This window comes from Paenibacillus sp. EB106-04-04-XG159 (assembly GCF_058791835.1).
This window is the reverse complement of sequence record NZ_JBYTDY010000017.1, coordinates 1-57671: the sequence shown is the minus strand read 5'-3', so window position 1 is coordinate 57671 and position 57671 is coordinate 1. Positions and strand designations below refer to the sequence as shown.

Below are 57671 nucleotides of genomic sequence, written 5' to 3'. Positions count from 1 at the left end.
AACCGGACCAACTCTTCAATCAGCTCATCCCGCTCTTTCTTACGCACAAGACTTCGAGCGTTGTTATGACGCGGAATATAAGCAGGATCTCCCGAGAGGAGGTAGCCGACGATTTGATTAATAGGATTGTACTCCTTCTCTACAAGCGCATCATAGACAGATAACAGTATATCTTGACTTGACGCTGCTTGCTCATCGGGCTGAACGCTAAACTTCATCGTTTTATCCATGGAACTCATCGTCGTCACCTCGCTTTACTCTTATCATAACACATACCCTGTCAAACTAAAAAATATTCCTCGGATTGTCACAATTATCCAATCGATTGTTCACTGACCAGCTTCTCGACGAGCGCGAGCGCCTCATTCAGCTTATCCGCATTTTTACCGCCAGCTTGAGCCATATCTGGACGGCCGCCTCCGCCGCCGCCGGCAACAGATGCGATTTCTTTAATCATTTTTCCCGCATGGTAGCCTTGTTTAACCAATTCTGCTGGAACGGATACAACAAAGTTTACTTTGCCCTCATGAGCTGCTCCCAACACGATGATCGCAGCAGGCAGCTTCGACTTCAGCTCATCCGCTGTCGTACGGAGCGCATCCATACCGCTTGCGTTCACTGCTGCCGCAAGCACTTGTACACCCGCAACGGTACGAACTTGATCCGTCAAGCTTCCCGCTTCGATGCTGGACAGCTTCGTTTTCAAAGATTCGTTCTCGCGTGCAAGCTCTTTCTCACGCGCAAACATCGCCTCAACGCGTTTCGGCACATCATTCACGTTGGATTTAAGCAAAGTTGCGGCATGCTTAAGCAGTTCCAATTGGCTCTCCATATATTGATACGCATGACGACCCGTTACGGCTTCAATTCTTCGTACACCAGATCCGATCCCGCTCTCGCTGACAATCTTGAACAGCCCGATCTCGGATGTATTGCTGACGTGACAGCCGCCGCACAGCTCGATGCTGTACGATCCGACTTGAACGACGCGCACTACATCGCCGTACTTCTCGCCAAACAACGCCATAGCGCCCATTGCCTTAGCTTCATCAACATTTTTCTGCTCAATGTTAACCCGTGTTCCCTTCCAGATCTGCTCGTTGACACGACGCTCGATGTCTTGAAGCTCTTCAGGCTGAATGCTTCCCAGCTGGGTGAAGTCAAAGCGCAAGCGATCAGGCTCGACGAGAGATCCCGCTTGATTGACATGCTCACCAAGCACATCCTTCAACGCGCGGTGCATCAGATGTGTCGCTGTATGGTTCTTCACAAGATCCTCACGCTCTGCGCGGTTAACAGCAGCTTGCAGCGTCATTCCAACAGAGATTACACCAGATTCAACTTGTACGACATGCACATGCTGACCATGCGGCGCTTTCTTGACATCCGTCACTTCAGCCTTCATATCTGCGGAATGCAAGGATCCATTGTCGCTTACTTGACCGCCGCTCTCGGCATAGAACGGAGTACGGTCGAGTATGATCTGAGCCGTGCGTCCGGGTTCAACGGATTCAACAAGCGCATCGTCAACGATAATCGCAATGACCTTAGCATTGACAACATTCAATTCATCGTATCCGACGAACTCGCTCTTATCTGTCAATTCCGCAAGCGGACCGCCTTGAACCTTCATGCTCTCCGATTCCTGACGTGCGGAGCGAGCGCGTTCACGCTGCTCTTCCATCGCGCGATCGAAGCCTTCGCGATCGACAGTCAAGCCATGCTCAGCCGCATATTCTTCTGTCAGATCGAACGGGAAGCCGTAGGTATCGTACAGCTTGAATGCCTCAGCACCATTAATTTGCGTGCGGCCTTCTTGCTTCGCGGACTCTGCCATCTGCGACAGAATAGCCAATCCGTCTGTCAGCGTTTCATGGAAACGCTCCTCTTCGTTCTTCACGACCTTCTCGATGAATTCGCGCTTCTCTACAACTTCTGGATAGTACGAGCCCATCACATCGCCCACAGTCTTCACGAGCTCCACCATAAATGGACGCTCGATGCCTAGCATCTTGCCGTAACGCACCGCGCGGCGCAACAAACGGCGAATGACGTAGCCGCGGCCTTCATTGGATGGCAGAACCCCGTCGCCCGCTGCAAACACAACGGTGCGGATGTGGTCAGCGATAACCTTGAACGCGACGTCCCACTCTTCCTTCTCTTTGTATTTCACACCAGCGATGCGGCTCGTAGCTTCAATAATCGGCATGAAAATGTCCGTATCGAAGTTCGAATCCACATCCTGCAGGATGGAAGCGAAGCGCTCAAGACCAGCGCCTGTATCGATATTCTTATTCGGAAGCGGCGTGTAGCTGCCGTCCTTATTGTGATTGAACTGTGAAAATACTAAGTTCCATACTTCCAGGTAGCGCTCATTCTCGCCGCTTGGATAGTTCTCTGGATCGTCAGGATCACCGTAGGACTCGCCGCGATCGTAGAAGATCTCCGTACAAGGACCGCAAGGACCCTCGCCGATATCCCAGAAATTATCCTCTGTCTTAATAATGCGTTCAGCAGGAATACCGATCTTCTCATTCCAGTAGCGATATGCTTCCTCATCTTCAGGGAATACCGTCACATACAAGCGGTTCGGATCAAAGCCGATCCATTCCTTGCTAGTGAGAAACTCCCAAGCCCATGTAATAACTTCTTCCTTAAAGTAGTCTCCGATCGAGAAATTCCCGAGCATCTCGAAGAACGTATGGTGGCGGCGTGTCTTGCCGACATTCTCAATGTCGTTCGTACGGATACACTTCTGTGAGTTGGCGATACGCGGATTGTCCGGCTTCACGCGTCCGTCAAAATACGGCTTCAACGGTGCCATACCCGCATTGATCCAGAGCAAGGAAGGATCGTTATGCGGAACAAGAGATGCGCTCGGCTCCAGATGATGAGCCTTGCTTTCGAAAAATGCTAACCACTTTGCGCGAATATCACTAGCTTTCATGTATTAAGAGCCTCCTGAATGTAGAATAATTACGAGATCTCCCCGTAATACCCCTATATAAAAATAAATCGCCCCTGTATATACAGGGACGATTATAATCGCGGTACCACCCTAGTTATCGCCTCATCAGATACGGACCAGCAATAATCATGAGCTGTGCAGCATCCAGGCGATCGCCTCAGCGTTGATAACGGGTACGACCCGGTGAAGTACATTCACACTCTGAAACTAGCCTTCGGCAGTTCTTCAAGGGGATGATTCTCTCAGCCTAGCAGCATCTGTATCCCATCCCTTAAAAGGAATGATCAACAGGGTAACCGCACGGAATCGTCTCTCTGGCCCTAGGGCTTCAGCCTACTCGGTTTCTTCATCGATTTGAAGAGTGATCAGTTATAGGTTTACCAATAATATCATTCGATTAAGACCTTGTCAAATATTCAACATGCTCCAGCAATCGCTTCAGCATAACGACCGCTTGGGCGCGTGTTGCTTCACCTTTCGGATCGAACGTATTCGCGTTTACACCGGTGATGAACTCAGCAGATACAGCTTGAATGACTGCTTCGCGTGCGTAGCTGCTGATGCTGCCGCGGTCCTTGAACTTCGACAATGCCGTGCTGTCGTAAGGCGACTTCTGGCCGGCTGCTTCCACAGCGCGGACCAGCATCACGGCCATCTGCTCACGAGTGATATTATCGTTCGGTCGGAACGTTCCGTCTTCATAGCCGCTGATAATGCCTGCTCGTGAAGCTGCGCCGATGCTCGCCGCCATCGGATGCCAGGAGCCGATGTCACGGTAGCGGTCCGCAGCGTCAGTATCTCCCGGAAGACCGAACGAACGCGCAAGCAAGGTAGCGAACTGGCCGCGAGTCAGCTTATCATTCGGCGCGAAGCGATCGCTCGATACGCCCTCGATGATATACTTCGAGGCAAGCTCTTCGATCGCCGCGCGCGCCCAATGCGAGCTCGTATCCGAGAAGCTGCGCTTGCGCTCCGCGGCTGCGTAGATATCATTGCCGCTGCCGATCAAGCGGAATACGGATGTGCTGCCGCTCTGCTTCAATGTGTTCGGCACATATTGAATGCGGTCGGACGCTTCATCGTAACGGACGACGGTTGACCGATCATCTGTGAGGCTGCTCGTGGTGCGTAAGCGCGCTTCATAGCTAGCAGTGACCGACTTCGTATTAGTCGCGCTAGTATACGCCGACAAGTAGAAGTCAACTGGCGCTGCCTTCATCTGACCTCCTGTCGACCGCACTTCTCTTACAAGCTCAGAACCTTTCGACACAGAGCCCGCGGATTCCAGCTGGATAAGCAGATACACCGTCGAGTTGGAGCTGAAATCTCTCTTGATCTCGCGAATATCTAGGGAATCAAGCGGCAGTGTGTACAGGATATCGCCATAGCGTACCGAGAAACGAGCATTGCTGGATTCTTGACGAATATCGTCCAGCACATTGACCGGTACAGCTACCATCGCTGCCTTCTCAGAGGTTGGAACATTAAACATCAGATGCTTGCTGCCGCCATAGCGCACAGCGTAGCGCAGCGCTTCCTTCAGCTTCGATTCCTGGAGCGTATATTTCTTGATCGATTCTTCAAAGCGAGAGCGTTCGCTGCTTGTATTGGCAGCTGATGTCTCCAGGTAGTACATGCCGTTTTCCAAGAACCAATCATACGGCACTTGCTTAACATCCGCTGGAAGCCCAACGGAGCCGTCTGTCTGATTCGATAAGCCGTAGTCCGCAAAAGTCAGTACCTTGTTCCCGCTCTCATCCTGCAGCGGATTGTTGCCAGGCGCATACGTTAATCTAACGGTTGCGACAGAGCTTACTGCGGACTCAAGGACCAGTGTTACCGTGTCACCGTTTAAAGAGGTCGAGACGATCGATCGGTTCGTGCCATCAACAAACACATAGAAGTTGCCGAGCGGACTCGTGTTGTTAGCCAGCTTCAGCTTCTCCGAGAACTGGAGCGTAATGACCGCATTCTTCACGCTGCCCTGCTTCAGAACAGGAACCGTGCTGTCTGAATTGTTTGCGACAGCTGCAAAGGAGAATGCTGCCGCTCCATTACCGGACAAGTCGGTAAGCCGCGGCTCGCCAGGAACATAGGAGAGCAGCACATTGTCAGAGCTGTTTACCGCGGAATTCAGCGTCAGCACGACCGAATCGTTTATGATCTCCACTTTATCCACGTAGCGGGCAGCATTATTGACGAGCACCGAATAATGGCTGCGCAGCGGAATGCTGTCCGGCTTCAGCGCCTCATTATATTGAATCGTCAATTTATTGCCGCTGACTGTTGATTTCTGATACACGGGCGCTGTTGAATCGTTGCTGCCGCGCGCATAACGATCGCGAAATGCCTGAAGCGGATTGCCTGCTTCATCTTGAAGCGGATATTTGCCTGGTGTATAGTCAACCTTCACCGTCTTATTGGAGGAGATCGACTCGCTCATGACAAACGTTACCTGCGAGCCGCTGTGCTCGATGCGGCGAATGCTCTTCTCCTTGCCGTCTACCCACACCGTAAACTGCTCATCAGCGGATGAGGATACGCTCGCCAGCCGCTCATTGAACTGCAGATAAACACGCGAACTCGAAAACGTCGCATCAATCACCTTCGGAGCGGAAACCTCCATATCATTTTTCACCTGAATACCGGAGATAGCCGCTGCGGCATTGCGATCATTATCCTCAATCACGCGTGTATTCGGCTGAGGTGAATAAATTAACAATACTATCTGGCCTGCAGAAATACCGCTCGTCAGCTCGATATCCACTACATTTCCCGTAACTGCGGTACTCTTCAATGCACGTGCCTCGCCGTTAACGTATACAAGGAAGTTGGTTATTGGCGGTACAGAGCCTTCTCTCAAATTCTCGTTGTATTCAAGTCTAATCTTCTTCGAGGTTTCCATGCGAGCCTGCTGCAGAACAGGTGCGGCAGTATCCGTAGAGGCCTTCACCGTGAACCTCCAGTTGTTCGTATTAGCAAGACCTGCGAATGCCATATGGTCCGCGTCACGGAGCGCATCCTGCGTAACTGTGACACCGTACACTTCACCGCTTCTAAACGTGATATTAGGATTGATATTAATAACCTTCGTACCGCTGCCCGTGATCTGATCAGAAGTAATCGGAATCCGTTCCTCGAGCGTATTGCGTGTTACATTAATGAGCAGGATCTCGCCCGTGTTCTTCCATACCTCTTCATCAAAATGAAGCTGCAGATCCGCATTAGCCGCTACTTGCGTCTCACCATTGGCTGGAACAAGCTTCACTAGCTCAGGTGCCTTCTGAACACCGACAGTCGTGAACCTCCATTGATTCGCGTCATACAGCCCTTGGAATTCTCCTCGATTGCCTACAAATGTTCCATTATCCAATTGAACACTATACGTCTTGCCAGCCTCTAATCTATCGCGCAGCACCCACTCAACATAGCTTCCGTCCACAGAAACTCGTCGGCTGCCTACATCGGTTTGTTCCACTACATTTCCTTTGCTGTCACGAATGATGAGGTTACCTTCGCCTTTACTGACATCTTCACTAAATCTAAAGCTGATCAGCGTATCTGTCGCTACTTGTGTCGCGCCATTGGCCGGGTACATTTTCTCCAACACCGGAGCACGCCGAACCGCATCAGGATCTAATGCAACAACGGTAGATACTTTCCCTGATTTGTCCGCCTTGCCATGATTGGCAGTCATATTGACAGCAGCCTCTGCATACGCCGTCGCAGAAGCAGCCTCCAACATCAGGGTCAAGGCTAATAACAATGCTGTCGTCTTTTTCAAGATTAGCTCCTCCTTCAATTATTGAAATCCAATTCCTCTATATACACCTGACGCTGTGAAGATGAGATAAGTTTCTCTCTTAATCCCAATTTAAGAAAAAAGTTCCTCAGTCGATATGGCGTTATTGACATAAAAAAAGCACCCTTTTACAAAGGGTGACAGATACTCGAAAGAATCGACATGAATCATTATTTATCTTATGGTCATGTCGTCTTTCTCCATATGTAATAAGTAAATATATGCTGCAGCACAACCTTCAACGCGGCAAAAACCGGCACTGCCAGAATCAACCCGATGATACCCGCGATCTCCCCTCCTACGAGCAGGGCAAAGATGATGGCGAGCGGATGCATATGCAGCGTTCGACCTACGATCTGAGGTGAAATAACATTGCCTTCAAGTATTTGACAGATTGTATTGACCACTGCTACGAAGATCATCATCTTGACGGATATCGTGGACGCCACAACGAGCGCGGGCGCTGCGCCAAAGTATGGTCCAAGATAAGGGATAATATTAAATATCGCTACAAACAAAGCCAGCAGGAGTGAATATGGCATACCGATTATGATATACCCGATGTAAGCGAGCACCCCGATAATGACGCATACGATAAACTGCCCGCGAATGTAATTGCCAAGCGCTGTATCAATATCCTTGAACATCATGACCATATGCTTGCGATGACTCTTCGGCACATAGGCGATAACTGACCGCTCAAACACGTCAAAGTCCTTCAATATATAGAAAATGAGAAACGGCACGATCAGCGCAATAAACAGAAAGTTCAGAGTAGCCCCGATATTGTCCATGAATTCGGACATCGCTAAGCCTAAACGCCCCTCCATCGTGTATACCCACTCATATACGCCAGAACGAACGGAGGAAGGAAGCAGCGACGATTGATTAATGCCGTCTATGATATCCTCCGCCTTCGCATTAAGCTGCGGCATCTGGTCGTTTAATTCCTCAAGCTGCTTAATCAGCATCGGAATGATGTTCATCAGAATGACTGTAATCGAAATAATGAACACCGCATAGATAAGCAGCACTGCGATCGTACGCGGCACTTTGCGATCATTCAAAAGTGTAACAATCGGATTCAGCACATACGCTATGATCATCGCAATGAGAAACGGCGCTAGTATCGCCTTCAGAAAGTCATAGACATTTCCGATAACCGGTCGAAGCAGATACAGCATATAGAGAATTACTAGCCCCAGCAGCGTATATATTCCATAGACAAACAAACGATTTTTAAATAGTCGCTCCACCTTTATCCCACACCCCGCGTTCGGACATGCATCACACAGTAGAGTATATGTTAACTATTGAAAAATTAACCCGATTGGTTCGCCTGCTTCATCCTCCAAATTCGTTGATTGCTGCTGCCGCGGAACTCGAGCCCAAGAGACTTATGCTCCAGTTGAAATGGTCCGTCCACCAGCACATCAATCTCCGCGAGCAGATCCAGCATATCCTTATTGCCTATTTGCTGGATCTGCTCCAAGGTATAGCCTGTATACGCCCATATATGGCGTCCGTGCTCACGCAGTATACGAGCCAAGCGCTTCACATACCTGGCCTGCATAAAGGGCTCTCCGCCAGACAGCGTTACATCGGTCAGCGGATTAGACAGCAGCTCCGCTGCCACCTCTTCCACGCTCATGGGCGTTCCCGCGCTGTACGCCCATGACTGCGGATTGTGGCAGCCTGGGCACTGATGAGGGCAGCCGCTGAAGAAGACGACCGAGCGGAGTCCTTCACCGTCCACGACGCTGTCGTGGACGATGGACATGACGCGCAGGCTCATCGATGCTTCACTCGCTCAGCTTCTTCAGCGCGCTTCGCCGAATTCCACTTATCCATGCTGCCGACCAAGTAACCTGTAATGCGGCGAATCCGCTCGATCTGCTCAGAGTCCGCGCCGCAGGCAGGACAAGCATCCTCAATCACCGCTTGATAGCCGCAGCCTCGGCAGCGGTCGATCGGATGATTGATTGAGCCGTAGCCTACACCGTTCGCAGCCATCGCGCGCACGATTCGATCAAGCGCCTGCGGGTTGGAACGGGCGCTGCCATCGAGCTCCACATAAGTGATGTGCCCCGCATTGCACAGCTCGTGAAACGGTCCTTCAATGCGGATCTTATCGTAGGCTCTCGCATTCGCATATACCGGCAGATGGAAGGAATTCGTGTAGTATTCCCGGTCTGTCACTCCCCGAATTGTTCCGAACGCGGCGCGATCCTGCTTCGTAAACTTTCCGGAGAGCCCCTCTGCTGGAGTCGCAATCAGCGAGAAGTTAAGTCCTGTACGCGCGGCGGCTTCATCCATCCGCTGACGCATATGCTTCACGATGCGCATGCCAAGCTGCCGCGCTTCTTCGGATTCACCATGGTGGCTGCCAGTTAGATGCACAAGCGTCTCTGCCAGGCCGATGAAGCCGATGCTTAAAGTGCCCTGCTTCAGCACCTCATGCAGCGTATCATCAGGTTTCAAATCTCTGCTTCCTCTCCAGACACCCTGCTGCATGAGGAAGGAGAAGTCTCCAGCTCGTCGTGATGCCTGGTAGGACATCCGTTCAAGCAATTGTCGCTCCGCTATGTCGATCAGACTATCCAATCGCTGCATAAAATCATTCGTGTTACGAGACAGCAGGCTTAATCGCACAAGATTCAGCGTACTAAAGGACAGGTTGCCTCGACCGATAGCCGTTTCCGCTCCGTTGACATTGCCCATTACCCGTGTACGGCATCCCATGTAGCAGGCTTCGCTCTCGGCTGTTCCATCATTGTACTGTGCGTTGAATGATGCATCTAGAAACGCAAAGTTCGGAAACAACCGTTGTGCGGTCGTTTCAAGCGCAAGCTGGTACAGTTCGTAGTTCGGATCGCAGGGCTCAAAGTTAACCCCCGACTTGACCTTGAAGATCTGAATTGGAAAGATCGGCGTTTCGCCATTGCCTAATCCGCTCTGTGTCGCGAGCAGCAGCTGACGAATGAGAAGGCGTCCTTCGCGAGAAGTATCCGTTCCGTAATTGATCGAGATAAACGGCACCTGACCGCCGCCGCGTGAATGCATCGAATTCGCGTTATGTATGAACGCTTCACAAGCTTGATATACATCTCGTTCTGTAAGTCTCCAAGCTTCTGCTTCTCTATCAAACGTGTCGCCAAGCGGCAGCGAGCTTAGATAAGCCGCGTGCTTGTTGAACGTCTTGCCCACATAAGGCGCCAGATCATAGTCGAACATCGGGAATGCTTGTCCGCCATGCTGCTGATTCTGATTCGCCTGCAATATGATAGAAGCGAGCGCCAATGCGCTCTTAATATCCTGCGGCGCGCGCATATGACCATGTCCCGTATTGAAGCCGCTCCGCAGCAATTGACCGAGAGGAATCTGGCAGCAGGTCGTCGTTCCCGTCGCGTAGAAATCCAGATCATGCGGATACAATAGATTTGCTTCCATCGCTTGACGCGCTTCATCGCTAAGCAGATGGTTGATCGCATACCAACGCGAGCTTTCGCTCGCCATTTTCCCCATGATGCCCATTGGAGAACATCCGTCTACATTCGCATTCTCCCGCATAAGGTCGCGATCTTTTCCATCCAAGATACGATGCAATGAGCCTGATAATTCATGTTCTGGGCTGCTTAGCGTCGTCACTGAGCCTATCTTGATTCTAGGCTGCTGTATATGTAGATGCTGCACGGAATCATGCGGCAGTGCAGGTGCTGTTGAAGTTCTATGTCCCATAATAATCGCCGTCCCTTCTAAATTAACACAATATATAGTATCTACAATTAACAATCAACACAATATGTATTATGTCACAGCCAAAACAAAAAAAGCGCCTATCCCGCTCCGTAGAGCGAGAATGGCGCTTGCGCAGTCCAATTCTATTCCAATTGAACCTGTTGTTAAGATGTTTGTGACTCCGTAAACCCAGGAGACAGCTGTGTGACTGGAGATGCCCAATCGTCACCGAAGAAGAGATCGTCTAACGAACTTAACGTCCCATCTTCCTCCACTTGAAACACCGACATCTTATCACCGTTCACCGATAATTCAATATAACAGCCCCAGCAATAAAATTGATGGGAACCGATCTTGCCAATATCCTTAGAATTGCAATTCGGACATCGCATACTCTCACCATTCCGTCCATCCGCTATAGATTTGAACTGCCGTCAAGCAAAACAGACATCATGGACGTACTTCAGTACCTATCGTGTCAGGTCACGATAATGGCGTCTGCCCCCATAAGGCCTGTCCCTTCGAATTGTATCCTTCCTTCCAGTAGGTCGGACAGCAATCCGTCTGATATTTCCAGTCCTGTTATTGTATTGCCCAATTGAGGCTGAAAATAAACATCTGCCACTCTTCCAAGCTGGCTTCCTTCAGTTGTGATGACTGGCAATTCCTTAATTCGGTGTGGACCTTGCAGGAAGGTTCGAGCTTGGTCTGTCGAGTTTCCCTTCAGCTTATGAACGAGCTCCTTGCTCTTCAGCATAACGGTTTCTTCACCGCACGCGATCACATGCTCCCATGCAACAACAGGTATGGTACGAGAGTATATGGTTCGTCCTTCTAATTCCAGATGAGTAATCTCCCACTGCTCTGACAACCATATATCATTCACTTTGGACAATCGCTTCCCGGTTTCGATGTCATACACCGGAAGGCCAATTAATTCGAGCAACTTCAAGGTCAAGCCTCCTCGTGACTGTACATGATGATTGAACGAGCGAAGATGATCGTCTCTTCCACTCATCAGATATGCCGCGAATTTGCTATGAAGCGAAGTATGCGTCCCATTCGAAGTATGTATCCCATTCCCTGTGTCTGTCCGAACAAGATGTTATCCAGCTAAATTCTTGTACGCACGCGCGCAGCAATGGTTTCTATATGGTTCACAACTGCTTCTGCTTGTTCCTTAGTATTGCCCATTCCGAGACTGAATCGTACTGCGGTGTTCGTCCGTTCTGCAGGAAGCCGCATCGCTTCAAGAACGTGAGACACTTCCAGCGAGCCCGACGTGCAGGCCGAGCCGCTGGATACATGAATTCCGAGCATGTCCAGATTCATGAGCATCGTTTCAGTCGGCACGTCCAGTATACTGACGTTCAATATATGCGGCACGCTGCGATCTCCATCGCCGTTCAGCACGACGCGCTCGCCCAGCAGCGACTTCAACCCGTGCCACAGCGCGGCACGAACTTCTCTAATGTTAGCAAGCCGCGTGTCAAGCGCTTCATAGGCTTGTGCTACAGCTGCGCCAAAGCCAGCGATACCAACAACATTTTCCGTACCGGCACGCCGTTTGCGTTCTTGGCTGCCTCCGAAGATGAGTGGCTCCCACTCCGCCCCATGCCTGCAATACAAAGCGCCGATCCCCTTCGGGCCGTTCACTTTATGCGCAGAGAAGCTGGCGAAGTCGATAGGCAGCTCGTTCAAGCGAAGCTGTTCTATCCCTAACGCTTGCACCGCATCGGTATGCACCAGGATGCCGCGTTCTCGCGCCATGCGGCCGATAGCTTCAATCGGTTGGATCGTGCCTACCTCGTTGTTCGCATACATCACGCTGATCAAGCATGTTTCAGCCTTCACGGCAGCTTCAATGTCCTCGAGACGGACGAAGCCTGTCTGATCTGGCTGCACATAGGTGACCTCAAAGCCTAATCGCTCTGCCTGCTGCGCTGCATGCAGTACAGCATGGTGCTCAATCGCAGTTGTGATCATATGCGGTTTCTTATCGCTGATCCCATCTCGTTGATGCTTCAGCCAGCGTGACCAGAGCACACCGAAGATTGCCGCATTATCGCTTTCGCTGCCTCCGCTCGTAAAGACCAGCTCATTCGGCGCACAGCCCAAGCTCTTAGCGATACTGTCTCGCGCCTGACGCACGAATGCCTTCGCATCACGCCCTGCTCCATGTACACTGGAAGGGTTTCCATACACATCCAAGCTTGAGGCCATCGCTTCGCGCGCTGCCGGGTGCAGCGGTGTTGTAGCGGCGTGGTCCATATATATGCGATTCATTCGTATTCCTCGATTCTATACGATAAAGATATTAAATATAGAACATATAGCTGTCTTGAGCGCCTTCCTCTTTATATTGAATCAGATCAGCTAATGTAGTTGAATCAAGAACTTCAGCAATGCTGTCCCGTATTCGCATCCACAAGTTACGTTTAGCAGGATCATCTTCTTCTGTAAAATCAACGGGAGATATCGGACCTTCCAAGACGCGAATGATCTCGCCCGCGCTTACATGCTCAGGATCTTGAGCAAGTATGTATCCGCCATATGCGCCGCGAATGCTCTTCACAAGTCCGGCGTTGCGCAAAGGAGCAATCAGCTGCTCAAGATAATGCTCTGATAACTGGTTCTTATCCGCTATGCTTTTAAGCGAAGTTGGACCTTCTCCGAAACTGCGCGCAAGCTCCATCATGATGGTCAGACCATAGCGACCTTTTGTGGATATCTTCATAAACACACCTCAATAATTAATGTTAATAAAATTCATGGTATTCCTATATGCCACCAAGTATATCCTATCATATCTACACCCGTTATGGACAATTTCGTCCACGTTTATTCCTGTTCGCCCTCATTTACGCGTTTTATTTTTGTATCTGTACAACGTATGTTACAATACGAATATTATCGAAGAAAGGATTGACGGTGACTCACATGAATAACACACCAGAACAGACACGCGTAGTCGTCGGCATGTCCGGCGGCGTCGATTCGTCCGTCACGGCGCTGCTCTTGAAGCAGCAGGGATATGATGTCATCGGCATCTTCATGAAGAACTGGGATGATACCGATGAGTTCGGACATTGCACTGCTGAAGATGACGCCGAAGATGTGCGCCGTGTCTGTGAACATATAGGTATTCCTTATTATACAGTCAACTTTGAGAAGCAATATTTCGAGAAAGTTTTTGAATATTTCCTAGAAGAATATCGGAACGGCCGAACTCCCAATCCCGATGTCATGTGCAATCGCGAGATCAAGTTCGGGGAGTTTCTCCGCACGGCGCTTGATCTTGGAGCAGAGTATGTCGCGACTGGACACTACGCTCGCGTAATAGAAGAGGATGGCAAGTTCAAGCTGCTGCGTGGAGTTGACAGCAATAAAGATCAGACGTATTTCTTGAATGCGTTGAATCAAGAGCAGTTGTCTCGCGCGATGTTCCCAATCGGACACCTGCCGAAACCGGAAGTGCGCCGAATTGCAGAGGAAGCGGGGCTTGCAACAGCGAAGAAGAAAGACAGCACGGGAGTATGCTTTATCGGTGAGCGCAACTTCAAGCAGTTCCTCAGCCAGTACCTGCCTGCGCAGCCTGGCAATATGGTGGATATCCGAACAGGTGAGATAAAGGGAAAGCACGACGGCCTGATGTACTATACACTAGGTCAACGTCAAGGCTTAGGCATTGGCGGCTCCGGCAACGGTCAGCCATGGTTCGTAGTCGATAAGGACCTGAAGACGAACACCTTGTACGTCGTTCAAGGCGATGATCATCCATGCCTGTATTCGGTCAACCTTGAGGCAGTTGGCATCAACTGGATCGCGGGCGATATGCCGGAAGGACCTATTCGCTGCAGCGCGAAGTTCCGATACCGCCAGCCTGATCAAGGAGTTACCCTAACGAAGCAGCCAGACGGCACGGTCCTCGTGGAGTTCGATAAGCCGCAACGCGCGATTACGCCTGGGCAAGCGGTCGTATTCTACCAAGATGAGGTATGCTTGGGCGGCGGCACGATCAATAAGATCAACAAGCTGGAACCTATTGTACTGCCATAGATCATCATTAATATAACCGCCAAAAGAGGCTGTAGGATTAGCTCATCGCCAATTCTACAGCCTCTATTTCATGCAGTATATGATTCAGATTGATTATTTGGAAGTATGAGTTCAGGAAGCCTCTTCAATCACAGTACTACTCTTCATTCTCTTTACAATAAGACGAGTGATCCGCAAATGGTACGTATCTTCCACGATAAATTCAAAATCCTGATTATACGTAATTCGCTGCCCTTTCTTCGGCGGCAGCTCGACTTGTAAATACATCCATCCGCCTATCGTATCGAAATCTTCCGAATCGATGTCCATTCCGAAATATGCATTCACTTCTTCAATCAGCATTTTGCCATCAATAGAAAATACATTCTCTTCCCGCTTCATAACCACAGGAAGCTCTTCATCGAACTCATCTTGAATCTCGCCAACGATCTCTTCCATGATATCCTCTAACGTGACCAAACCGGCTGTGCCGCCGTATTCATCAATCAGCAGAGCAATCTGCATCTTATTTTTCTGCAGCAGCTTCAGCAATGCGCTGATAGCCATCGATTCAGGCACGCTCAGGATCGGACGAATCAATTCACGAATATCGGTTACATCGTCCGCTGCTTTAACTAGGTCTTTTATGTGCACAAAGCCAATAATGTTATCCTTATCAGGGTCGCATACGGGATAACGAGTATGCATCTCGCTGTACGCAGTCTCGCGATTCTGTTCGAACGAATCTGTCGTATAGATACATACCATTTCAGTACGAGGTATCATAATTTCACGGGCATGTGTATCTGAGAATTCAAATATGTTGTCCATCAATGTCAGTTCTGTATTGTCGATTAGACCGCTCTCGTGGCTCTCCTTCACTAAGATACGAATCTCTTCTTCTGTGTGGGCATCATTTTCACCAGCTGGCTGTACTTTGAACAAACGCAGCAGTGAATTGGCGGATCCATTAAGCATCCAGATAAACGGATACATCACCTTGTAGAATACCGTTAACGGAATCGCAGTCCATAGTGTGATCTGCTCCGCCTTGCGGATCGCTAAAGATTTAGGCGCCAGTTCGCCGAGTACAATATGCATAATCGTAATGAAAATAAATGCAATCGCAGTAGAAATCGTAATAATAAGTGCTTCTCCCGCTCCTAATGCAGCGAGAGGATCATGAAGGAGCTCGGCGATCGTCTTTTCCCCGATCCAACCCAAGCCGAGTGAGGCTAATGTAATACCCAACTGACACGCCGATAAATAGGCGTCCAAGTTGTTCGTCATGTTGCGTGCGAACTTAGCTCTCTTGTTGCCGTCCATCACTAAAGCATCGATGCGGCTGCCGCGTACTTTTACCATCGCAAATTCTGCGGCTACAAAAAAACCGTTCATAACTACAAGCAGTACGACTAACAACAATCCCCAAATCGGTAACGGGTCACTATCCAAATTAATTCCCTATCCGCCTCCCATTTACACGGATAGGTACACCTCCCCATATGATAAGATATATCAACCTATACATATCATTATAACCCTTTTGCAACTAACGTCAAACTTACAAGCTGCTGTTCATGTTGTCACCGGCAGGCAGCACCTCCATACAGAAGGGATTGCCACTATGTATATTCGCTGCATACGCAGTCCTATCACCACATAGCTAAGCCTTTGTGCCGTTATTTATTTTGCGATTCTTCCAGAGCATGTCGAACTGCTTCATTCAACAGCCCGATGATATGAGCATCATCGCAGGAATACAAGATGTTCTGACCTTCTCGACGGTAACGCACAAATCGGTATGCGCGCAGCGTCTTCAATTGATGTGATACGGCAGACTGCGATAGCTGCAAAGCGTCCGCAATCTGATTAACAGCACATTCATCGCGAGCAAGAAGCGTCAGAATCCGAATTCGTGTTGGATCACCTAACGCCTTAAAGGTTTGTGACACTTGCTCCAACACGTCTGCTCCCCATTCTTTGCTTTCCAATACATCCATAACATCCGACTCCTTATACTGAACATAACCACATATGTGGAGGATGATTCATGGTTGTAGGATGTGACAACACGCCGCAAATTAAACATCAACCTACAATGACTTATACCTTAGACATCAGCAACTATTACCCTTATTGTAAAATGATTGACAACCGCAGCCCTATAGCGGCACACAGTAAACAGACGACGGCAGAAGACAGCATATATAAAGCTGCCGCTCTAAGCTTCTTTGCTTGCAATAGCTGCAGCGTCTCCACCGTAAATGTGGAGAACGTTGTGAAAGCTCCGCATAAGCCTACTCCTAGCAGTAAATACACGCTTGCAGGCATTGTATCTCTCATACCCATCAGCAGCCCGAGCAGCAAGGAACCGCATACGTTGATGATCCACGTCGCCCACGGATATCGCTCGGAGGTCTGCGCAAGTCTCCCGCTTACATAGAATCGCAGCCAAGCTCCTGCCGCGCCTCCCAAGCTGACAAGCAGCCAATTCATCGGCGATCCCCCCTCGCCTCATCTAATGGTCTGCTGTTTCTCCCGCTGCGCGTACCTAATGAATAGCCTAACCATGCCGCCGACAATCCGCCGGCCATGCTCAGCACTTGATAGAGCAGCGCCATCTCCCATCTGCCTTCTGTCAGCAGCGTGACCGTCTCTATCGAGAAGGTCGAGAAGGTCGTCAGCGCACCGGCCATCCCAGTGCCGAAGGTCAGCTTCCATAACGGCGATAAGCCAGGACGGTTAGCCAGCCATGCTGTCAGCCACCCAAGAAAACACGCACCTGCGATATTCACTGCAAATGTGGCGGTCGGAAATGCGCTCTGCGGCTGAAATGGCAGCAGCAGACTGACGCCATAACGTATATTCGCGCCGATTACGCCACCTAGCGCTACAGCAAGCGAACGACGAGGACCCAAGAAGCTGTTCATTGTAGTACGCCTTCTTTCCCTCATCAGCTGCTGTGATCCAGCTTGCGTCTTATTTCCTGATTCACCTTCATCTTCGACTCAGTTCCCTGCTCGCTTGCCATGAAGAATACACGATTCTTAATCGCATCAGGCAAATACTGCTGACTGACATAATGACCTGGGTAATCATGCGGATACTGATACCCTTTGTGTCCGAGCTTGTCCGCGCCTTTATAATGTGTATCACACAAATGAAGAGGTACATCTGCGGAACGGATCTCCTCCATCGCCTGCATAGCGCGCTGCAGCGCCATCGGAATCGAGTTCGACTTCGGACTCTCAACCGCGAACAGAATTGCCTGCGCGACAATATATTGAGACTCCGGCCAGCCGATTCTATGATAGGCTTCCAACGCGCTAACCGCCTGCACCATCGCTTGCGGATTCGCGAGTCCGATGTCCTCGCTGCAAGCCACCGTCAATCGGCGAATGAAGGTCATCGGATCCATTCCCAGCTTCTCGACCGCGTACAGGAACCAGAACAGCGCTGCGTCGCTGGAGCCCCGTATGCTCTTATGGAACGCACTCAATACGTCGTACTGTGTAGACTCGTCAGCGCGCACCGTCGGTCGGCGCACGGATTCCTCCGCCTCTTCTAAGGTGACATGCACGGTGCCGTCCTGCTCCGGCGTCGTCGTCATCGCCGCCAACTCGAGCGCATTCAATGCGCGTCTGATATCGCCGTTAGCCATCTCGGCTATATGTCGGATGGCATCCTCATCCACCTTCAGCGGCATGAAGCCTAAGCCGCGCTCCTTATCCTCCATCGCGTGCCTCATGGCGGTTATGCAGTCTTCCGCTGTTAATGCCTTCAATTGAAACAGAGTTGACCGACTGATTAACGCTCCGTTCACATGATGAAACGGATTCTCCGTCGTCGCACCGATAAAGATAATCGTCCCTTTCTCAACGGCAGGAAGCAACGCATCCTGCTGTGAGCGGTTAAAACGATGCACCTCATCCAGGAACAGAATCGTCTTCTGCCCGTACAAGGATTTGCGGGATTCCGCCTGCTCGATGACGGCACGCACATCTTTAACGGAAGCGTCAACCGCATTCAAACGAATAAATTCACCCTGCGTGTGCGCTGCGATCACATTCGCAAGCGTTGTCTTGCCGCAGCCTGGGGGACCGTACAAAATAATCGATGACACGCGATCCGCCTCGATGGCCCGGCGAAGTAGCCGTCCTTGTCCAACTATATGTTCCTGGCCCACATACTCATCCAATGTTCTGGGCCGGATTCTGTCGGCCAATAACCGCATGCCGGGCTGATGTTCTTCTTCATAGGAAAATAAATCCATCGATGTTTCACCACGCTTCTATCTCGCCGCTCTATAGATTGCGGCTGTAATATACTTCATCATTTTACCATAAGACAAGCCTCTTGCATAACACGCAAGAACTCATGTTCTTATTTATGTCACAGAAAAAGCCGCTCCCCTATGAAGGGAGCGACTGCTTCAAATACATTTATTGATCTGATTGTTCCTTCTCTTTATCCAATTGCTTCAGCATATCCTTTACGACCACACTGACCATGATCAGACCGACTGCCGGAGGCACAAACGCGTTGCTCGCGGGCGGCTGCTTCACCTTGCGGCGATCCGGAGCGTTCTCAGGAACGATCTTCTCCGTCACATCCACGCGCGGCTTCATCGGCTCTTCCGTCGAGAACACAACCTTGACACCCTTGCGGATGCCCTCCTTGCGCAGCTTCTGGCGAATGACGCGCGCGATCGGGTCAACCGTCGTCTTAGAAATGTCCGCCACCTGGAACCGTGTAGGGTCCATCTTGTTCGCAGCCCCCATGCTCGAGATGAGCGGAATCTTGCGTTTCAGACATTCCTTAATCAGATGAATCTTATACGACACCGTATCGGAAGCGTCTACGACATAGTCCAGATCGTACTGGAACAGCTGCTCATACGTCTCTTCTGTATAGAACATATTGAGGGCGATCGCATCGCATTCCGGGTTGATCAGCTTAATGCGATCCCGCATTAAGTCTGCTTTCAACTGGCCGACCGTCGTCGTCAAGGCATGAATCTGGCGGTTCACATTCGTGATGTCTACGACATCCTTATCGATTAAGATGATGCGGCCGACTCCGGTGCGCGCCAGCGCCTCGGCTGCGATCGAACCGACGCCGCCGATTCCAAGCACCGCAATGGTGCTCCGCTTCATCTTCTCAAGCCCTTCCGGACCGATAGCCAGCTCTGTACGGGAAAATTGGTGCAGCATAAGGGCTACCTCCTGCTTCTATTCCTTTGATGCTTCTTTCTTCTCTTTCACTTTCGTCTTGATGTGCAGCATGTCAAGCTGACCTTCATCAACCACGTTCGGCGCATCCATCATCAGGTCAGTCGCGCTGGCCGTCTTAGGGAATGCGATCGTTTCACGCAGGTTCGTACTGCCTGCAAGCAGCATCACAAGACGGTCGAAGCCGAATGCGATACCGCCATGTGGAGGCGTTCCGTATTCGAATGCGTTCATCAGGAAGCCGAACTTGTCTTGTGCTTCTTCAGGCGAGAAGCCAAGGGCGTTGAACATCTTCTCCTGAACATCGCGCTTGTAGATACGCATCGAGCCGCCGCCTACTTCGTAGCCGTTCAGCGTCAAGTCGTACGCTTGCGCGCGGATCTGGCCTGGATCTGTGTCGAAGTAGTGCAGGTCTTCGTCCTTCGGACGAGTGAACGGATGGTGCTCCGCTACATAGCGCTTCGCTTCTTCATCATAGCCGAGCAATGGGAAGTCTACGACCCATGCGAATTTATATTTGCTGTCGTCGATCAGGTTCAGGCGTCGTCCCACGAGCAGACGCAGGTTGCCAAGAACATCGTATACGACTTTCTTCATATCTGCGGAGAACAAGAGCAAGTCCCCGTCTTCAGCGCCTAGACGTTCACGCAGCGCAGCGATTTCTTCCTCGGTAAAGAATTTTACGATCGGACCTTTGAACTCGCCATCTTTCACTTGAACCCAAGCAAGGCCTTTAGCGCCGTAGCGTGCCGCGAATGGAGCCAGGTCGTCGATTTCTTTACGGCTCCAAGTGCCGCAGCCTTTCGCGTTCAATACTTTAACGACTCCGCCCTTTTCGATGACGGAAGCGAATACTTTAACGCCTGAATTCGCTACGATATCGCATACGTCTACCAGCTCTAGGCCGAAGCGCAGGTCCGGCTTGTCGGAGCCGTACTTGTCCATTGCATCTTGATACGTGATGCGTTGGAACGGTGTAGGCACGTCGATGTCTTTGATCTCTTTGAACAAGCGCACCATGAGCTGCTCCATCATGCCCAGCAATTGATCTTGGGACAAGAAGGAAGTCTCGATGTCGAATTGTGTGAATTCCGGTTGACGGTCTGCACGAAGGTCTTCGTCACGGAAGCAGCGTGCCATCTGATAGTAGCGCTCCAGACCGGAAACCATCAGCAATTGTTTGAAGATCTGCGGCGACTGCGGCAGCGCATAGAACTCGCCTGGATGCACACGGCTTGGCACCAAGTAGTCGCGGGCGCCTTCCGGCGTGCTCTTCGTCAGAATTGGCGTTTCCACCTCGATGAACTCATTGGCGTCCAAGAAGTCGCGGAACACTTTAGCCGCTTTGGAACGCATCCAGAGCGTCTTTTGCATTTCCGGACGGCGAAGGTCCAGATAACGATACTTCAGACGAAGTGTCTCATCGATCTCAATGCCGTCTTCGATGAAGAACGGAGGGTTCTTCGCTTGGTTCAGTATTTCGATTTCCGTTACGCGAACTTCGATCTCGCCAGTCGGCATATTTTTATTTACTGTTTCAGCATCGCGTTCTACAACTTTACCGCGAACAGCGATAACGAATTCATTGCGGGCACGGTCGCCGATCGCATGAGCTTCTGTTGAAAATTCTGGATTGAACACAATTTGCATCAGACCGCTGCGGTCGCGCAGGTCGATGAACAATACGCCGCCAAGGTCGCGGCGACGCTGCACCCAACCGTTTAATGTTACAGTTTCGCCAATGTTGGCTTTCGTCAAACTTCCGCAATGATGTGTTTTGTGCATCATATGGTACTCCCCATTTCAAGTAATATATTATGATCTATCCGTGAATGGCTGCCGCCAATTCATCCAACTTCACGATGCGCTGTTCACCTGTGGCCAGCTCTTTCAACGCGATCTCACCGCGATCCAGCTCGTCGTCGCCGAGAATAGCCGCGAAGCGCGCCTGCATGCGATCGGCTGATTTCATCTGCGTCTTCATCTTGCGGCCCTGATAGTCCTTCTCAGCCGCAATGCCTGCTACGCGCAGCTCATTCAAGAGCGCGGTCATCTTCGCTTCCGCTCGTTCGCCAAGCGCGATCATGTAGACATCAAGCGGCGGTACATGGTTGCCGCCTACTCCCTGCTTGTCTAGCAGCAGTGCGATGCGCTCCAATCCGATGCCGAAGCCGATGCCCGGCTCCTCTGGACCGCCGATATCCGCGACAAGCCCGTTGTAACGGCCGCCGCCGCCAACCGTATCGATGGCGCCGATCCCCTGCGCCTTATACTCGAACGCGGTATGCGTATAATAATCCAGGCCGCGCACAAGGCGGTGATTGATCGCATAATCCACGTTCATCGCGCTGAGGTGCTCCTGCACCTTCTTGAAATGAGTCGAGCATTCCTCATCCAGACTATCGATGATCGAAGGCGCATCAGCGAACTTCGCTTGGTCAACCTTGCAATCAAGCACGCGCAGCGGATTGCGCTCCATGCGCGATTGACAGTCCTTGCACAGCGTTTCCTTCATCGGTGTCAGGAAGTCGATCAGCGTCTGGCGGTATGCCGCGCGGCTAGGCGCGTTGCCGACAGAGTTGATTTCTACCGTTACTCCGGTTAACCCAACTTCCTTCATAAATTGATAGCCAAGTGCGATCACTTCCGCATCCAGACTTGGATCTGCGGAGCCGAACGCCTCAATGCCAAATTGATGGAATTGACGGTAGCGGCCTGCTTGCGGACGCTCATATCGGAACATAGGTCCGATGTAGTAGAGCTTCGTCAAGTCAGGTTCTCCGTACAGCTTATTCTCCACATAAGAGCGAACAACGCCGGCTGTGTTCTCCGGACGCAGAGTCATGCTGCGGTCGCCCTTGTCCTTGAACGTGTACATTTCCTTCTCGACGATATCCGTCGTTTCACCCACACCGCGCTCAAACAGCTCAGTCGATTCAAAGATTGGCGTGCGGATTTCTTTGTAGTTGTATCTGCGGCACAGATCGCGCGCTTTTCCCTCTACCATCTGCCAAGTTTCCACCGCGCCCGGCAGGAAATCCTGCGTGCCCGTAGGTTTTTGATATGCCATGGTAATTCCCTCCTAACCTCTATTGCCATGCAAAAATTAGACTGATATAAAACCAATGTCTAACTCATCACTAGTTCGCGTCTAACTCATCGGCTTCCGCCTGTGAATACAGCGCTAATAAACAAAAAATCTCCCGTCCCGCGCAATTGCGCAAGGGACGAGAGATTGGTCGTTTCCATTCACCCGTGGTGCCACCCAAATTCCGAAGAGTACGGATGCATCAGCTCTGTGCTTATCAGCAGGCCAGCTATGCTTCGCGTTCTTCGCTTCAAAGCGTGTAACGTACGCTCTACGCCTAACGGCTACCGCAGAATCAGACCTATAAGCCTGCTGTTTCGCCGCCGGTTCTCGGGGGTGTCATTCAGATAACACTTACAAAGGTTCTTCCAGCCTAAGGAACCTATCTCTGCATGTAAGCCATTAACTTACTTCTTCCCGTCATCAAATCGGATATGTGAAGATATAACAAACATTGTAATGATGGAATACTCTAAAGTCAAGTACCGTTCACACAAAGAAAATAACCTACATCGCAAGATGTAGGTCGTCAATAAGTATATATTCTTAAAAGGGGGTCATGTCACTTATTATAGGACCAGTTTATTAAAGGAACATGAAACGAACATTACAGGAATGTTACATTTCTGAAAACGCTTTATTTCGAACACTCTGCACTCATCTGCTTTGGTCTACGCTTACCCGTACAGCTCTCGCAGCATATCCAGCTTCTTGCGCGTTACCTCTACGTAATTGTCATTGTACACCTTCGGTTCTTTCGGATTCGCAAAGCGCGTAATGACACCCGTATCAGGATGAACCCACTTGGAGGAGGCGCCGCAGCCGAGACCAAGTATCGTATGGATCTCTTCGATAATCAAGATGTTGTACAAGCTCTCAGCCTCAGGAAGCGAATAGCCTACATTCTCCAAGTTGCCTAAAATATTTTTCTGTCGGTACAAGTAATAAGGGTTGTATCCATGCCCATCCGCCCACTCGCTCGCAGCCGTCATCATCCGTGCGATTTCATCGCGATCGGCGACCTTGTACTTCGCCTCTCCTCTGTGACGAGTCATCTCTGAAGCCCGTTTGAAGGAAAGGGTGTGCACCGTCAACGATTCCGGCATCAGCGACTCGGTTTCACGCAGGGAATGCTCGAATTCTGGCAGGCCTTCTCCTGGAAGGCCAATGATCAGATCCATATTGATGTTGTTCATGCCCATTTCACGAGCCAGCTTATACTTCTCAATCGTCTCCTCAACTGAATGGTCTCGTCCAATCAATTCCAATGTTTCTTGGATATACGACTGCGGGTTGATGCTGATCCGGTCAATATTCCACTTCTTGAGCACATCCAATTTATCAGGAGTAATCGTATCTGGACGGCCCGCTTCTACCGTAATCTCTCGAACCTGCTCCACATGCGGGAAGGACGTCATCATCTCCTCATACAGCATATCCATCTCTTCCGCCGTGATGCTGGTCGGTGTGCCGCCGCCGAAGTAGATCGTTGTGACGCGAACTCCCAGCTCCTTCAGCAGCCTGCCTGTTTCACGCATCTCGTAGTGCAGGCCTCCCAGGAACGATTCAACCGAGCCTTGACGACCGTTGATATCATACGCAGGAAACGTACAGTACGCACATTTAGTTGGGCAAAATGGAATACCGATATAGATGCTCAGTTCCTTGTGAAGCTGGTCGAGGTCAGGCAGCGCCGTCAGCTGCCGCCGAACGATGCGCTCCATCAGCGCGATCTTCTCGTCAGTGACCATGTAGTCTTCCTTCAGCATGCGCTTCGCTTCTTCGCTTGAGAGTCCGCGACGTCTTGCGTCATGCATAAGCTTAGTCGGGCGAATACCCGTCAAGATCCCCCATGGCTGCTCAATCTTCGTCCAATCGGTGAGCACGGTCAGCAGGGCCTGACAGAGGCTGTTCTTCACCTGCTTGCGGTACGCCTCATAAGGAGTTCCCGATGGTACGACTCGAACATGCTCCATTCGGTACGTCTCATCTTCGCCGTCCTCATGATGCAAGACCAAGGTCCCTAGTGCCAGCAGTCGATGCTCAGCTGTCGTTTCTTGACCATCTGCAAGCGCTCCCGCCTCATCATGGACGCTTAAACGAATCTCAGCATCATAGCCAGAATCAGGGGCCATTTCACCAGCATCAACAATATATGTTACTTCCGGCTGTTCTACGTACAGCTGGACAATATGAACAAGCGAGCGTTCAAACGCTGCGTCGCTTGCTATTAAACGTATGCGCATATGCGGTTCCTCCATAATGAATAAAAAACCTCTGCCGCAGCGCTCACGCCGAGAAGCAGCCGCGGATAGAGGTACTTTGCACGAAAATAATGCTACAGAGAATAATAACTACAATTTTAACATAATGCAATCGCTTCTCACTTCATAGGATGCCGGTAGAATAATCGCAAAAGAGCCGAAGGATTGATCCCCGGCCCTTTCCTAGTATGTTTATTTGCGCTGCCCAGGCTGATCACGCCTAGCTTGATGTGCCTCAGGGCAATCGTTTCGATGCTGATGAAGCGATTCTCTGACAGACTGCTGAAGATCATATTGACCATATTGAATCGCAAGCTGCTGCAAGGACTGACGCATACAGACACCACTTTCATCATGTAAAATGAAAAGCTAATGCCCCTATTATGCTCAATTGGTTAAGCAGCATACGCAAAACAAGTAGTAGATCCGCCGCAATGATTAGCGATTGTGGCTGTCAAGAATGATTGTAACCGGTCCCCAATTCGTAAATTCTACATCCATCATCGCGCCGAATACGCCGGTTTCAACCTGCAAGCCGTGGCTTCTCAGTCTGTCGTTAAACTGTTCATACAGACGTTCAGCCATTTCTGGCCGCGCTGCTCCGACAAAGCTTGGACGCTTGCCTTTGCGGCAGTCCGCATACAGCGTAAATTGGGATACGGACAGAATCTGTCCGCCGATATCCTGAACCGAGAGATTCATCTTCTCTTCCTCATCTTCAAATATGCGCAGTCCTGCCACCTTATCAGCAAGCCATATTACATCCTGCTCCGTGTCTTCATGCGTAACCCCTATAAGAAGCATCAAGCCCTTGTCAATTGCGCCCACTGTGCTGCCGTCAACTACAACTCGCGCAGCTTTCGATCGTTGTAATACTACTTTCATCCATAGTCCTCCTCATGCAACAACAGGCTGTCTCTATATAGAGGCAGCCTGCAGCAATATATTTATTGCATAATGCGCTGAACCGTATATACGTCTTTCACACGCTTAATCTTCTCTACGACAGCATGCAAGTGCTCCGTATTGCGGATAAGCACGGTCATGTGGATCAGCGCAAGCTTGTTCTTATCCGAACGACCTGATACCGCGGCAATATTCGTCTTGCTCTCCGATACGACCTGCAGCACTTCATTGAGGAAGCCCCTGCGGTCCATTCCGGTAATCTCAATATCGACGCTATAATTAGCTTCAATCGAGTCTTCCCATTCCACCTCGATGATGCGTTCAGCTTCACTTGCTTCCAGCTCGTTGCGCAGATTCAAGCAATCGGAACGATGCACCGATACCCCGCGGCCGCGCGTGACATATCCAACAATATCGTCTCCAGGCACCGGATTGCAGCAGCGCGCAAACCGTACGAGCAGATTGTCGATCCCTTTGACGCGTACACCGTTCGTCGGACGCTTCTTGCGGTCTTGGTCTTTATCCTTCTTAACTTCCTTCACTTCGTTTGTCAGCTCAAGAAGCTTCTCTTCCTCCGCTTCCTTGCGAAGCTTCTCCGTCAGCCGCGTGCACACCTGTGCTGCCGTCAAGCCGCCGAAGCCGATAGCAGACATCATATCCTCGACATCGTTGAAGTTGAATTTGCGACAAACCTCCAGCAGCTTATCTTCCGTCATCCACTGCTGCGGTTCCAGCGCCAGTCGCTTCAGCTCCCGTTCAATCATCTCCCGACCCTTTTGAACGTTCTCCTCGCGCTTCTCTTTCTTGAACCACTGTCTAATCTTCGATCTGGCGTGAGAAGATTGCGCGATCTTCACCCAGTCCGCACTCGGTCCATAGGAATGCTTGGATGTGAGAATCTCAACGATATCGCCTGTTTTCAGCTTATGGTCGAGCGGTACAATCCGCCCGTTCACCTTCGCGCCTATCGTGCGATTGCCGACCTCTGTATGGATGCGATAGGCGAAATCAAGCGGCACCGAGCCTGCCGGGAGCTCAATAACCTCTCCTTTTGGTGTAAAGACAAACACCAGGTCAGAGAAGAAGTCCATCTTCAGCGATTCTACGAACTCGCTCGCATCCTTCGTTTCCTGCTGTAGATCCAAGATCTCGCGCAGAAACGTCATCTTCTCTTCGAAGCTTCCGCCTACCAGGTTCGTATTGCCTTCCTTATAGGCCCAATGGGCGGCGATACCGTATTCAGCAGTACCGTGCATTTCCCATGTGCGAATTTGCACTTCCGTAGGTTCGCCGGTCGGCCCGATAACCGTCGTATGCAAGGATTGGTACATATTCGCCTTCGGCATCGCAATGTAATCCTTGAATCGACCAGGCATTGGCTTCCATAACGTATGAATGATGCCCAATGTGGCGTAACAGTCTTTAATATTGTCGACGATGATGCGAATAGCGAGCAGATCATAGATCTCATTGAACTGCTTATTCTTGTTCGTCATCTTGTTATATACGCTGTATATATGCTTCGGACGACCGGACAGATCGGCCACAATCCCCATCTCGTCCAGCTTCTCCTTGATCCGCGCGATGACGTCCGTGATGAACATCTCGCGTTCAGCCCGCTTCTTATGCATAAGATTAGCAATACGGTAATACTGCTGCGGATTCAAGTAACGAAGCGCGATGTCCTCCATCTCCCACTTAATCGCCGATATACCTAAGCGATGGGCGATTGGACAGAATATCTCCAGCGTTTCGTAAGCGATCCGCCGTTGGCTCTCTTCGGACTGATATTTTAATGTCCGCATGTTATGCAAGCGATCCGCAAGCTTAATAACGATCACGCGAATATCGTTCGCCATCGCTACAAACATCTTGCGGTAATTCTCGTTCTGCTGTTCTTCCTTCGATCGGAATTGGATTCGTTCCAATTTCGTAAGACCGTCAACCAGCATCGCGCATGTCTCGCCGAAGCGCTTTTTAATCTCTTCAAGCGAAACAGAAGTATCCTCAACCACGTCATGAAGCAAAGCTGCAACAACAGACGTTGGGTCCATTTGCATACTTACGACGATATCCGCCACCGCGAGCGGGTGCAGAATATAAGGTTCACCAGACTTTCTCACTTGTCCCGAATGGGCTCTCTCCGCGAACTCGTAAGCTTCACGTATGCGTGCCAGATCCGGTTCTTTCATATATGCTGAAGCTTTCGAAATTAATTGTTCGATTCCCATTGGACTAGTCTCGATTCCTTTCTATCGGGTCGTTTCTCGTCCCTGTTTACAGATTATCCTATAATTATGCCTTTGAACCGCATCGTTCGTCAATGGTAATCGAGGTTTTTCAAATTAACCATGTCATTATCTGTCGAAAACAATGTCGAATCGGGTCAAAAATTAGGAATTATGTTATTTTATCTGACCTGAAATAAAAAAAAGGGGTTGTGCAAAATAGGCTAATGGTTGTAAATTATATAGTTAGGTTCGACAAGATACAATTCAAAGGAGTGCACCCTAAATGCAACGCGAAATTCAAGTGCTTGAAAAGCCGCCGCTGATTCCTGGCACGCTTCTCAGCCTCCAGCACCTGTTTGCCATGTTTGGCTCAACAGTGCTCGTGCCGAATTTATTCGGTGTCGATCCAGGTATTGTTCTGTTAATGAACGGCTTGGGTACATTGTTCTACCTCATCTTATGCCGCGGGCTCATTCCCGCATACTTAGGCTCAAGCTTTGCTTTTATCTCGCCAGTAACTATTGTACTAGCTGGCTCTGCAGATAACTACAGCGACGCTCTCGGCGGCTTTATTGCTACTGGTATTGTATTCATCTTAGTCGCATTAATTGTCAAGTGGGTTGGCACTCGCTGGCTGGACGTATTGTTCCCTCCGGCTGCTATGGGTGCGATCGTTGCCGTTATCGGTCTCGAGCTTGTACCTGTTGCGGCGAATATGTCTGGTTTCTTTCCAGATGAAAATGGCATATACGACAGCACCAGCATCAAGCTCGCGCTGATCACATTGTCCGTAACCGTAATCGGAAACGTCATGTTCCGCGGTTTCTTAAAGATTATTCCGATCCTGATCGGTATTATTACAGGTTATATCGCAGCTGTATTCATGGGCGTTGTTGATATTGGTGCTATCTTGGCTGAAGCTCCGCTTCTTAAAGTACCGACAATTACAATGCCGACATTTAATATGACAGCCATTGCCACCATTCTTCCAGCAGCTCTGGTTGTAATCGTTGAGCATGTCGGTCACTTGATGGTAACGAGCAATATCGTTGGCAAGGATCTGTCCAAAGATCCAGGTCTTCATCGTTCCTTGCTCGGCAACGGTATCTCGACCATCATTTCCGGCTTCGTCGGTTCCACTCCGAACACGACTTACGGTGAGAACATCGGCGTTATGGCACTGACTCGCGTATACTCCGTGTATGTAATAGGCGGCGCGGCTATCATCGCTATTATTATGGCATTCTTTGGAGATATATCCGCGTTGATTGCAAACATTCCTACAGCAGTCATGGGCGGCGTATCTTTGCTCCTGTTCGGTATAATCGCGTCTTCAGGCTTGCGCATTCTCGTTGATTCGAAGGTAGACTTCAGTAAACCTAAGAACATGCTGCTGACGACACTTGTTATCGTCATCGGTATCAGTGGAGCTAAGCTCACTTTTTTCACAGTAGAGCTGAAAGGTATGGCATTGGCAACTGTGCTGGCAATCGTACTGAACGTGTTCTTCATGATTATTGACAAGCTTAAACTCAGCAACGGCGAGTAACTATTAAAAACGGTATGCCTGCTCACAGCGGGCATACCGTTTTTAGTATAAAACTTAATATTTCATCAAGGAGAACACATCTATGCCGTTCAGCTTGTCGCGTCCGTTCAGATCCATCAACTCGATCAGGAATGCGGCACCGACTACTTCTCCGCCTAATTGTTGAATCAGCTTAACCGATGTTGAGATCGTACCGCCTGTTGCGAGAAGATCATCCGCAATTAATACGCGTTGTCCAGGCTGAATCGCATCAGCATGCATAGCCAATCGATCCTTGCCGTACTCCAGATCATACGCTTCCTCAATCGTCTTGCCAGGCAGCTTGCCGCTCTTGCGGATTGGCACGAAGCCACAGCCTACTGAGAGTGCGAGTGGAGCGCCTACAACGAAGCCGCGCGCCTCTGGACCTGCGATAAGATCAATTTCTTTATCAATGACTAGCTGATGCATCGCCTTAATCGCTTCCCGATATGCTTCTCCATCCTTGAGAAGAGTCGTAATATCTTTGAAGCTGATACCTGGTTGCGGAAAGTCAGGAATAACCCGAATGTGAGATTTAAAATCCATGCTTGTATCCTCCTCAAATAATGACCATGAGCTTATCATGATTGCAATGGGTTTATTATTTCATTAAATACGATCCAACTGTTATAAGGCGAACTGCCTGAACTGCCATCAAACATTAGGATGGACTTAATTAAACATTTTAGCAATGTCTAGTGCGTTAGCGCTGAACCATCAAACATTAGGATGGACTTAATTAAACATTTTAGCAATGTCTAGTGCGTTAGCGCTGAACCAGCAAGCTTCCCATTCACTTGCTTGCTGCCACTGTTGGAATGTTAGCGAAGCATCAAGTGAAGTCTTCTGCGGTGATTCAACCATATGATACGTGTTAACAGAACCATCCGTATTCACAGTCATGAAGTTCAGATCCTCGAACATCCGCAGCAGCAGTTCTGTTTCTCTTAGACAGAAGCCGATCCTGACAGATAATGCCCGCGGAGACAGCTCATCATCTGTCCATGTGCGAAGCTTCTTCAATTCCGCATATGCCGGAATGATTCGCGTTCGATCCGGTGGACTTAATCGTCCATTATGCGGCTCGCGAGGCAGAATGAGATGAAGCCGCTCCAGCTGCGGATACATGCTCTGCAACCGCTGCACTGCTTTCATATCGCCTGGCGCTTCCGTTAGAATGACATCACGAACGGACATCATCGGCTCCCGTTCGTCTAGACCTTCTTCAAAGACTATTACGTAAGGCTCAGCTGCAAATACTCCTGCATTCGTGCGCGAGGTCACCCACACCGCTTCATTCGGACGATCTCCATTAAGCTTGCGCGCTAACTCAACAGCCTTTGCTGCGGGTTCACTTGCGCCGCGGCGGTCCAGCACTTGAAACGCGCGGATGCGTATATCCTGCAGCATCATTTGCGGCTTGCGTCTTCCGTTCCATTCATTCACCTGCAGCTCGCCAAACACATCGGCGACAGCTGCTGAAGCGATTCGATCGGCCAACATGCCCTTATTAAAAGCCACCGCATCCAATGTAGCACGCTCTTGTGTCAAACTCAACTTCAAATGCTGATTTTCTTTCCCCATCGTTCGTTTTTCATCCACTACGACGTCACGAATGATGACTCTCGGACTCGAATTGCCCATTCCGAACGGCTCAAGTCTGCTTAGCTCATCAATAACCTGCAGCGGAATATCCTGAAGCGCGCATTCAACATCAGCCACTGTGCTCGGCACTAAATGCTCTTGCGACAGCTCTCGATGCGCAATATGATTCAACTCTCGTTCAAGCTCATCCAGCCGATCAGCTGCAATCGTCATTCCTGCCGCTGCGGAATGTCCTCCGTAATGCTCGAACAGATCCGAGCATTCCGTCATTGCTTCATACAGATCTAGTCCCTCGATTGAGCGTGCAGAGCCCTTGCACAACCCACTCTCTTCATCGATGCCCAATATAAATGTCGGTCGATAATATCGCTCCACGATCTTCGATGCCACGATGCCGATAACGCCAACATTCCAGCCAGCCTTCGCCAGAACAATTACATGAGGCGGCTTCCCGTTATCGTCAAGCTTGTCCGCAAGAAGCTCTTCCGCTTCCTTCACCATTAGCTCGACGATCTTCTGCCGTTCCTTGTTCAAGCGATCCAGTTCTTCAGCGCATGCTAGAGCAGCACCTTCATCATCGGTCGTCAGCAGTTGAACCGCTGTATCCGCATGATCCAATCGACCGCTGGCGTTAATGCGCGGAGCCATCGAGAAGGCTATATTCGTTGAAGTCACCTGACCCGGATCAATGCCGCTAACCTGCAGCAGTGCTTTGATCCCAGGATACTGTGACTTCCGCATCCGCTTCAACGCCTCGCGCACGATAATGCGATTCTCGTCCGTTAGCGGCATCAGGTCAGCTACTGTACCGATCGCCGCCAGCTCCAGCAAATGTTCCGGTACTTGACCAAGCAGCGCATGAGCTAACTTAAACGCAACACCTACACCAGCTAAGCCTTTAAAGCCATACGTGCAGTAAGGAAGCTTAGGATTAATTAAGGCGTATGCCTCTGGCAGCATATCCGGCGGTTCATGATGGTCCGTCACGACTACATCAATGCCCAATTCCTTTGCATAAGCAATCTGATCAACTGCGCTAATGCCCGTATCCACGGTGATGATTAGTGTAACACCATCCGCCTTCGCGCGATCGATAGCCGCATGGTTTAACCCATAGCCCTCTAAGGCACGGTGGGGAATATAATAATCAAAGTTGGCACCCAGCTCACGCATGAGATAGATCATCAGCGACGTGCTGGACACGCCGTCCGCATCGTAGTCTCCATATATCCATAATCGTTCTTTAGCCTGCAGCGCCTTCTGGATTCTCGCAACAGCTTCAGTCATTCCAGCAAGATCATAGGGGTCCAGCATCTGGTCCAATGAATCATGCAAGAAATGACGCGCATGTCCAGCATCCTCGATGCCGCGAACGAGTAGCAGCTTGGCGAGCAGCGGGGATATGCCAATTTCCTGAGCAAGCTGCTGTGCATGCGCTTCGGATACTTCCGCGCAGCGCCAACGGGTACGTGCTTGAAGCATAGTGTTCTCCTTTAATCGTTACTTTTGATTTCGGCAATAAAAATAATTATACTATACCAACCTTGTGGCCGCGTCAATGGACAACATTATACCATCCATGAAAGTATAGATCGACATGCGAAGACCGCGTCGACAGCGACGCGGTCTTGGCTTGAGACGACCATAATCACTTCATCTCATCTATTAAAGTTCAGCTAGTTTAGAAGAAGTGTAGGAACACGCTTCTGTTAAGCTTTCTGCACCTTCTTACCTTCTTTTTGCTTGATAAGCTGCTTATTCTTCAACACAGCCCACAGCGGGCTTGCGATAAAGATCGAAGAATACGCTCCGAATGCTAGACCGATTAAGATGGCAAGCGAGAACATCCGAATCGATTCGCTGCCGAATATGAACAGACATAATGCCGCTACTAACACGGTCAATACGGTATAAATCGAACGTGTCAATGTCTGGTATATACTGCCGTTCACAAGATGTGCCAGATCATCGTAATTGCGAAGCTTCGAAAAGCGCATGTTCTCACGAATACGGTCGAAGATAACGATCGTATCGTTGATTGAGTAACCAATGATTGTCAGTATGGCAATAATGAACGGAAGATTAACCTCCAGACGGAAGATCGAGAACACGCTGATGACCATGAACGCATCGTGCAGCAATGCGATAACCGCAGAGATCGCAAAACGCCATTCAAATCGAATACTTACATAAATGATAATCCCGATTGAAGAAATAAGGACCGACCACAAGGCATTTCTCTGAAGTTCACGCGCCATTTCGACGTCAACTGTATTCGATTCGAAGGAAGCTCCAGGCGAGATCTTCTCGATATCTGCCTTCAGCTGGTGTTCCATCTCGTTGGTCAGCACATCCGTGAAACGGATCGTCATCCGTTCACTGCCTTCTGTAATGATCGGAGGCTTGGACAAATCATAGTTCTTCAATATTTCTTCAACTTGCTGCTTGGATACTTGCTGCTTCATCGTGATATCGACGTTCGTCCCTGCACTGAAGTCAACACCATAGTTCAAACCGAAGATGGCAAGCGTAGCGGCGCCAAGAATCGTCACTACTATTGAAAAGATGAAGAAATACTTGCTTGCATGGACGAAATTGAAATTACCTTTAAAGCGCACGTATTTCACTCTCCTTCACACCGAAGTATTCCGGCTTCAGCTTGTTCTTATCAACCAACAGGTGAAGGAAGCGACGAGACAAGAATACATTTGTGAAAATACTTACAATTACCGTCATCATCAAGATCAGGGCAAAGCCCTTTACTTGGCTTTCACCAAGCGCATACATGACAACACCTGCAATCATAGTCGTTACATTCGCATCCATAATCGTTCTGAACGAGTTCTTCGATCCAGCCTTGAGCGAGGATTGAAGCGATTTACCGCTGCGAAGCTCTTCCTTGATGCGTTCATATGTGATGATATTGGCATCGACCGCCATACCGAGACCGAGAATAAAGGCCGCAATCCCCGGCAATGTCAATGTGATCTGAGCTGCCCAGAATCCTAGCAGCAGAATCCATGTAAATAGAACGAGCGAGAAGCTCGCGATAATACCTGGCAAACGATAAACGGCAATCATAAAGATCAGGATAAGCGCTGTACCGATTAATCCAGCAGTGATCGTTTGATTCAAAGATAATTGCCCTAATGTAGCGGATACACTCTGTGAATATTTCTCTGTCAGCTTAAGCGGCAGCGCGCCGAGATTAATCTGATCTTTCAACTCGTTAGCTTCCGCCACAGTACGCGATCCCGTTATCGTTGCTTCACCGCCGGTAATTTCAAACGTTACCGCTGGGTCCGAGATTAAGTCCTCGTCCATATAGATCGCAAGATGATTGCGTCCCTCTGCTTGTAGACCAGATAAGCGTTTCGTAATTTCAGCAAATTGATCAGCGTCTTTAAGCTTGATCGCGACTTCAGGCTGCTGCAATTGATTGTATACTACACTTGCGCCGCCCTCGACAAAGTCCGTACCCTTTAATTCTACTTTGCAGTAATCATCAGCTTTCTCACAGCCATCGGAACTGCGGAATGTAAGTACAGAAGGTTCCTTTAACTTCTCACGCAATGCTTCCTCGTCTTGAACATCAGCGATCTTGACGCGGATGCGATCCGTTCCTTCTGTCGTAATTTCCGGTTCGCTCGTACCTGTTGCATTAATCCGTTTCTCTAAGCTCTTTGCAGTCTGTGTCAACGCATCGGGCGTAACTTCCCCGCCTTCTTCGAGTGGAGAGGCTTGATACAGTATCTCGAAGCCGCCTTTCAGATCCAGACCGAGACGAATGTTGTTGATGATCTTCGGACTTGTCCATGCGATGACGCCGAGAGATACGACAACGATGAGCAGAAAAGCCATTACTCTTTTCATTTCGTCCCATTCCCCTTTCCTATGTCAATATTCCTATTATATCTATCGAGAAAATTCGAGTCAATTTAACCTATGAATAGTTGACTTTTTATGTTATCCATTTCAAGCACCATATTCCAAATATCATGCCCTAAACAAAGAGAAAAAGTCTCCTTCTATAAGGGAGACCCGCGATAAGCTTCCATCGTCATGTAATTCATATATTGAGTCGGCTTCAACGACAATATATCATTTACAATTTGATGAAGATTCGGTTGACCAGTTTTCTTGTACTTGGAGCTTACGCAAGCCCATATATCCTCTGCAGATACATATTCATAGCCGATCATCTGGAATTCCTCCGCCTTACTCTTGCACAACAACGTGACATCCTCTGACGAGATAGGTGCGTCCCTTTCTGTAATAACCTGATTCTGTTCGCTCATGTCAGGACCTCCTTTCTATTGTCTCTGTCGTAATATTCGCTATTATACGACTGTGTTCCTCCTTGTACAAGCAAAAAAAGTCCTGCATGGAATGTGGACAACCGCATATGTATGAAAGAAATAAGATGTTGACTACAACTGCCAAAAGTGAGGAACCGATGTGAAGAAGCAAACCTTTATCCAAGGCACATTAATTCTGCTGGCAGCCGGATTAATAAACCGAATACTCGGATTCATCCCTCGCATTATGCTGCCGAGAATAATCGGGGCAGAGGGCGTTGGCATATATCAGCTCGGATACCCATTCCTGCTCGTAATGCTGACGCTCATAACTGGCGGTGTGCCGCTTGCCGTCTCCAAGCTGGTTGCGGAGTCAGACTCCCAAGGAGATGCGGCCCGTTCTTATCAGATTATGCGTACAGCTCTGCTTCTCACAACAACTGCGGGAGTCATCTTATCGGGCATCTGCCTGCTGCTGGCACCGTGGGTTACTTCTCACCTCTTGACGGACAAGCGAGTTTACAACACGTTCATGATCATGACCCCTATCATTGTTTTGGTCGCTGTATCTTCTGTGCTGCGCGGTTACTTCCAGGGCAAGCAGAACATGATTCCGACAGCGGCTTCATCGGTCACCGAAACGTTGATTCGGATCATTGGCATTATCGGCTGCGCTTACTTGTTGCTGCCCTACGGTCTTGAATGGGCGGCGGCGGGAGCGATGATCGGTGTTGTGCTTGGCGAGCTTGGCGGACTTGGCGTGCTGGTGTACGAGCTGTATCGTTCTCGAAAGTCATCGGTGCCGCATACAGATGTAGAACCAGCTCGGCACGAATCACGCAACATCCTTAGAATCGCGCTCCCAGTAACAGGTGGCAAGCTGGTTGGATCCTTGTCCTATCTCCTTGAGTCCATCACGATTGCGCGCAGCCTAGTCATCGCAGGCATTGCTACAACTACCGCTACAGCGCTGTATGGCGCGCTGCAAGGAATGGTCATTCCTCTGCTGCTTCTGCCTGGAGCGCTGACCTATTCGCTCTCCGTATCACTCGTGCCTTCCCTTTCGGAGGCTTACGGCAGAAAAGACATGCGAACGATTCATTTGAGGCTGCATCAAGCTATTCGCTTGGCACTTGTTTCCGGCGCTCCCTTTGCGGTAGTCATGTTCGTGTTGGCGCTGCCAATATGCGTGTTGCTCTATGATGACCCCACTGTAGCGCCTATGCTTCGCTGGCTAGCGCCGATTGCCATCTTCATATATGTCCAATCTCCTCTGCAAGCGGCCTTGCAGGCCTTGGACCGTCCTGGCATCGCACTCATAAATACATTGATCGGAGCGGCAGTGAAGATCATCCTGATCCTTCAGCTGGCTTCCTTGCCATCATTGGGAATGAAAGGCGCTATATTAGCGATCTGTGCCAATACGATCCTGGTTACGGTGCTGCATGCCGTCACGATCATGAGCTCCATCAAGCTGAAGTTCCCATGGATCGATCTGTTAAAGATCTTGGTCGCCATGATTATAATGGCAGGAGCGGTGCAATATGTGTACATCCACCTCCCCGTTGGCGAGAATCAGGTCATGCTTCGATTCATTAGTGCTTGTACAATCGGCTTGCTCCTCTATCTGTTGCTGCTCGTCATCATGAGATTAATTGATCGTGACGATCTGACAAGAGTACCTATCATCAAACGGTGGTTCGTCAAGAATACGACAACCTAATGCTTCGGCTTCCCATAGATGCGCTCCCTTTACTTGAGCGCATCTTTCTTATCCACATATATGTAACCCTTGTGGTCAACTGAGCAGAGAAATACTTCTTTGAAGTCCCTCACTCCTTTCTGATGGATCTGACTCTTCAGCCAGAATCGAGTCTTATTGATCCGTTCCAGATTCTCATCAATAACTCTGCCGTCCATAATGAGCGGCAGCGGCAGCTCTGTAAACCGAACATTATTCGTATTGCGGATAGCAGGCTGCGAACCGCCCGCACGTTTCCTCTTTCCGCTGCTTTCATCATCCGCAGCACTGTTCGAAGGATCCGATTGACTAGCTGCCGTGCTCTTTCCGTCCAACATTTCCAAGCTATCGCTTGCCCCTGATGTGTTCTGTCCCCCGCTCTTATTATCGACTGAATTTGATGAAGAGTTCGTGTCTTTCATAAAGACCGTCAGCTTGCCAGTCGACTCCATAATGGCATATTCTACGAGATCCAGATTGTCTACACCTTGTTCTCTAAGCTGCTGCATCAAGTCATTCAGGTTATAGCGCAGCCTTTTCATTTCCTCTCGATTCAGATGTCCTTGCGCAATGATAATGCTTGGCTTGCCATCGAACCACGCCCTTGCGCGCTTGCTCTTTAACGTTACCCAAGCAAGGGATATTTGCACGATGACGAGAACTATCATCGGTATGATGGATTCCCACAACGGTTTCTCTATATCCTCAATAGCAAATACTGCAATTTCCGCAATCATGATGGAGATGACGAGATCGAACACGGACAGCTTGCCGATTTCTCGCTTTCCCATAATTCGAAGTATGACAAATACAATGAAATACATCAGAACTGTATGCCATACGTGAGTCCAAAGCTCCATGAACTGCGTCCTCCTCGCTTACACCATGGTGTGATTGTCATGCCTCGGTCCATCGCTTTCATTGGTATTCTGACCTCGCCTTGTAAGCGTCATACCCCCTATCATCATGTGATTATTGGCAGATGCATCATAGGTTCTGACCGTTCAGATGAATCAAGCTCTGGTGAAGCATTTCCTTCTAAAGAAAGCGCCTACTTGTACTATTTTCAACAGCTTGACCATACCATGGATACAAAGAGCAAGTAAGGGAGGATTCGCCATGAATACCATGCAGCGTGTCACGCAAGGACCATTGAAGCATCCATTGGTGGCAGGTGTATTTTATGGTTTTATTTGGTTAGCTTTAGAAGCTTTAGCATTGTCCGTGTTATTGTCAACAGGCTCAGCAGGTGAAGACAATCTTATTCGCTATACGTATCTGGTACACGGAATCGCATGCTTGATAGGCGGTTTAACATCTGGAAGGAGAAGCGGCAAGAGGGGATGGTACTTTGGCGGCATAACAGGAGTAATCTATATGCTGCTTGTGCTCATCATCGCCTTTCTTGCGATGGATATTAAGCTTGGGTTAGATAAATGGCTGCTCGTATTCGCAGCATTTGCAGTAGGAGCCCTGGGCGGTATAATTGGTGTAAACATGAAGAAGGTACAGAAATAAGGATATACCCTAATATTTAGCAAAATATATACATTATTTTCACTAATCCCTCTTTACTCTGTGATATACTCTATTAGTTAATACCATAAGAAACAGATAAATTAGGGGGATCTTGATGTTTCAATTCCAATCCTTACAGACCGTATCGATCTGGACAGCGATTGTTGTTGTACTGTTCATCTGGTTTGGCACTTTAAAGAATCCTTTATCGGTCATTTCTGCATTCATTCGAACGTTTCGTACATCCAGGGCATTTTTAATTGCTGTTGTTGGAATGCTATTCATCTTACTTATTAATAATTTAGAGCTTCATATCGAAAAGCTTATTCCCGTCACATGGGATTTCACGCCTGTCATTCATCAATTAGAAGGCGGCTTCGTACTCTCGCTGCAGCAGCTGTTTTCCAACCCATTCGTGACTGGAATTGTAGCCTTTTTCTATCTCGTTGTTTTTCAAGCGCTAATCGTTAGTTCACTCGGAATTTATGTCGCTTCAGACCAAACGAAGCTGGCAATCGCACTCTGCTATGCTGTTACGCTGAATTATTTAATCGCCATACCATTTTATCTGTTCGTTCCGGTAAATGAAGTCTGGTCCTACTCTCCAGCTGGCGTAAGATTTCAAATGTTGGACGTGTTCCCATCCTTTGAGGCGGAGTATAGACAATTGTCTGGACTCGACAACTGTTTCCCTAGTCTTCACACCTCGATCTCGGTGACAGTCGCTCTTCTGGCGCATCGTTCCGGAATTCGACGTTGGAAGTGGGCTGCAAGCATTAGTGCTGTTGTGATTCTATTTTCGATCTTTTATTTAGGCATTCACTGGCTCACGGATATGGTCGCGGGTGTAACCCTGGCTATGTTTGCAAGCTGGGCAGGATTGAGATTGGCTAAGGTTGATGCATCTGCAGGCAGCTTATTGCAGGACAAACACAGCAGCTCCGCAACAGTATAACGCAGACCAATCCAACGGAATCCAATAAAGTCACTTCCAGATATAGCGAGTATATAACGTTCGCTAACGAATACCATATGGATAGATAAAGGCCTCTCCCGTATCGGGAGAGGCCCTTTATTGACTATGAGTCTTGATTAAGCTGTTGTGCTCTCTTCGGAAGAAGTTACATGGCTGATCGAGCTGCGATCAAACGTCAACTTCGTAACATCATTAACACGCAGAATCACTGTATCATCTGTCAGCTCCATAATGGTGCCATGAAGTCCTCCGATTGTGATCACTTTATCGCCTTTCTTAATCGCACTCAACATCGCATTGCGCTGCTTCGTCTTCTTCTGCTGTGGACGAATAAGCAAGAAATAGAATACCGCGATCATCAATACGAATGGCAGTAACATCGTAAAAATGCTACCTGTTGGTGCTGGTGTTGTTGGTGAAGCTAATAATTCAGTAAACATTTAATTTTTTCCCCTTCCTCATTACGATCTGTGTAAAGATATCAAGCTGTCCGATAGTTCGGCCAGCTTGTCCATCCCGAAAGATTAGAAGCCGCTCTCATTACGGTCCATACCGTAACTTTCAAAGAATTCATCACGGAAATCTCGCAAGCGATCCTCTCGGATAGCTTCTCGAACCTGACGCATCAGATTCAATAAGAAGTGTAAATTATGATACGTTGTCAATCGCAAGCCAAAGGTTTCATCTGCCTTAATCAGATGACGCAAGTACGCTCTGGAATAATTACGGCATGTATAGCAATCGCAATTCGGATCCAACGGCCCGAAGTCGCGAGCGTACTTGGCATTGCGAACGACGAGACGGCCTTGACTCGTCATCGTTGTACCGTTGCGGGCAATTCGTGTTGGAAGCACGCAGTCGAACATATCGACACCGCGCATCGCGCCCTCGATCAGCGCATCAGGTGAGCCGACTCCCATCAGATAGCGAGGCTTGCCTGTTGGAAGCAGCGGCATCGTGGAATCGAGCACCTCATACATCAAATGCTTCGGTTCACCTACGCTTAATCCTCCAATAGCATACCCTGGAAAATCCATCGAAGTCAAATCCAAGGCGCTTTGTTTGCGCAAATCTTCATACATTCCACCCTGCACAATCGCAAACAAGGCTTGGTCATGCGGTCGCGCATGACTGTTCAAGCATCTTTCCGCCCAGCGAGTCGTTCTCTCCAGGGAATGCTTCACGTAGGCGTGATCAGCAGGGTAAGGCGCACACTCGTCAAATGCCATCATTATATCCGGTCCGAGCGCATTTTGAATCTCCATTGCTTTTTCCGGGGACAAGAACAGCTTGTCTCCATTCAGATGGGAACGGAAATGTACACCCTCTTCTTCAATCTTACGCATATCGCTCAAGCTGAATACCTGAAATCCGCCGCTATCTGTTAATATCGCGCGATCCCAGTTCATAAACTTGTGAAGACCGCCCGCTTCGCGAACTATCTCATGCCCTGGACGCAAGAACAGATGATATGTATTGCTCAATATAATACGCGCTTCCATGTCCTTGAGCTCTTCAGGGCTCATCGTCTTCACGGTTGCAAGTGTACCAACCGGCATAAAGATCGGAGTTTCAAAAGAACCGTGCGGTGTATGCACGCGTCCAAGACGAGCACCGGTTTGCTTGCAAGTCTTAATTAACTCATAAGTTACTGCTGCCATGTATGCCATCATCCTTAATTAATTGTCGTTCATCAACATCCTAGTATAGCGAAAAAAGAACGATGTGCCAAACGATATCGTGACAATTTAGTAAATAAACATTGCATCACCGAAGCTAAAGAAGCGGTACTCCAGCCTAACTGCCTCCTCATAGGCAGCCAGAATCCGTTCGCGACCGGCCAGCGCGCTGACTAGCATCACCAAAGTCGACTTCGGCAGATGGAAATTCGTGATTAATGCATCTACAACCTTGAACTCGTACCCAGGATACATAAAGATATCGGTCCAGCCGCTGCAAGCCTGCATATGTTCCACATCGGAGAAGCGTCCTGCAGCTGTTTCTAACGTACGCGCCGAGGTTGTGCCCACAGCTATAATACGTCCGCCATTTCGCTTCGTTTCATGAATAAGTTGTACAGTTTCTTCCGGTACTTCATAGTATTCCGCATGCATGACATGCTCCTCTACCCGCTCTGCAGACATTGGGCGGAATGTACCGAGTCCAACATGCAGTGTAACCGCCGCAATCTGCACACCCTTTTCCTTTAACTGCTCCATTAATTCTGTCGTAAAATGAAGACCTGCCGTAGGCGCTGCTGCCGATCCTTCATGCTTCGCATATACGGTCTGATATCGTTCCTTATCTTCCAATTGCGCTTTAATATAAGGAGGAAGCGGCATCTGTCCGAGACGATCCAATATTTCCTGGAAGATCCCTTCATATTCAAACCGCAGCACGCGACCGCCCATATCACGCTCTTCTTCCACTACCGCTTTGAGCTCATCGCCAAACATAACGACTGCACCCATCTTCATCCGCTTAGCAGGTTTTACAAGAGCTTCCCAGCGGTTCTCTCCTTCCTGCTTCAGCAGAAGCACTTCAACCTTAGCCCCAGTGTCAGGCTTCACTCCGAACAGACGAGCGGGAATGACTCTGGTGTCATTGACGACCAATAGATCCCCAGGCTCGATCATATCCACGATATCCGCAAAATGATGATGTCCAATGTCACCTGTGCCGCGATTTAAGGTTAACAGCCTTGAAGCTGTTCGATCGAGTAGCGGTGTTTGTGCGATTAAATGTTCTGGTAAATGATAATCAAATAAGTCCACGTTCATAATTGTAACCGTCCTATCGTTTCACTAACTCTACATCTTTGTAATAGTATTTCAATATTTGCTCGTAGTCATACCCTTGATCTGCCAATCCTTTAGCACCCCATTGGGATAAGCCAACACCGTGGCCATACCCTTTCCCTTTGAATACAAAGGATGGCTGTGACGTCAATACTCTAGCTTCACCATTGCCATCCAGCACAACCGTGCCGTCCTTAAGCACTTGACTGCCTGATGCGCTCGCACTGACAGCAGCTTTACCGCCTATGCCATTCATGTCAACCTTCTTGCCGCTTGCGCCTACTACCGTATAACTGCTGCTTGATTCTACTTCGAACAAGGTGCTAGGCAACCCGCCAAATGCGCTTCGGAAGCTGTCCGGCGAGCTGACCTCAATGTTGACGCCGTTGACTTCCATCTTCGTCACACGACCGGAAGGACCTCGTTCCGTCACTTCAAGCTTGTATGCAGGACCAGAGAAATCGGTCTTCGTCTTCTTCAGCATTTGCGCAATCTCTTCCCCTGTATAAGGTCCGCGCACCCAGGAATACTCTGTAGATTCCGGCACAGTTGCCAATATAGTGAGCGGCGTTTGCTTGCTTACTTTTTCGACTGGCGCTACCGCGGATTGAACAGCTGGGATTGTCCGTACATTCGTGTCCTCTTCTACTGCATAAGCGATCTCGAAGCCGGCTCCGTTCTTCTTAGCCGCCTTCGTGACGACATCTTCTCGAACATAGCCTACCTTGCCAGATGGCAGTGCAACATAGTACCAATTCTTCTTGCCGGCTTGAACGACATCATCCGGGCTTTCCACGACTTGGAACCAGCCGTAGGAACCGCCCCACACCTCGCTCGGATCGGCGGTGATACCGCCTGCATTCGAATTGAAGATGGATTCGATTAGCTTGCCGTCCTGCATGAGCACCATACCCTCTGTCGCTTCAACCGCTTCCTTAACTCTAGGGTGCTCCTTCTCGACTCCGTAATAGGCTTGGCTCAATGTCGTATCTACAACATTCGCGATCTCAAACTTGCCGTTCTGGTACAGGGCAAAGGTTCTTGCCGCTACAGCCTGCGCCTTCAACGCCTCCAGCGGCCAAGAGGTGTAGACTTCTCCGCCGACCACCGATACCAAGTATTGTTCTAACGGAAGCTCGTTTACCAAGGAGAGCTCACCTTTATGGGCCCCAACTTCCATCATGCCGCGGTATGTGCGATCATATCGCTCTTTAACTTTAATCGGTGACGAGCTCTCTACTGCCCATTTCTGATCGCCGTATACTTTATAACGAGGCATCGTGCCTGATCCGGTATCTTCTAACGTATGTATGAGAGCGCCTGTTGCTTGTACCGGACTAACACTTACCGACCCTGCTTTACTGCTTATGCTTCCCTTCAGAGCTTCCAGCTCTGAAGCGGATGAAGCTTGTCCAACCCACACCGACGTCGCATGCTTGCCGCCGCTTACCATTGATACGACGTAAGCGTCAAAGTCAGCGTCCAGCAGCAGCTTCTGAACTCTCTTGGCTTCATCAATCGAGCTGTATGTACCAGCTTGCAAATAGTTCGGACCTACAACCTGAGGTTGATATCCCTTTAATAAATTGCTTAAGGTACTGTCATTCTTCAGCTTCTTCAATTGTTCAGCAGCTTGACTCTGTGTTGAATATTCCCCTGAATATACAGCATAGAAAGTTGTACCGCGTCTCGTAAATTGAAGCATGTAAGCTGAATTAGAGGCTTGTACACGCTTCAGCACCGCTTGCGCAGCGACACGGTCTTTCGATTCGAATACTTTCACCTGATAGTTGTCCAAGCTGAATCTCGCTTGTTCGTTTCCAAGGTTGACTTGCCCATTCGCTGCCCGCGCTTTGAACGTCAATCCTTCCGGGGAGGATAAGGTAACCTGTTTCGCATGCCCCGGAGAGCGGCTGCCTAGATTAGCAAACAGCGCGACTCGAATCATTTCATTTGCAGAAGCCGCCAATTCATTCGTCGATACTGACTTCGCATCTCCAGCCTTGTCAGCTGTTGAAGCTCCTTGTGCTGTATCTCCTTCTTGAGCATATGCTATGCCGGCGCCTGTGATAGGGGCTAGCGGGCCGCCAGTCAGAATTGTACCCACCAGCAGCACCGTGCCCATCACCGCACCTATTAAGGCTTGACGCCAATTGCGTGTCTCCGCCTTGTTCATCGAATTCTTCACTTTCATTGCCCGCTTCATTCCCTTCCTTCTCTCTCCAGATGTGTCACCCTAATTAGACGCGTTTACTTGTCCATTAGTTCTTATCGGGGAATGGAATGCCCAGATGGGCATACGCCTTAGGTGTTGCTACACGTCCGCGCGGTGTGCGCTGCAAGAAGCCAATCTGCAGCAGATACGGCTCATAAACGTCTTCGATCGTCTGACCTTCTTCACCAATTGTCGCCGCGATCGTATCCAGTCCTACTGGACCTCCGCGGAAGCTGTTGATCATCGCCTGCAGCATCTTATGATCGATCGAATCAAGACCGAGCGGATCGACCTGAATCAATTCAAGCGCCAGCTTGGCAAGCTCCGCGGTAATGATTCCGTCTCCTCTCACCTGAGCGAAGTCACGTACCCGCTTCAGCAAGCGATTGGCGATCCGCGGTGTTCCCCGAGAACGCACAGCGATCTCGAACGCTGCGTCGCCAACTATCTCGACACCAAGAATATCTGCAGCACGCGACACGATAAAGCTAAGCTCGTCCGTGTTGTAATATTCCAGTCTGCTGACAACACCGAATCGATCTCGCAGCGGTGCGGAGAGCAAGCCGGCGCGAGTTGTCGCTCCGATCAGCGTGAACTTAGGCAGATCAAGACGAACTGAGCGCGCGCTCGGTCCCTTGCCGATAATTATATCGAGCGCGTAGTCCTCCATTGCAGGATACAGCACCTCTTCTACCGTTCGGTGCAGCCGATGCACCTCATCAATAAACAGCACATCGCCTTCTTGCAGATTCGTTAATAGAGCGGCCAGATCGCCTGGTCGTTCGATCGCGGGACCGGAAGTGGTCCGAATGTTAACGCCAAGCTCGTTCGCGATAATATTCGATAACGTGGTCTTGCCGAGTCCAGGCGGTCCGTACAGCAGCACATGATCCAACGCTTCCTTGCGCATCTTGGCCGCTTCGATAAACACCTTCAGATTGTCCTTAACTTGGGACTGACCGATGTATTCAGCCAGATAACGCGGCCGCAAGCTTAGCTCCACCGCTGAATCTTCCATCATAAAGTTGGCTGATATGATGCGTTCATCCATATGTCAATCCTCCTTAACCGGTAAACAGCGCTTGCAGCGCCTTCTTCATCAAGGAATCCACGCTTTCATCCGCGTGAACGCGATGCTGCAGCTCATTCCATACTTTATCGAGCTCTACATCTCTATAGCCGAGCGCCTTCAGCGCTTCGCGCGCCTCTCCCCATGATGGATGGTCATCATCATTTACCATCATTGGCGCGTCTACGAATAATGATTGGCCCATCTGCTGCAGATCCAAGCCGATGTTATCCAGCTTGTCCTTCAGATCCAGCACAAGGCGCTGCGCCGTCTTCTTGCCGATGCCAGGCAGCTTCGTCAAATAGGTCAGGTTATCCTGCTGAATCGCCATAACCAGCGTCTCCGGCTTGCCGCCTGCCAACATGCCAAGCGCCACCTTCGGTCCGACTCCGCTTACTTCGATCAAGCGGCGAAACAGCCTCTGCTCTTCACGCGTGCTGAAGCCGAACAGCAGCATCGCATCCTCACGCACATGATGATGCGTATAAACCGTCACTTCCCCTTCGGACTTGCTGAGCACGTATGGATTCGGACAGAACACTCGATATCCGATTCCATTAACATCGACCACTACACTATCGTTCTCCATATGGACTACGCGTCCGCGCACAAAATCTATCATCGCAACAATGCTCCGTTCACTTGATCTTGAAATCCGCTGAAATGGCCGTGACAGATCGCTACAGCGAGCGCATCGGCTACATCGTCCGGCTTCGGAACTTCCTTCAGCTTCAGGAAGATGCGCACCATCTCCTGCACTTGCTTCTTCTCGGCTTTGCCGTAACCGACAATCGCTTGTTTAATCTGCATCGGCGTATATTCTGCAATCGGTATCCCGCGCTTCGCCGCCGCGAGAATAATGACTCCGCGCGCTTGCCCAACCGTGAACGCTGTTGTCACGTTGCGATTGAAGAACAGTTTCTCCACCGCCATCACATCAGGCTTGAACTGATCCAACAATTGCTCCGCCGCTTCAAATACTTGCAGCAGCCTAGTCTCAGGCGCAGTCGTGGAAAGCGTCTGAATAGAGCCGTACTGCACCGGTACCATGCGGCTCCCCTGTTTATCCACAAACCCAAAGCCTACGATCGCGATCCCCGGGTCAATTCCTAAAATGCGCAAAAAAACCTCTCCCTTGCCGATATCCATGCCATATGCCGCATTCATCTCAGAATCGGCAACCGCGATTCTGAACGAATCCAGCATAAGCGAACATATGTGTTCACTCCATTATAGCATAGATCAGAAGGAAGAGGATGAAGCAGGATGCCTATCTGCCAGTTTTTCTGTGCGTCAATATTTATGTATACCTTGCTTAGAAGCTTCTCCTTATACACAAAATAGGGCAGCCTCCCAGTCAATCCTTGACCTTCAAGACTACCCTGCCTAATTATGATGATTCTGCGATTGCCTCATCTTCGCGGATCGCTTTGTGTTTGAAGCTGCTCTTCAGCATTGGCGGTGTTACCAATGTCGTCACGATGACGACGATAACCATCGGTGTAAAGTATCGCTGATCAAACAGTCCGCCCGCCAAACCAGTTGTTGCAATAATGAGTGCAACCTCACCGCGGGATACCATTCCCGCTCCAATACTGATCGAGCTCTTCATATTAAAGCCAGTTAAGCGAGCTCCAAGTCCGCAGCCTGCCAGCTTCGTAACTATCGCAATCAAGGTGAATGCAATGATAAACCAGGCATACTCACCGATTCCTACAAAGGTTACCTTAAGCCCGACGCTTACGAAAAATATCGGAACAAACATCGCATATGCAATAGGTTCAATACGATGCTCAACCTCATGCTTGAACTTCGTTTGTGATATCGCAATACCTGCCGCGAAAGAGCCAATAATCGCTGCAATTCCCAGCTCTTCTGCCGCATATGCGAACGCAAAGCAGACAATGAGCGCTGCGCTGATAACCGCTTCTGAAACGTTCAGTCTAGCCATCCATTTCATGACGTGTGGAACAACGAACCACCCAACCAACAAAGCACCTGCAAAGAAAATAACTTTCGTACCTATAATGAATGCGATCGAAGTTTCCTCCGAACCACCTAAGAAGCTCATCATAAATGCAAGCAGGATAACGACCAGAACATCATCCACAACCGCTGCGCCAAGAATCGTCGTTCCTTCACGCGTACTGAGTGCATTCATTTCCTTTAACGTTTGAACCGAAATACTTACAGACGTCGCACAGAGCAGCAGCCCTATGAACATGGCCTGTGTCTGGTCTAAACCAAATGCAAGCCCGCCCCAATAACCAAAAATAAGAGGGGCAATAATTCCACCAATCGCAACAGCAATCGAGGATTTCCAATTTTTCTTCAGTTCATCGAGATCCGTCTCAAGCCCCGCGATAAACATCAAGAGGATAACGCCAATCTCAGCAAGCTCCGTGATGAGATGATCTTCGGTTACCCATCCGAGCACCGCGGGTCCCAGTATAATACCGATAATTAATTTACCCAGAACCGCTGGTTGTCCTAGTCGAATCGATAATTCTCCAGCCAGTTTGGTCGCCGTAAGAATAATGAGTAATGTGAGTACCAAGTCCATTGGCATTCTCCTTTCCACATGTGTTAGTATTACCCCAATTCATTGTTGATGGTGTGATCGGTCTATATAATTTTTCCCAATGATCAATCTACCAACTGTAGGTAACAGCTGTTTTCAGCCAATAAAAAAGAGGACGTCAGCTATCGGCGTCCTCGTTCTATTACCTTACGGTCTATATACATTAAGGCATATGTGATGGCTTCAATACCTCGCTGGTAACTTCTACTGCGAAATCACTGAAAGTAGAAATGACACTGTTGTATTCCTCAATATCCGAGATGCGTATTCCAGCGCGCAGCTGTTTCAGCACCTGAGGAGGAAGCGAGCTTTCCATCGATTCTACATCCAATTGGAAGAAGGTTCGAATCACATTGTCCGATTCAGGCTCGCCGTCATACAGCGTTAGATTCCCCTCTTTATCCATACCGATAAAGGCATTCTCCTTGCATGTCTCTGACAACTCGTTGCGATGTTCTTCCAACACAACTCGCCCATCAGCATCTATAGACGCTTCCCACTCGGGATGTTCAAGTACGAGTTGAATGATATTCGTTGAGGTTTTCTTTCCCATTACTTCATCACGCTTACCGCATACATATTGCAAGCGATGAACAACTGTATATTTTGAGTTTCCCGGCTTCAACTGCTTCATAACCTGCTGAGTTGCTTCTGAAGGTACTTTATCCCCTTCTTGCAGGAGCATGAACGTTTCTTGTGCGCGTTGCATCCTATTATTATCGCTATTCGCCAGCTCGCGTGCATCTTTCGTCACTTTTAGGCCATAGCCGAACGCTGTTAATACTATAATAATTAGAGCAAGCGACCATAGCGGACGTTTCCAACGCTTCATTTTCTTCTTCAGCTGATTCAGTCGTGACGCCGCTTGGGATTTAGTATGATCATCATGTGCCATTACGATCCCCTTCATTCATCTTTTTTACTAGTGTGACCAGATGAAGGGGGTGGTTATACTTAAATCTGCTGCAGGTAAATAATATTGTTTCGCTAAACTAACGCAGACTGCTGCATCCAGCTGCTTCTATTTGCATTCCGGATCACTACAATTAGCAATAGAGCTGAACTGAGTAATACAACAGTGAGAATTGGCCAAGCAATCGAATATGATATCTGCTGCCCTACCAACCCCATTTGCGCAGCATCGCTCATTCGTGAAGGGATCCATGCCCAATCGGCTGGAAGATAACTGCCCATGATCGTCGTGACAAATACGGCAGTTATAGTAATAACCGCTCCAATTGCCGGCTGGTCTATCATTCCGCTGACCGCAATAGCAAGTGTCGTAATGAACATGATCCATACTAATGAATAAGCGCCGCTTTGCAAAGCCAACGTCGTATCCACTGTTCCGATCAGCACATTGGTATAATACCACGTTCCTGCATAACCGATCAGAAATGATGGAATCGTCAACGACATCGCACCCATCCATTTCGCTAGTACATAACGATGTACAGGTATTGCCTTTACCATATAATGAAGTGCTACTCCATGTTGTATTTCCCCGGAAATAGCCCCCATCAATGTGAGTGCTATGACGATAACCCCGACAAGATTGAATTGTCCGAGTGCTTGCGCCAGCACTGCGCCAGGCGCAGGTGCTGCTAGCTGAGCTATAAGCTCTGGCGGAATGCTGCCCGCACTTGATAACAGTTGAGGCATAAGCTTGGTCGCAATCGGTTGTGATATACCGAGAACGAGGAATACTAATGGAACCCATATCAATCTGTAGCTGCGCCACAAGTACAGTATTTCCTTCTTATATATAATTGCTGTGTGATGTCCCGAAGCCGACTTCATGATGTCACCGCCTCTATAAAGAACGATTCCAAGCCCCCTGCTTCATATCGAAGCAAAGGAATGTCATCCTGCGCCACGCGCCGCAATATTTCACGTCTAGCCGAGTCAATATCATGGACTTTGAGGGAAGCGCTCGCGCCTTCGATCTTAATCGAGGTCACACCTTGCACTGAACGCAGCCCTCTGAGCCAGTTCATCGCAGCTTCTACTGCCTGCACCTCTACATTTAATACTTGGCTGTCCCCGCGCTTGCGAATCTCATTCCATTCTCCTTGCACGACGACCTTTCCGTTCTTTAGGATTACAAGGTCATCACACAGTTCCTCCGCATCATGTAAGATGTGCGTAGAGAACAATACTGTCGTTTTCTCTTTTATGCGGCTCAGAAGCTGCATGACCTCACGTCTCCCGAATGGATCCAATGCGGATACAGGCTCATCCAATATGAGCAATTCAGGAGCGTGAATCATGGCTTGCGCAAGCCCCAGCCGCTGCTTCATACCGCCAGAGTAGCCGCTGATTAATCGATTGGCTGCCTCACTTAAGCCGACCTGTTCGAGCCAATCCGTCGCGCGCTTCTTTATCTCGACAGCAGGCACCCCTGACAAGCCAGCCATCATCTCTAGCCATTCTCTGCCCTTCATCCAGCCATGAAACTGCGGATACTGCGGAAGGTAGCCTATATACGGCCTTAGATCGCCGTCATATGCCTTCCCTCCCGCATCAAGTTTACGAATTGCGCCAGATGTCGGCTTCAGCAGCCCAGCTATCATGTTCAAAGTTGTTGTCTTTCCTGCTCCATTTGGGCCTATTAGTGCAGTGCAGCGCCCTTGCTGTATCGTGAAGCTGACCTGATTCACAGACAGCTGATCGCCATAACGCTTACTCAATGCTTCGATCTTGAACTGCCGCATGTTAACGCTCCTTCTTTCCGAAGATGAAATACACGATGCTGCCGATCATTTGTCCCAGCACGATAATGAGTGCCCACATCCATTTGGGGCCGTTTACCCGATCAGCTCGCACCAATGAAATAAGCGCAAATATGACCAATACCAACTGAATGACGATTAGCGGGGCTATTGCAGCCCATGTTATTTGGTCCAATGACTCCCATGTATTCATCTTTCACTCACTCCTCAACGATTATTGTCGTTTACGCCAAGGCTTCGCTACAAATAAAAGATATAAGAGCCCTGGAGTAGGCACGTTAATAAAGCCCCACAGCGCCCACAGCCAAGGAAAATGCCCATGTTTGCGAGCATGAAGGAAGATCCAGGTCCCTTGAATGAGCAATGCAGCTATTATCGTAGTCCATAACCAAAGGGGAATATCCTGTAAAGTATGTTCCGTATTCATGTTATTTCCCCTTTCTTAGATGCGGGAGAATGACCGATCTCACAACAATAGCACCAACTCCCGCACAGACTAGCACGGATTGGAATATGAGATACGCGTTAAGGCTTCGTTCAGCCAATAAGTAGCCGCCTGCCAGCAGTATGACAGCGAGCGTCCACAGTACGGCTAAGTCTCGCCACAGTTTGTACTTCATAATCTGACGCTGCTGCTTCAGCAGCAGCGTCAGATGAGCGGCAGAAGGTACATGCTTCTCATTGCTCCAACCGTCAACTTGCCCCCACGCCGTATTCAGCTGTGTATCTACCGCTGTGTCTTGCTTCTCGACTCCAATCGGATCTTGTCGCTTGTCATTCATCTCCACCTATCTCCTTTCTCAGCTCTAGCAGAGCATAATGTACACGAGATTTGACCGTTCCCTCGCTGCACTTCATCATGTCTGCAATCTCGGGATAGGTATATCCATAATAATGCTTCAATAATAAGGAAGCTCGATGTTCTGGCGTCAGCCTGCTGAGCTGATCCAGCGTTTCGCTCCACTCGTATCGATCAGCTTCCATCTGGAAACGCATCGCTCTTGCGGCCTGCTCCTGCCAGCGGTGCTCGACTCGCTTGCGGCGCAGCATATCCATATAGATGCGTGTCGCAATTGTAATCAGCCAAGAGGAAAATCGTGACGTTCCATTGTACGTATAGAGCTTCTCCATGCTGCGCACCATCGTATCCTGCACGATATCTTCTGAAAGCACAGGATTCATCGTCAACTTCAATACATAGCTGCGCAGAATGGGGTAATTATCATGCAGAAGGAGTGCCAGTGCATCCGTATTCCCCCGCTTCGCTAACGCTATATTGTCCTGCTCATTCAACGGATGTCACGACCCCTTCTTGTATCATTTGACTGCAGTCACTACTAATACGATTAGGTTCTAGCAATCGTTCAAAGCCATAATCATTTATTTCGCAATTCATCATTTCCATTCTATGTAAACGAAATGGATTCCTGCGAAATATACAAAAAAGTGTTCACTCGAACTATACTAATAGTTAGTCTAGTCGATTGAACACCCAATTCATTACTTAAGCTATACCATGCTGCTCAGCGGATATGCGCAATGATCCTATGAGCATAACAAAAACCGTCGGCATATAACCGACGGTTTCTCATGTACTGGTCGGGATGACACGATTTGAACATGCGACCCCCTGGTCCCAAACCAGGTGCTCTACCAAGCTGAGCTACATCCCGAACTTATGGTGCCGGTGAGAGGACTCGAACCTCCACGGTTTCCCTCACGATTTTGAGTCGCGCGCGTCTGCCATTCCGCCACACCGGCATATGAAGTTAATAAGTGGCGTGCCTTGAGAGATTCGAACTCCCGACCTTTTGATTCGTAGTCAAACGCTCTATCCAGCTGAGCTAAAGGCACATATTCTGGAGCGGACAACGGGATTCGAACCCGCGACCCTCGCCTTGGCAAGGCGATACTCTACCACTGAGCTATGTCCGCATATCTTCTATTTTCTTCTATTATCTCGCTCATTCGAATATTTCGTTCTCGCGAGGACAAGAATTAATATAACAAATCCTCACCCAAATTGCAAACTTATTTTCAAAAATACTTAATGGTATTTAGTACCACATGAAAAAGGCCATGCCTATTACCAAAGACGTAACCTAATAACTCGATCGTACATATGTATGAATGAATGACCTACAAGGCTGGTCAACTTCATGATGCCACTAAGCTTAGCGGGCCAAGAGTGTACCTTACCCCTTCACAAACGACTCCAGAATACCAGCCGCACCCGCGACAGCCAATATCAGAGTAAACGGGATGGACACGACTTCAGGTACGAATAAATAAACACCAACGATAAGTACGGACGACCATACCCCCATACACCAGTAGCAGCTTAACAGCTTGCCCATAAAGGTATGGAACCATCCACCTTTCTTCTCCATTACCGACATCAGCTTACCGCTCTCGTCTGTAACGTACTGTTCTGTGATGAACGGACGGCGAATAAACGAAGTGATCTCATCAAACACAATTAAGCGGGTTAAACGATAACTAGCCAGCAGCAGCAATATAAACGTTAATCCATCTAAGCTCTTCATGCCGTCTCTCCTTTGGACCATCTCATTTCGGTTGCCATAAGTTTATGAGTTTGTCCACTTAGATAGAACGCTTAGTTCAGTTCATTATCTTTATGTATTACATTTACTTCAGTTGAGATCATGATCTCTACTTGGAATCAGGGGGTAAGTGATGATGGGAATGATCATTATTCAATCTAGCGATCAATTAGAAGAGATACTCAACCAATCTCATGAAAAGCCGCTGTTTTTATATAAACATAGCACGAATTGCGGCTCCAGCCGCGTGGCCAATACGGTAATTCATCATTTCATAACGCAGCAGAAGCACATATCTGACCACTATCAATTCGCCATGATTCGGGTTTTAGAAGAGAAAGCATTATCTATGCAAGCAGCAGCTACGTTCCATATTCCGCATTTATCGCCGCAATTGATGCTGATTGTTAACCGTTCCTGCATATGGCATGCTTCTCATCAGCAAATCAATATTCCGAATGTGCATAATGTCGCAGTGCATTATCTCTTACACGTGAAGAAGAAATAACAGGAGATATGCAAGCAGGGGCTATTTCTCCAGTGCAGTACTGAGAGGATAGCCCCATTTTTCTGATTAATCTTATGTGTATTCGATCACGACCATCTGATGGCATTCCAGCTGTGGAACCGTATAGTAAATTCCGGATGAAGTCTTGTCATAGCTGATATCTATCATTTGCGGCGCCAAATAAACTCTAGCAACCTCGTGCGGCTTCAATTGAAGCTCTACTTCCACATTATAGAGCGGATTAATATCTTCGATGATCTCGATTCTCTCTCCGCGTTTAACAGGTGAAGCGTACAGGAGGTGGTGGATATAACGCTTTTCATGTGCTTGATGCTGTACTGTCGTTACACCCTGCGCAGGCAGCGACGTCTTGAGAGTGAGATCGTCCCCAAGCAGGCGCCGCAGTGCGTACAACACCATTTCCTTCAGGACAAGACTGCCCTTGGTCGCGTAATCTTCGAATACGTTCCATGCGATATATATACCATGAGCAGTCTCAACCATACCAGGACCGCCGTATTCCCCAGAATTCGGTGAATGCTGGTGCGAGCAGAAGCGGAATGCTTGGCGGTTGAAATAGGAATCCTCACGTCTTCCAAGCTCTTCTCCATCCGTCAGCTCGATGCGGCGACCCTCACTGTACATGATAAATGCGGCTTCACCAAGATTAGGCAGCTTGAAATGAGGTCTGAAATAGTCCGGTCGAAGCTGATTTACACCTGCATCCTTGAAGCCAAGCGGCAGCACATTAGCTGTCATCTCTTCATTCAATCCGGATCTGCCTGACGCCAACACTTTACCGCCACTATTCATAAATGCTTGAACCTTTGCGAGTATCGCTGGAGTCATCATAATAGCATCCGGTAATATAAGAACACGATAGCCGCTCCAATCCGATTCCACATCGACGATATTGAAAAGGATCTTGCCTTCCAGCAGCATACGGCTGACACCCATATCAATCTTGCCGGTAAACATGGCTCCGTTATCCTGCGTTATACCAGCGGCTTCAACTGTTAATACGGCAACATCGGCTACATTGACCGTACCTGTACACCATGCTTCTTTCTGCTCAACTTCCGCGTACGCCTTCCCGATCAGCTCGTATGTCGCTTCATCCATCTCACCCTCAGGATGTAGCTGGTCGCCAATCGAACAGCGGGCACCGTTCGCCAGATTCAGGGCAGTCTCATAACGAAGCGCATTCGGATGCTTGTATCCGCCGAATTCGCCCCAGAACGTATGGAACTTGCCTGTCATTCCTAGGAAGTCCATCCCCATCTGCTGCACGTAGCGTGCAGAAGAAGGAAAATGATCATATCCCCACCCACCAGTCGGCAGCGATTCAAGCTCAAGATGCGTGTTCATGCCCATGAGATCGCGGCGACCTTGATGGATATGGCCTGCATTGTGGAATACGTTCAGTCCTGGCTTAATCTCGTCGATTGCTTCACGAACGCGTCGCGTATAATTGGCGTAGATGCGGCGGCCATTGTCAATCACATGCTGCTTGTTCGTAGGATCCATGCCGTCAGCGATCATCTGCTTCAAGCAGGTCGGACAGTAGCATGTTCTCTCGCCGACAATATCGAGGAAGATGCCGTCAGCATTGTATGTGCGCACTACTTCTTGAATCTGCTTAATGACAATATCCAGATAAGGCGTGTTTAAGCAAAACTGATGATATCCTGGCTTCAACCATGAGTCGGACCAATTCGTACGATCTTCTTCACTGCGCATCAGCCAATGAGAATAATCAACCGCTAGCTTCTCATCCAGACCGACAGATAGATAGACAGGTACTTTGACGTTGATCTCATGCGCCGCTTCGATCTGTGCCGCCAATAGATCATATGTAAGCTCTGGATGCATCACATTCTCTTCAGACGGAAAATACGCCCAACCATGATGACATTTAGCAAATACAGTTATAGAATCAACATGCCCAAGGCGAAGCATTTCCTGAAAATTTTCTTTGGAGAATTTTCTTCCGATAAACGGAATGTGTTCGGAAGTGTGGAAATCGAGATGAACTTGTCTAAACCGCATCAGTATCCCCCTATTGCATGACATTTTATACGATTCATTGTATCATCAACCTAGCAGTACGTATTTAACACAGCTTCCTGTTATTTATACAAAATTCCGATGCTCACGGAATTACGGAGGTCATAACATGAATCTACTGGCTGATATGCAGCCCTATATCCGTGCAGCCCATAAGTACAACTATAAAGGCTCGCGCGAAGAGCAGCGGCGCAGAGGGTATACATACGCATTCCATCTGTTCACAGATGGACATGGACATATGGTCGTCAATGATGAACGGTATTCCGTGTCCAGCGGCACACTCGTATTTGTACGTCCAGGCGAGCCTCATTCCTTCGAGCATATTCCTGGCGAGGCGATGGATGCTTGTAATATCTATTGTGATTTGTGGAGCGCTCCTGGCCCCGATCAGCCGACTTTTGCTTATGAGTGGAATTCGTATGACGAGGGATGGCTGACAGCACGACAGCCCTGTGAGGAGCTCGAGCAGATTCCGACGTGCATGTCGTTACGTGCCTACCCGCACTTGATTGAGCTGCTGAATCAAACGCTTATTGCCTATAATCGTCAGGGAAAGTATGCTGCAGAAGCTGCATCATCGTGCTTCTATGCCTGGATGCTGCAGTGGAGGGATTGCATGCTTGAGGATCATCTTGCGGACTATCGCATTGCGCGAATCCTCGAGGAGATGGATAGGAATCCTGAGCAGCGGAAGTCCTTTGAATATTGGTGCGAACAGAGCGGACTTGAAAAATCGCAATTTTACCGTTTATTCAAGCTGGAGACGGGGATGTCTCCCAAAGCTTATATTCTCGGGGCGCGCATGAAGAAGGCAGCCGTCCTTTTAATGGAAAGCAGCCGCTCCGTTACAGAAATCGCGTTGTCGCTAGGGTATGATTCCGTGCATTATTTTACGAATCAATTCACTTCTATATATGGGGTAAGCCCTACCTCTTACCGTTCAGGACTGCGCGGCGCGGATACATTTCGTTGGAGTTGAACTGTATCGTCTTATAAACAAAAAAAACACTTACTCGATGAGTAAGTGTGTCATAGTCGATTATGGTGCGCGTGGAGGGACTTGAACCCCCACGCCAAAGGCGCTAGATCCTAAGTCTAGTGCGTCTGCCAATTCCGCCACACGCGCACGATAAAAGTAATACTGGTGAGCCATGAAG

The 57671-nt window shown here is 49.1% G+C and carries 53 protein-coding genes and 5 tRNA genes (1 of these 58 running past the window's edge); 8 read left to right on the top strand and 50 right to left on the bottom strand.

Annotated features, from left to right (window positions below; all coding sequences use genetic code 11):
• From AC3WTP_RS18655 to cymR, 10 genes are all read right to left on the bottom strand, one after another.
• Positions 1-239: the 5' portion of an IreB family regulatory phosphoprotein gene (locus tag AC3WTP_RS18655; protein WP_492396138.1), read on the bottom strand. It extends 22 nt beyond the left edge of the window; only the first 239 of its 261 coding nucleotides appear in the window; it begins with the start codon at positions 237-239; the stop codon falls past the left edge of the window.
• A 74-nt stretch (positions 240-313) separates the two neighbouring features.
• The gene (gene alaS / locus AC3WTP_RS18650) at positions 314-2947 is read right to left on the bottom strand and encodes an alanine--tRNA ligase (protein WP_492396137.1); all 2634 of its coding nucleotides are present in this window, start codon (positions 2945-2947) and stop codon (positions 314-316) included.
• Between the two features lie 418 nt (positions 2948-3365).
• Positions 3366-6752, bottom strand: coding sequence for an Ig-like domain-containing protein (locus AC3WTP_RS18645; RefSeq protein ID WP_492396136.1), 3387 nt, complete (start codon positions 6750-6752; stop codon positions 3366-3368).
• A gap of 203 nt (positions 6753-6955) precedes the next feature.
• Positions 6956-8026 carry an AI-2E family transporter gene (locus AC3WTP_RS18640; RefSeq protein ID WP_492396135.1) on the bottom strand — a complete coding sequence of 357 codons (1071 nt, stop codon included), beginning with the start codon at positions 8024-8026 and terminating at the stop codon, positions 6956-6958.
• 65 nt (positions 8027-8091) lie between these two features.
• Positions 8092-8559 carry an anaerobic ribonucleoside-triphosphate reductase activating protein gene (gene nrdG, locus AC3WTP_RS18635; protein ID WP_492396173.1) on the bottom strand — a complete coding sequence of 156 codons (468 nt, stop codon included), beginning with the start codon at positions 8557-8559 and terminating at the stop codon, positions 8092-8094.
• A 2-nt stretch (positions 8560-8561) separates the two neighbouring features.
• The gene (locus AC3WTP_RS18630; RefSeq protein ID WP_492396134.1) at positions 8562-10508 is read right to left on the bottom strand and encodes an anaerobic ribonucleoside triphosphate reductase; all 1947 of its coding nucleotides are present in this window, start codon (positions 10506-10508) and stop codon (positions 8562-8564) included.
• Between the two features lie 164 nt (positions 10509-10672).
• Positions 10673-10900 (bottom strand): YrzR-like zinc ribbon domain, encoded by a 228-nt coding sequence (locus AC3WTP_RS18625; RefSeq protein ID WP_492396133.1) that lies wholly within the window; start codon positions 10898-10900, stop codon positions 10673-10675.
• 86 nt (positions 10901-10986) lie between these two features.
• Complete coding sequence (locus AC3WTP_RS18620) at positions 10987-11460, bottom strand: PRC-barrel domain-containing protein (protein ID WP_492396132.1); 474 nt, start codon at positions 11458-11460, stop codon at positions 10987-10989.
• Between the two features lie 161 nt (positions 11461-11621).
• Entirely contained in the window at positions 11622-12794 is a 1173-nt protein-coding gene (locus tag AC3WTP_RS18615) for a cysteine desulfurase family protein (protein ID WP_492396131.1), read from the bottom strand.
• A 31-nt stretch (positions 12795-12825) separates the two neighbouring features.
• Positions 12826-13245, bottom strand: a complete 420-nt coding sequence (cymR, locus tag AC3WTP_RS18610; protein ID WP_492396130.1) for a cysteine metabolism transcriptional regulator CymR — start codon at positions 13243-13245, stop codon at positions 12826-12828.
• A gap of 203 nt (positions 13246-13448) precedes the next feature.
• Here cymR and mnmA point away from each other — a divergent pair, with 203 nt between their 5' ends.
• Complete coding sequence (gene mnmA / locus AC3WTP_RS18605; protein ID WP_492396129.1) at positions 13449-14567, top strand: tRNA 2-thiouridine(34) synthase MnmA; 1119 nt, start codon at positions 13449-13451, stop codon at positions 14565-14567.
• A 111-nt stretch (positions 14568-14678) separates the two neighbouring features.
• On the opposite strand, the gene AC3WTP_RS18600 is transcribed toward mnmA, so the two are convergent.
• From AC3WTP_RS18600 to AC3WTP_RS18545, 12 genes are all read right to left on the bottom strand, one after another.
• On the bottom strand, positions 14679-16001 hold the full coding sequence (locus AC3WTP_RS18600) for a hemolysin family protein (RefSeq protein ID WP_492396128.1): 1323 nt from the start codon (positions 15999-16001) through the stop codon (positions 14679-14681).
• Positions 16002-16228: 227 nt separating this feature from the next.
• The gene (locus AC3WTP_RS18595) at positions 16229-16549 is read right to left on the bottom strand and encodes an ArsR/SmtB family transcription factor (protein ID WP_458568425.1); all 321 of its coding nucleotides are present in this window, start codon (positions 16547-16549) and stop codon (positions 16229-16231) included.
• A gap of 133 nt (positions 16550-16682) precedes the next feature.
• Positions 16683-17045: a fluoride efflux transporter CrcB gene (crcB, locus tag AC3WTP_RS18590; RefSeq protein ID WP_492396127.1), complete on the bottom strand. Its 363-nt coding sequence runs from the start codon at positions 17043-17045 to the stop codon at positions 16683-16685.
• Complete coding sequence (crcB, locus tag AC3WTP_RS18585) at positions 17042-17479, bottom strand: fluoride efflux transporter CrcB (protein ID WP_492396126.1); 438 nt, start codon at positions 17477-17479, stop codon at positions 17042-17044. The genes crcB (AC3WTP_RS18590) and crcB (AC3WTP_RS18585) overlap by 4 nt, the downstream gene beginning before the upstream one ends.
• A 23-nt stretch (positions 17480-17502) precedes the next feature.
• On the bottom strand, positions 17503-18822 hold the full coding sequence (locus AC3WTP_RS18580) for a replication-associated recombination protein A (protein ID WP_492396125.1): 1320 nt from the start codon (positions 18820-18822) through the stop codon (positions 17503-17505).
• A 169-nt stretch (positions 18823-18991) separates the two neighbouring features.
• On the bottom strand, positions 18992-19762 hold the full coding sequence (locus AC3WTP_RS18575; protein ID WP_492396124.1) for a tRNA threonylcarbamoyladenosine dehydratase: 771 nt from the start codon (positions 19760-19762) through the stop codon (positions 18992-18994).
• Positions 19763-19780: 18 nt separating this feature from the next.
• Positions 19781-21565 (bottom strand): aspartate--tRNA ligase, encoded by a 1785-nt coding sequence (gene aspS / locus AC3WTP_RS18570; RefSeq protein WP_492396172.1) that lies wholly within the window; start codon positions 21563-21565, stop codon positions 19781-19783.
• Between the two features lie 37 nt (positions 21566-21602).
• Complete coding sequence (gene hisS / locus AC3WTP_RS18565) at positions 21603-22850, bottom strand: histidine--tRNA ligase (RefSeq protein ID WP_492396123.1); 1248 nt, start codon at positions 22848-22850, stop codon at positions 21603-21605.
• Positions 22851-23545: 695 nt separating this feature from the next.
• Positions 23546-25114 carry a coproporphyrinogen III oxidase gene (locus AC3WTP_RS18560; protein WP_492396122.1) on the bottom strand — a complete coding sequence of 523 codons (1569 nt, stop codon included), beginning with the start codon at positions 25112-25114 and terminating at the stop codon, positions 23546-23548.
• A gap of 210 nt (positions 25115-25324) precedes the next feature.
• Positions 25325-25468, bottom strand: a complete 144-nt coding sequence (locus tag AC3WTP_RS18555) for a hypothetical protein (protein WP_492396121.1) — start codon at positions 25466-25468, stop codon at positions 25325-25327.
• Positions 25469-25570: 102 nt separating this feature from the next.
• A complete protein-coding gene (dtd, locus tag AC3WTP_RS18550) occupies positions 25571-26017 on the bottom strand; it encodes a D-aminoacyl-tRNA deacylase (protein ID WP_492396120.1) in 447 nt (148 codons plus the stop codon).
• A 62-nt stretch (positions 26018-26079) separates the two neighbouring features.
• Positions 26080-28269 (bottom strand): RelA/SpoT family protein, encoded by a 2190-nt coding sequence (locus tag AC3WTP_RS18545; protein ID WP_492396119.1) that lies wholly within the window; start codon positions 28267-28269, stop codon positions 26080-26082.
• A 283-nt stretch (positions 28270-28552) separates the two neighbouring features.
• Here AC3WTP_RS18545 and uraA point away from each other — a divergent pair, with 283 nt between their 5' ends.
• The gene (gene uraA / locus AC3WTP_RS18540; RefSeq protein ID WP_492396118.1) at positions 28553-29818 is read left to right on the top strand and encodes a uracil permease; all 1266 of its coding nucleotides are present in this window, start codon (positions 28553-28555) and stop codon (positions 29816-29818) included.
• 54 nt (positions 29819-29872) lie between these two features.
• On the opposite strand, the gene AC3WTP_RS18535 is transcribed toward uraA, so the two are convergent.
• The 5 genes from AC3WTP_RS18535 to AC3WTP_RS18515 all read right to left on the bottom strand — a co-directional run bounded on the left by AC3WTP_RS18535 (position 29873) and on the right by AC3WTP_RS18515 (position 35742).
• Complete coding sequence (locus AC3WTP_RS18535) at positions 29873-30385, bottom strand: adenine phosphoribosyltransferase (RefSeq protein ID WP_492396117.1); 513 nt, start codon at positions 30383-30385, stop codon at positions 29873-29875.
• Positions 30386-30574: 189 nt separating this feature from the next.
• The gene (gene recJ / locus AC3WTP_RS18530) at positions 30575-32926 is read right to left on the bottom strand and encodes a single-stranded-DNA-specific exonuclease RecJ (protein ID WP_492396116.1); all 2352 of its coding nucleotides are present in this window, start codon (positions 32924-32926) and stop codon (positions 30575-30577) included.
• Positions 32927-33153: 227 nt separating this feature from the next.
• Positions 33154-34062 carry a protein translocase subunit SecF gene (secF, locus tag AC3WTP_RS18525; protein WP_492396115.1) on the bottom strand — a complete coding sequence of 303 codons (909 nt, stop codon included), beginning with the start codon at positions 34060-34062 and terminating at the stop codon, positions 33154-33156.
• Entirely contained in the window at positions 34052-35317 is a 1266-nt protein-coding gene (secD, locus tag AC3WTP_RS18520; RefSeq protein WP_492396114.1) for a protein translocase subunit SecD, read from the bottom strand. The genes secF and secD overlap by 11 nt, the downstream gene beginning before the upstream one ends.
• Positions 35318-35472: 155 nt before the next feature.
• Positions 35473-35742, bottom strand: coding sequence for a post-transcriptional regulator (locus AC3WTP_RS18515; RefSeq protein ID WP_492396113.1), 270 nt, complete (start codon positions 35740-35742; stop codon positions 35473-35475).
• A 160-nt stretch (positions 35743-35902) separates the two neighbouring features.
• On the opposite strand from AC3WTP_RS18515, the gene spoVB reads away from it, so the two are divergent.
• A complete protein-coding gene (spoVB, locus tag AC3WTP_RS18510) occupies positions 35903-37465 on the top strand; it encodes a stage V sporulation protein B (protein WP_492396112.1) in 1563 nt (520 codons plus the stop codon).
• 29 nt (positions 37466-37494) lie between these two features.
• Here the strand turns inward: spoVB and AC3WTP_RS18505 are convergent, their stop codons facing one another.
• Positions 37495-38343 (bottom strand): DUF421 domain-containing protein, encoded by an 849-nt coding sequence (locus tag AC3WTP_RS18505; protein ID WP_492396111.1) that lies wholly within the window; start codon positions 38341-38343, stop codon positions 37495-37497.
• Between the two features lie 39 nt (positions 38344-38382).
• Here AC3WTP_RS18505 and AC3WTP_RS18500 point away from each other — a divergent pair, with 39 nt between their 5' ends.
• From AC3WTP_RS18500 to AC3WTP_RS18490, 3 genes are all read left to right on the top strand, one after another.
• Complete coding sequence (locus AC3WTP_RS18500) at positions 38383-38589, top strand: hypothetical protein (protein ID WP_492396110.1); 207 nt, start codon at positions 38383-38385, stop codon at positions 38587-38589.
• 13 nt (positions 38590-38602) lie between these two features.
• A complete protein-coding gene (locus AC3WTP_RS18495; protein WP_492396109.1) occupies positions 38603-39001 on the top strand; it encodes a TIGR04086 family membrane protein in 399 nt (132 codons plus the stop codon).
• Between the two features lie 115 nt (positions 39002-39116).
• Positions 39117-39956, top strand: a complete 840-nt coding sequence (locus AC3WTP_RS18490; protein ID WP_492396108.1) for a phosphatase PAP2 family protein — start codon at positions 39117-39119, stop codon at positions 39954-39956.
• Positions 39957-40093: 137 nt separating this feature from the next.
• Here AC3WTP_RS18490 and yajC read toward each other — a convergent pair whose 3' ends face one another.
• From yajC to AC3WTP_RS18390, 20 genes are all read right to left on the bottom strand, one after another.
• Positions 40094-40417, bottom strand: a complete 324-nt coding sequence (yajC, locus tag AC3WTP_RS18485; RefSeq protein ID WP_492396107.1) for a preprotein translocase subunit YajC — start codon at positions 40415-40417, stop codon at positions 40094-40096.
• Positions 40418-40501: 84 nt separating this feature from the next.
• The gene (gene tgt / locus AC3WTP_RS18480; RefSeq protein ID WP_492396106.1) at positions 40502-41638 is read right to left on the bottom strand and encodes a tRNA guanosine(34) transglycosylase Tgt; all 1137 of its coding nucleotides are present in this window, start codon (positions 41636-41638) and stop codon (positions 40502-40504) included.
• Between the two features lie 87 nt (positions 41639-41725).
• A complete protein-coding gene (gene queA, locus AC3WTP_RS18475) occupies positions 41726-42757 on the bottom strand; it encodes a tRNA preQ1(34) S-adenosylmethionine ribosyltransferase-isomerase QueA (RefSeq protein ID WP_492396105.1) in 1032 nt (343 codons plus the stop codon).
• A gap of 13 nt (positions 42758-42770) precedes the next feature.
• Complete coding sequence (locus AC3WTP_RS18470) at positions 42771-44981, bottom strand: SpoIID/LytB domain-containing protein (RefSeq protein WP_492396104.1); 2211 nt, start codon at positions 44979-44981, stop codon at positions 42771-42773.
• Between the two features lie 55 nt (positions 44982-45036).
• The gene (gene ruvB, locus AC3WTP_RS18465; protein WP_492396103.1) at positions 45037-46041 is read right to left on the bottom strand and encodes a Holliday junction branch migration DNA helicase RuvB; all 1005 of its coding nucleotides are present in this window, start codon (positions 46039-46041) and stop codon (positions 45037-45039) included.
• Between the two features lie 13 nt (positions 46042-46054).
• On the bottom strand, positions 46055-46681 hold the full coding sequence (gene ruvA, locus AC3WTP_RS18460) for a Holliday junction branch migration protein RuvA (protein WP_492396102.1): 627 nt from the start codon (positions 46679-46681) through the stop codon (positions 46055-46057).
• Positions 46678-47181: a crossover junction endodeoxyribonuclease RuvC gene (gene ruvC / locus AC3WTP_RS18455; RefSeq protein WP_492396101.1), complete on the bottom strand. Its 504-nt coding sequence runs from the start codon at positions 47179-47181 to the stop codon at positions 46678-46680. The genes ruvA and ruvC overlap by 4 nt, the downstream gene beginning before the upstream one ends.
• Before the next feature lie 268 nt (positions 47182-47449).
• Positions 47450-48622 (bottom strand): cation:proton antiporter, encoded by a 1173-nt coding sequence (locus tag AC3WTP_RS18450; protein WP_492396100.1) that lies wholly within the window; start codon positions 48620-48622, stop codon positions 47450-47452.
• 181 nt (positions 48623-48803) lie between these two features.
• Positions 48804-49535, bottom strand: a complete 732-nt coding sequence (locus AC3WTP_RS18445) for a BofC C-terminal domain-containing protein (protein WP_492396099.1) — start codon at positions 49533-49535, stop codon at positions 48804-48806.
• Positions 49536-49627: 92 nt separating this feature from the next.
• The gene (locus tag AC3WTP_RS18440; protein WP_492396098.1) at positions 49628-50440 is read right to left on the bottom strand and encodes an ABC transporter permease; all 813 of its coding nucleotides are present in this window, start codon (positions 50438-50440) and stop codon (positions 49628-49630) included.
• On the bottom strand, positions 50437-51354 hold the full coding sequence (locus tag AC3WTP_RS18435) for an ABC transporter ATP-binding protein (RefSeq protein WP_492396097.1): 918 nt from the start codon (positions 51352-51354) through the stop codon (positions 50437-50439). Before AC3WTP_RS18435 ends, AC3WTP_RS18440 begins: the two co-directional genes overlap by 4 nt.
• Before the next feature lies 1 nt (position 51355).
• Complete coding sequence (locus tag AC3WTP_RS18430; RefSeq protein WP_492396096.1) at positions 51356-51565, bottom strand: PLD nuclease N-terminal domain-containing protein; 210 nt, start codon at positions 51563-51565, stop codon at positions 51356-51358.
• Positions 51566-51586: 21 nt separating this feature from the next.
• The gene (locus AC3WTP_RS18425; protein WP_492396095.1) at positions 51587-51799 is read right to left on the bottom strand and encodes a sigmaY antisigma factor component; all 213 of its coding nucleotides are present in this window, start codon (positions 51797-51799) and stop codon (positions 51587-51589) included.
• A gap of 1 nt (position 51800) precedes the next feature.
• Positions 51801-52154 carry a DUF5345 family protein gene (locus AC3WTP_RS18420; protein WP_492396094.1) on the bottom strand — a complete coding sequence of 118 codons (354 nt, stop codon included), beginning with the start codon at positions 52152-52154 and terminating at the stop codon, positions 51801-51803.
• On the bottom strand, positions 52147-52665 hold the full coding sequence (sigY, locus tag AC3WTP_RS18415) for an RNA polymerase sigma factor SigY (protein WP_492396093.1): 519 nt from the start codon (positions 52663-52665) through the stop codon (positions 52147-52149). Before sigY ends, AC3WTP_RS18420 begins: the two co-directional genes overlap by 8 nt.
• A 303-nt stretch (positions 52666-52968) precedes the next feature.
• Positions 52969-53045, bottom strand: a tRNA-Pro gene (locus AC3WTP_RS18410).
• 6 nt (positions 53046-53051) lie between these two features.
• A tRNA-Leu gene (locus tag AC3WTP_RS18405) sits at positions 53052-53133 on the bottom strand.
• 16 nt (positions 53134-53149) lie between these two features.
• A tRNA-Arg gene (locus tag AC3WTP_RS18400) sits at positions 53150-53226 on the bottom strand.
• Between the two features lie 6 nt (positions 53227-53232).
• Positions 53233-53307: transfer RNA gene (locus AC3WTP_RS18395), tRNA-Gly, on the bottom strand.
• Between the two features lie 260 nt (positions 53308-53567).
• On the bottom strand, positions 53568-53918 hold the full coding sequence (locus AC3WTP_RS18390; protein ID WP_492396092.1) for a DUF1360 domain-containing protein: 351 nt from the start codon (positions 53916-53918) through the stop codon (positions 53568-53570).
• 151 nt (positions 53919-54069) lie between these two features.
• On the opposite strand from AC3WTP_RS18390, the gene ytxJ reads away from it, so the two are divergent.
• On the top strand, positions 54070-54444 hold the full coding sequence (ytxJ, locus tag AC3WTP_RS18385) for a bacillithiol system redox-active protein YtxJ (protein WP_492396091.1): 375 nt from the start codon (positions 54070-54072) through the stop codon (positions 54442-54444).
• A 72-nt stretch (positions 54445-54516) separates the two neighbouring features.
• On the opposite strand, the gene AC3WTP_RS18380 is transcribed toward ytxJ, so the two are convergent.
• On the bottom strand, positions 54517-56493 hold the full coding sequence (locus AC3WTP_RS18380; RefSeq protein WP_492396090.1) for a beta-galactosidase trimerization domain-containing protein: 1977 nt from the start codon (positions 56491-56493) through the stop codon (positions 54517-54519).
• A gap of 127 nt (positions 56494-56620) precedes the next feature.
• Between AC3WTP_RS18380 and AC3WTP_RS18375 the strand changes: the two genes are divergently transcribed.
• Positions 56621-57493 carry a helix-turn-helix domain-containing protein gene (locus AC3WTP_RS18375; protein WP_492396089.1) on the top strand — a complete coding sequence of 291 codons (873 nt, stop codon included), beginning with the start codon at positions 56621-56623 and terminating at the stop codon, positions 57491-57493.
• A 63-nt stretch (positions 57494-57556) separates the two neighbouring features.
• Here AC3WTP_RS18375 and AC3WTP_RS18370 read toward each other — a convergent pair.
• Positions 57557-57640, bottom strand: a tRNA-Leu gene (locus AC3WTP_RS18370).
• Positions 57641-57671: the final 31 nt, after the last annotated feature.

Coding starts and splice junctions, on each gene's coding strand:
- alaS (WP_492396137.1), bottom strand. CDS start 2,947: ATGAAAGCTAGTGATATTCGCGCAAAGTGGTTAGCATTTTTCGAAAGC.
- AC3WTP_RS18630 (WP_492396134.1), bottom strand. CDS start 10,508: ATGGGACATAGAACTTCAACAGCACCTGCACTGCCGCATGATTCCGTG.
- AC3WTP_RS18625 (WP_492396133.1), bottom strand. CDS start 10,900: ATGCGATGTCCGAATTGCAATTCTAAGGATATTGGCAAGATCGGTTCC.
- AC3WTP_RS18615 (WP_492396131.1), bottom strand. CDS start 12,794: ATGAATCGCATATATATGGACCACGCCGCTACAACACCGCTGCACCCG.
- cymR (WP_492396130.1), bottom strand. CDS start 13,245: ATGAAGATATCCACAAAAGGTCGCTATGGTCTGACCATCATGATGGAG.
- mnmA (WP_492396129.1), top strand. CDS start 13,449: ATGAATAACACACCAGAACAGACACGCGTAGTCGTCGGCATGTCCGGC.
- AC3WTP_RS18595 (WP_458568425.1), bottom strand. CDS start 16,549: ATGGATGTATTGGAAAGCAAAGAATGGGGAGCAGACGTGTTGGAGCAA.
- crcB (WP_492396127.1), bottom strand. CDS start 17,045: ATGAATTGGCTGCTTGTCAGCTTGGGAGGCGCGGCAGGAGCTTGGCTG.
- crcB (WP_492396126.1), bottom strand. CDS start 17,479: ATGAACAGCTTCTTGGGTCCTCGTCGTTCGCTTGCTGTAGCGCTAGGT.
- AC3WTP_RS18580 (WP_492396125.1), bottom strand. CDS start 18,822: ATGGATTTATTTTCCTATGAAGAAGAACATCAGCCCGGCATGCGGTTA.
- AC3WTP_RS18575 (WP_492396124.1), bottom strand. CDS start 19,762: ATGCTGCACCAATTTTCCCGTACAGAGCTGGCTATCGGTCCGGAAGGG.
- aspS (WP_492396172.1), bottom strand. CDS start 21,565: ATGCACAAAACACATCATTGCGGAAGTTTGACGAAAGCCAACATTGGC.
- hisS (WP_492396123.1), bottom strand. CDS start 22,850: ATGGCATATCAAAAACCTACGGGCACGCAGGATTTCCTGCCGGGCGCG.
- AC3WTP_RS18560 (WP_492396122.1), bottom strand. CDS start 25,114: ATGCGCATACGTTTAATAGCAAGCGACGCAGCGTTTGAACGCTCGCTT.
- AC3WTP_RS18555 (WP_492396121.1), bottom strand. CDS start 25,468: ATGCGTCAGTCCTTGCAGCAGCTTGCGATTCAATATGGTCAATATGAT.
- dtd (WP_492396120.1), bottom strand. CDS start 26,017: ATGAAAGTAGTATTACAACGATCGAAAGCTGCGCGAGTTGTAGTTGAC.
- AC3WTP_RS18545 (WP_492396119.1), bottom strand. CDS start 28,269: ATGGGAATCGAACAATTAATTTCGAAAGCTTCAGCATATATGAAAGAA.
- uraA (WP_492396118.1), top strand. CDS start 28,553: ATGCAACGCGAAATTCAAGTGCTTGAAAAGCCGCCGCTGATTCCTGGC.
- AC3WTP_RS18535 (WP_492396117.1), bottom strand. CDS start 30,385: ATGGATTTTAAATCTCACATTCGGGTTATTCCTGACTTTCCGCAACCA.
- recJ (WP_492396116.1), bottom strand. CDS start 32,926: ATGCTTCAAGCACGTACCCGTTGGCGCTGCGCGGAAGTATCCGAAGCG.
- secD (WP_492396114.1), bottom strand. CDS start 35,317: ATGAAAAGAGTAATGGCTTTTCTGCTCATCGTTGTCGTATCTCTCGGC.
- AC3WTP_RS18515 (WP_492396113.1), bottom strand. CDS start 35,742: ATGAGCGAACAGAATCAGGTTATTACAGAAAGGGACGCACCTATCTCG.
- AC3WTP_RS18505 (WP_492396111.1), bottom strand. CDS start 38,343: ATGGAGCTTTGGACTCACGTATGGCATACAGTTCTGATGTATTTCATT.
- AC3WTP_RS18500 (WP_492396110.1), top strand. CDS start 38,383: ATGCCTCGGTCCATCGCTTTCATTGGTATTCTGACCTCGCCTTGTAAG.
- AC3WTP_RS18495 (WP_492396109.1), top strand. CDS start 38,603: ATGAATACCATGCAGCGTGTCACGCAAGGACCATTGAAGCATCCATTG.
- AC3WTP_RS18490 (WP_492396108.1), top strand. CDS start 39,117: ATGTTTCAATTCCAATCCTTACAGACCGTATCGATCTGGACAGCGATT.
- yajC (WP_492396107.1), bottom strand. CDS start 40,417: ATGTTTACTGAATTATTAGCTTCACCAACAACACCAGCACCAACAGGT.
- tgt (WP_492396106.1), bottom strand. CDS start 41,638: ATGGCAGCAGTAACTTATGAGTTAATTAAGACTTGCAAGCAAACCGGT.
- queA (WP_492396105.1), bottom strand. CDS start 42,757: ATGAACGTGGACTTATTTGATTATCATTTACCAGAACATTTAATCGCA.
- AC3WTP_RS18470 (WP_492396104.1), bottom strand. CDS start 44,981: ATGAAGCGGGCAATGAAAGTGAAGAATTCGATGAACAAGGCGGAGACA.
- ruvB (WP_492396103.1), bottom strand. CDS start 46,041: ATGGATGAACGCATCATATCAGCCAACTTTATGATGGAAGATTCAGCG.
- ruvA (WP_492396102.1), bottom strand. CDS start 46,681: ATGATAGATTTTGTGCGCGGACGCGTAGTCCATATGGAGAACGATAGT.
- AC3WTP_RS18450 (WP_492396100.1), bottom strand. CDS start 48,622: ATGGACTTGGTACTCACATTACTCATTATTCTTACGGCGACCAAACTG.
- AC3WTP_RS18445 (WP_492396099.1), bottom strand. CDS start 49,535: ATGGCACATGATGATCATACTAAATCCCAAGCGGCGTCACGACTGAAT.
- AC3WTP_RS18440 (WP_492396098.1), bottom strand. CDS start 50,440: ATGAAGTCGGCTTCGGGACATCACACAGCAATTATATATAAGAAGGAA.
- AC3WTP_RS18435 (WP_492396097.1), bottom strand. CDS start 51,354: ATGCGGCAGTTCAAGATCGAAGCATTGAGTAAGCGTTATGGCGATCAG.
- AC3WTP_RS18430 (WP_492396096.1), bottom strand. CDS start 51,565: ATGAATACATGGGAGTCATTGGACCAAATAACATGGGCTGCAATAGCC.
- AC3WTP_RS18425 (WP_492396095.1), bottom strand. CDS start 51,799: ATGAATACGGAACATACTTTACAGGATATTCCCCTTTGGTTATGGACT.
- AC3WTP_RS18420 (WP_492396094.1), bottom strand. CDS start 52,154: ATGAATGACAAGCGACAAGATCCGATTGGAGTCGAGAAGCAAGACACA.
- AC3WTP_RS18390 (WP_492396092.1), bottom strand. CDS start 53,918: ATGAAGAGCTTAGATGGATTAACGTTTATATTGCTGCTGCTGGCTAGT.
- ytxJ (WP_492396091.1), top strand. CDS start 54,070: ATGATGGGAATGATCATTATTCAATCTAGCGATCAATTAGAAGAGATA.
- AC3WTP_RS18380 (WP_492396090.1), bottom strand. CDS start 56,493: ATGCGGTTTAGACAAGTTCATCTCGATTTCCACACTTCCGAACACATT.
- AC3WTP_RS18375 (WP_492396089.1), top strand. CDS start 56,621: ATGAATCTACTGGCTGATATGCAGCCCTATATCCGTGCAGCCCATAAG.